The sequence below is a fragment of the Nocardia carnea genome, assembly GCF_029868855.1.
Lineage (GTDB): Bacteria > Actinomycetota > Actinomycetes > Mycobacteriales > Mycobacteriaceae > Nocardia > Nocardia carnea_A.
In genome coordinates, this window is the sequence record NZ_JARWOV010000262.1 from 1 (window position 1) to 43,907 (window position 43,907).

A 43,907-nucleotide genomic window follows, 5' to 3' on the forward strand; every position below is an offset into this window, starting at 1 on the left:
GGGGGACGAGGCGGGGGCCCGGCCGGGTCACCGCCACCGCGTGGCGCAGGCGGCCGTGCGGGCGCCGCGTGATCGCCCTCGGCGCGCTGGACGGGCGCGACAGGTGGCTGGGCCCGCGTTGCCGGAGGCTGTGCGCGGTCCGGGCGGCGCGGCCCGGGACCGCCCGGCGGTACGGGACGCTGCGGCGGACCGGGTTGAGCCGGGGTCGCGCCGGTGGTGTGCGGTCCAGGCCCGCTCCTCGGGGGCGGGCCTGGGGGCCGGCCGCCGGGTGCCGCCGCTGGGCGGGCTGTCCGGCCGCTCGGCGGAGCAGCAGGACCGGGAGCCTCCGGTCTCGGTCCGGGATCGGCGCCCTGGCGCGGCGGCGGACCCGCGGGACGGGTCGGCCGGTCAGGCGGCGGCTGGGCCGGTCCCGGCGAAGCGTGCCGGCCCGTTTCGCTCGGTTGGCGCCGCGCCGTGCGTTCGCTGTCCACTCGATCGACCAGATCCTGCACCGTCAGTGGTGCCTGGTCTGCCGGCGGCTCGGGTTGCCGTTGCCGCCGAGCCCCTCGTGCGTCGTCCATTTCGGGGGGCTCTGCCGTGGGATAGCGCTCCCACGGTGCGCGACCTCCGGGCCGTGGTGAACGCCCGTTCCGATCGTCACCCACCAATGAACCTCGCTCTTTCGCAACTCGCTGCCGCCGCAGCCGTGCTCGAAAGGCTGTGGCGGGATTCCGCAATGATAACGATTTCGCCACTGAGGGCCACTCGGACATCTCGAGTGGGTGGGCGGCGAGGGTGATGCTGGAAGGTTGCCTGGAGCTATGGTTTCACGCGCCGAGCGGTGATTTCGGCTACCTGTGCTTCGGCGTGTCGAGCGTGTCGAACCGATCAGCCGCCGCTGTGCATCACATCGGCCGCGGCCGGGACGGTTCGGTCGTCAGGATCGTCGAGCCAGCCGTGCGGCAGCGCGACCTTGCCCGGTGAACCCTGTCGGCCGCGCGGGCCCTCGGCGTCCTCGGGGAAAGGAACCGCGGGATCGAGCTGCGCGATCAGGCCGTCGAGTTCGGCGAGCGAGGAGACCGTCGCGAAACTGCGGCGCAGATCGGCGCCGAGTGGGAAACCCATGAAGTACCAGGCCATATGCTTACGCAGATCGCGCATGCCCTTGTCTTCGCCGTGATGTTCGGCGAGCAGCCCGGCGTGTCGCGCCAGGATCTTGCCCACTTCGCCCAGGTTCGGGGGAGTGGGGGCGGGCTCGCCGCGCAGGGCAGCGCTCAGTTCACCGAACAACCACGGCCGACCCAGGCAACCGCGGCCGACCACCACCCCGTCGCACCCGGTCTGCGCCATCATCGCCACGGCATCACCGGCACTGAAAATATCCCCGTTCCCCAGTACCGGGATGGTGGTCACCGCTTCCTTGAGTCGCGCGATGGCCGTCCAGTCCGCGGTGCCGGAGTAGCGCTGGGCGGCGGTGCGCGCGTGCAGGGCGACCGCCGCGGCGCCTTCGGCCTCGGCGATTCGCCCGGTATCGAGGTAGGTGCGATGGTCGTCGTCGATTCCGATACGGAACTTCATCGTCACCGGAACACCAGCGGGTTCGGCCGCCCGGACCATCTCGCGGACGATCGCGGCGAAGAGGTTCCGTTTGTACGGCAGGGCCGCGCCGCCGCCGAGCCGGGTCACCTTCGGGACCGGGCAGCCGAGGTTCATATCGATATGGTCGGCCCAGCCCTCACCGACGATGATGCGCACAGCCTCACCGAGCGTGGCCGGGTCCACCCCGTACAACTGCATGGAGCGTGGTGATTCGCCCTGGTCGAACGACATCATGTGCAGTGTTTTCTCGTTGCGTTCCACCACGGCGCGGGCGGTGATCATCTCGCAGACATAGATCGCCGTGGGACTGCCGAACTCACGGCAGAGTTTCCGGAACGCCAGGTTCGTGATCCCCGCCATCGGGGCGAGTACCACCGGCGGGTCGACCGGGTAGGGGCCGATCCGCAAACCTGTCTCCTGTTCCAACTCTGCCTGCACGAGAATCCATTTTCCCTGCTGCCGGGTACGGCGTCACTATCGGGTGTCTCACCGGGGCCGTGCCGGCGCGGTCCCTGGTCCGGATCGGGGGCTTCCGGAACGCCCCGGGTGGGTGCCGGTCGATTCCGTCGTGGCCACCGTTAGCCTCTTGGAGAGTGAATCGCCCGGTGTTCACGGCCCGACCCAGGCCCGCGACCACGAGGGATACGCGGTCCGGCCTTACCCGCCGGCCGCGAATCGCACCGCCGGAGGCGATCCGACCGAATCCCGCATCGCCCGAGACGACGTCACCGAACACAACGGGTGCGACCGGTGAACGAACAGTTCCGGTGGCGGACACCGATAACAGACCGTTTCCCGCGCAGCCCGGGCCCGATCCGACCGGGGGCGAACGAAAGAGGACGACGAAACCATGGCCGACCAGACCGAAGACTCCGGCAGCAAGCCGAGCGCAGCCGGTACGACCGATTCCCCGGCACCGAAGGCAGTGCAGCAGAGTGCCGCCGAACGGCCGGGCACGGTGTCGATCCAGGTATCCAGCCTGGTCCGCGGGGCATTGATCGCCGTGCTCGCCGTAGTGGCACTCGTGTTCGCGGTGCTGTACGTCACTGCGCGCGCCGACCTGGCCGACCGCGACGAACGCGCAGCCGACGACCGCCACGCCGAACAACTGGCCACCGAATACGCGGTGGGTGCGGCCACGGTGAACTTCCAGGATCTCGACGCCTGGATCACTGCGCTGAAGAAGAACACCACCCCGCAGCTGGCCGGTAAGTTCGACGACACCGCGCCGAAACTGGAGCGGATCCTGGTTCCGCTCCAGTGGACCTCCACGGCGACCCCGATCACCGCGAAAGTCATGTCGGTGCAGGACGGCGTCTTCAAAGTGAATGTTTTCGTCAACGTGACCTCGACCAACGCGCAGAACCCGGACGGCACCCAGACGACGGTCACCTACACCGTGACCCTGGACGAGAACGCGGGCTGGCAGATCACCGACGTGGGCGGAGTGGACGGCGCCCTGCCCACGAATTAGCAGGCCGGCCGGACGTGAAACAACGTAACCGCCGGGACATCCCGGCGGTTACGTAGGTTTCGTGCTGCTCTTGTGGTCGTCCTCAGCTGCTGGCCGAGGCGAGGGTCTTCTCCCGCTTGGCGGCCTCGCGGGCGAGCATCCGGTCGCGCTGTTCCTCGAATTTGTCGACGTCCTTGGACAGTTTGTCGAGGAAATTGCCCAGCCGTTCCCGGGTTTCCTCACCGCGAGCGGTGAAATCGGTACGGCCGAAGATATCCCATTTCTTGAGGACAGGCTGAACGACCTCTTCGAGATGCTGGCGCAGATCGTAGATTCCGTGCTTGGCCATCAGGACGCCGTTGCGCCGGAAATTGGGCATACCGGCCCCCGGCATCTGGAAGTTCTCCAGAATCAGGGTGATCGCGTCGAGTGCCTGGTCCGGGCAGAGGTCCAGAGCCGCGCCGCACATATTGCGGTAGAAGATCATGTGCAGGTTCTCGTCGGCCGCGATGCGCTGCAGCATCCGGTCGGCGATGGCGTCGTCGCAGACTTTGCCGGTGTTGCGGTGCGAGACGCGGGTGGCCAGTTCCTGGAAGGTCACATAGGCGACCGAGTGCAGGAATCCGGCGTCGGCCTCGGCGGGGGAGGCGAAGCCGTTGGTCATATGGACCATCCGGGCCTGCTCGAGTGCCACCGGGTCCACGCCGCGCGTGACCACCAGGTAGTCACGCATGACGATGCCGTGCCGGTTCTCCTCGGCGGTCCAGCGCCCGACCCAGGTGCCCCAGGCGCCGTCCTGGGAGAAATTCTCGGCGATTTCCCGGTGGTAGGAAGGCAGGTTGTCCTCGGTGAGGAGGTTGGTGATCATGGCCGCCTTCGCGACCTCGCTGAGCTTGGATTGTTCGGGGTCCCAGTCCACACCGCCGAGTGCGGCGAAGTTGCGACCCTCGTCCCACGGGACGTAGTCGTGCGGATGCCACTCTTTAGCCAAGGAGAGGTGCCGGTTGACGTTCTGCTCGGCAACCGGCTCCAACTCTGTGAGCAGCTCGAGTTGAGTCAGATCCCTTGCCATGTGATCAAGCCCTTCATATGTTGCGTTGGTGCGGGTCACCTGATGTAGACCGTTGCCGATGCGGCCATACCTTACGGCACCGTAGGTGTGATGCGAAACGCATCCAGCGGACAAAGAGTCACGGTGAGGTACGGCGTCTGCCATCGGCCGTCACAGCGAGTGTATGGCCCGAAGCGCGGTTATGGGCATATCGACGGCCTTCCCATTTGCGTTAGCGGGCGTGGGAAACAGCACATCCCGGGTCGTGGCGGCTCACGGTCGATTTCGGTCACAGTTCCCGGGGCCCGAACCTGGTGGAAGTCACAGCCGGGCGGCCGTGCCGGAACGAGAAACGGGCTCCCGGTGATGAGCCGGGAGCCCGAGGTGTGCCCCCACCAGGGCTCGAACCTGGGACCTGCGGATTAAAAGTCCGTAGCTCTACCAACTGAGCTATAGGGGCGCGGGCGATAGTGTACTGGGAAGACGGTGCGAGGGCGTAATCGGGTGGTTACGCTGGTGCTTTGTGTCACTCGGTGCGGGCGCCCGGAGCACGCCGCCGCCGGTCGCCGGTAGTCCCGGGTGTGACGTCGGGCGAGGTGGCACGGTTGCGTGGCCGGTTCCCGGCCGCTCAGCGACCCAGAACCATACCACTGGGTATCGAAACACGGTACCTCTGGCATTGTTGATACAACGGGTAGCACGATACGATCCAAATATGTTGGATACCAATGCCTTTGGATCGGTAAAGGCAGAATTCTCGCAAAAGTGGGGTTTCGGGACGAGTTTCCCGCAGTGTCGGCGGTCCGCGATCGCCCCTGGGCGAGGCGGTATGCACCGAGGGACGGGAGCGGCCGGCTGAACTCCGGTCCGAACCCGCCCCGGCGGGCGAACATCCGGTGCGGCCCGGTTCGATTCGTTCGGCCATTCGAGATCGGGCGAGCCATGTTGTGTTCGCAAAATCCCGTTCGCGAAATCGTAGACGGCTCTATCGGTTTACCGCGTGTCGGTACCCGAATCCGAGTACCGTGACGATTCAGCGAATTCGGGGTGTCACTTGGGTCGACGCTGCGGGAGGCGGATCGGGGACGAGGCAGAGCGCAACGGAGTTGCCCGGATGCGCACCCCCTGCGGCGCACCCGGGCGTTCAAATTATACCAGCCGGTGTGTTTCTTCTTCGGGCTGGGTTCCGTACCGAAAGTTCTATACAGGTCATAAAACCGACCGAAGGTCGGATACAACAGGATACGTTCGCGACGTCGGCCCGCTCGTCGAAAGCAGCTGATCGGTCGCGGGCATTCCGCAGGTGGAAATTCCGGCGGATGCACAAGGCTTCGGAGGCGTTTCGAGCATGGCACGGCAGCAAGAGCGGGCCCGTCGGACAAGGGCGGCAATTATCCGGTCCGCCGCCGTTGAGTTCGGGAAGAGCGGCTATGCCGCGGCTTCGCTCAACCGTATTTTGGAAGGATCGCGAGCGACCAAGGGCGCCATGTACTTCCATTTCGACTCGAAAGAGGATCTGGCGCGGGCCGTACTCGAATCGGCCGTAGAGCGATACAGCCGGACGATCGATCGCTGGCTCATTCGTGTGGAACTGGGTCCGCTCGATATTTTGCACGGGATCTTCGACGAGGTGGCGCTGCGCCTCGAACACGACATCATCGTGCAGGCGGAATTCCGCCTGGTCATCGATCCCGGGTTCGGTCAGCAGAACGGCGGCGGTTGCCGGATGCTCTCCTCGACCATCCGGAGCTTGGCTGTCGGAGCCGTCGATCAGGGTCAGCTGTTGCCGGACACCGATCTCGATCGCTTCACGCGCACACTTGCCGGCGCACTGATCGGCCAGCGCTATATCGTCGACGCCCACCCGGGTGGCCCGGATCTACGTACCCGGTTCCGGGAGGCGCTGGAGGTGGTGGTGCAGGCGAGTTGCACCGAGGAATGGGCAGCGAAGTTCCAGGAGCGGGGGTGGCGGGCGCAGGCACAGCTGGAGGAACTCGCTTCCCCGGGCTGACCAGCCGATTTGGGAATTGCGCGCACCCTGACATAAGCTATGCGAGCTCCCAACGGACAGCCGTTGAAAAGCCGGTCCGGAGAAATCCGGGACGAGCCCCCTTCGTCTAGCGGCCTAGGACGCCGCCCTTTCAAGGCGGTAGCGCGGGTTCGAATCCCGTAGGGGGTACGACCTATGAAAGTAGGTTGCACAGAGCAAGGCCCTGTGGCGCAGTTGGTTAGCGCGCCGCCCTGTCACGGCGGAGGTCGCGGGTTCGAGTCCCGTCAGGGTCGCCAGTGGATGTCGGAGCGATTCGCCATCCATCGGATGGCATTCGTTCCGGGTGCCTGCGGCCAGGTAGCTCAGTTGGTACGAGCGTTCGCCTGAAAAGCGAAAGGTCGCCGGTTCGATCCCGGCCCTGGCCACAATCAACCCCCCGACCGCAACGGTCCGGGGGTTTTGTTCGTCCTGGCCCCGGATGGATGGAATGCTGGGGTCATGGCCGAACGGTGGTACTACTGCTTGAAGCATCAGCGGGCCGAGCGTGGACGTCAGTGCTGGTTCCGCGACCGGATGGGTCCATATCCGGATCGCGCCACCGCCGAGCGCGCGCTCGAGATCGTGCGGCAGCGCAACGCCGCACAGGACGCGGCGGACCGGGAGTGGCGCGACGGGCGGTGAAATGGCCCGGTTACGAACGGCCGGTCCACCCGGGAAGCGGCCGGTATGACCGGTGCGCTGCAGCTGCGGGTACGCGGTTGGGCTACCGTTCACTGGTAATACGTAGCGACGCTCGCGGCTCATGGTTCGGCTGACGGGCGAGACCAGGAGGGCGACCCTTGAGGGTTACCGTTGTTGTGCCGACCTACAACGAGCGGGACAATCTGCCGGTTGCGGTGGAACGGCTGACTGCGCTGCCCGTGCCCGATCTGCACGTACTGGTAGTCGACGACAACTCCCCGGACGGTACCGGTGAGGTGGCCGACAAACTGGCCGCGGATCTGCCGAACGTGGTTTCGGTACTGCACCGCACCGAGAAGGACGGCCTCGGGCGCGCCTATATAGCGGGAATCACCCAGGCACTCGACGAGGGCGCCGATGTGGTGATCCAGATGGACGCGGATCTGTCCCATCCCGCCGAGGTGATCCCGGCCATGCTGGAAGAACTGCGCCGGCCCGGTATCGGGGTGGTGCTGGGTTCGCGCTACGTTCCCGGCGGCTCGACCGCCGCGGAGTGGAAGTGGTACCGCAAGGCGCTCTCGGCATGGGCGAACTTCTATGTCAACGCCATCCTGCGACTCGGTATCAAGGACGCCACCGCCGGTTTCAAGGCCTGGCAGGCCGATACGCTGCGGGCGATCGAAATCGAGTCCATCCGCAGCAACGGCTATTCGTTCCAGGTGGAGATGAACTACCGGACCAAGAAACAGGGCATCGACATTGCCGAAGTGCCGATCCGCTTCGAGGAGCGGACGTTGGGCGCCTCCAAGATGAGCCTGGCAGTACAGCTGGAATCGGCGCTCATGCCGTGGAAGCTGCTGTTGGGCCGGTCGCTCTAACCGGCTGCAGAAGGCCAGTCGCGGAGGGTATCGAGATAGCGCTGCCGGACCGCCGCGACCTCGCGACCCAGGTCCGCAGGATCCCAGCCGGTGCTGTCGACCGGCGGCAGAATCGCGATATCGACCGTGCCCGGGCGAGCGATCATGGAATCGCGTCGGCCGATATCGGCGGCATTGCGGATCACCACCGGGATCACCGGTACGCCTGCCTGCGCGGCTATATGGAACGCACCCTTCTTGAACCGGCCTGGTTGCGGGGTGTAGGAGCGGGTGCCTTCCGGGGCGATCGCTATCGACAGGCCGTCGCGGAGCGTGTGCACCACCGGCGCCAGCGAGGCCTTGGCACGGTCGGTATTCGAGCGGTCGATGAACGTCACCCCCACGAACCGCATGAGCGGACCGAAAACCGGATGCCGGATGAGTTCTTTCTTCCCGACGCCCGTCACGCCCGCACCCAGCACTGCCGGAACGATGAGGACATCGAACTGGCTCTGATGGTTGAACAGGAACACCGCCGGCCGCGGCTGCCGGGCGTATTCGGCGCCGGTGACCCGCAGTCTGATCCCACACAGCCGTAACGGCCAGCCTGCGCCGTAGCGCATCAGTGCGTCGGCCATGGTGCGGCGGTCGCGGGTATGTGCCTTGCTCAGCACCCCGAACAGTGCGCCGCCGAGCAGCGCCGCGAAGCCGAGGACGGTGCGCAGCCGGTCCGCAACGGTGGGGGAGGTCCGGGCGGCGACGACCGGCCGGGTCCAGCCGTGGTCGGCCGCCGCGGCGGCGAGGGTGGAATCCGGCGCTATCGGGACCGGTGTCCCCACACTCGACAGCAGTGGGAGATCGGTGGCGCTACCGGTATAGGCGTAGGAACGCCGGAGGTCGATGTCGTGGCCGGCGGCGAAATCGGCCACCATCGCGGCCTTGTCCGGGCCGTAGGGCAGGGCACCGTCGAGCCCGCCGGTGAAACGGCCCGCCGCCACGGTAGGCCGGGCGCCGAGCACATGGCCGACCTCGAGTGCCGTGGCCAGGGGATACAGCTGGTACTCGGTGACCGTGCCGGTCAGCGCCACGGTGTGCCCGGCCGCGAGATGTTCCCGCACGAGTCGCCAGGCCTCCGGGTACACCCGGTCGTACCAGCCGCGTTCGAACACCCGCTCACTCTGTGCATCCAGTTCGCCGGGGGTCTTCCCGGCGGCGTGTCCGGCGAGACGTTCGAGCAGATCTGGCCCGGAACTGTCGCCGCTGTGACGCAACTGTTCGAACAGCAGACCGGCCGTCGCGGAATCGGGGTCGCGGAACCGGCGGATCGTCGCTGTGCGCAGATCCGCGACCGCCGACAGATCGAAAAACGCGCCGATATCCGGGCCTTGCGGACCCGAACGGATCGCCGCGACCATCGCATCCAGCCCCCCGGATCCGCCCGTCTCCGTGGCGGCGGCCCCGCTGATACTCATCGGGTCCGCCCCTCGGTGCGGTTGGACGGGTCGAGCGCGGCGGCCTGCGATATACGAATGCCGATTGTGCGCAGCCGGGCGGCGAAATCGCTCCGGGCCGCCACCAGTGCGGTCACGGATTTCTCCGAATCCGGATCGGCGGCCTCGACGAGTCCGTAATTCGTGGCCAATTTCAGTGCACTCCCGAAAAGTTCGGTGGATACCGATTCCGTGCTGTGCAGGCGTTTCTGCAGCAGCATCTGTTTACCGACCGATACGCATTCGGCGATGAACTCCTTGCGGTCGATTTCCACCGTCGGTTCCCGATCGGCCAGCCGCTCGGCCACAACCAATTGCGCGTCGAAAAAGGAACGCAGTACCCGGTGGGCCATCATGAAACCGCTACCGGTGAGCGCCGCCAGGATCTCACTGCCGAGCGTATTGCGGGGGCGCGTCCGCCAGGCCGGGTCCACCAGTAGCATTTCCGCGGTGATCCGCTCGGCGAATTCGGCACGGTCGGGGAAGAAGAATTCGAACTTCAGCAGATCCCGCAGCCGATACGCCTCCGCCCAGCCGAAACCCAGGGCATCGGCGTCCGGCCCGACGGCGCCGGCCACCGGCTCGTCGGGGGCCGCCTCGACCGCGGCCAGGATCGCCAGTTCCAGGATTGCCCGGTCGACGAACCAATGGACCGCGCTGTTGCGGTAAAATGCGGCCTCGAGATGAGCGCCGGGTTCGATCGCATACACCGGTTCCACTCCGCCCCGATAGATCGTGACCACCTTCGCCAGCGACAGCTGCTCCAGCACGACGACCAGACTCTGTTCGTCACGTAGCTTCGCGACCTCACCGCGTGGCAGGTCGCGTTTGCCGATGTAGTCCATGACCGGATTGAGGACTTCGCAGACCTCGGCCAGCGTGAGCGCGCGGTCGTGCACACCGAGAAGCGCCAGGGTGACCAGCGCGTTGGCGGTGATCGGGGTGACCGCGTTGATCCCGACGGCCACATCGAAGGCGAGCCGCTGCACCGCGCGGCGTTCTCGTTCGCCGATATGTTCGCCGAGGGTGTCGAGTTCGGCCCTGCCCGGGCCCTCGCCGGTATCGGTACGGTGCAGCGGGATCGTGATCGGCGGTTCGGTGAGCGGATCGCCGTGCGTGGCCAGCCGGTCGCGTGCCGAGATCGGGTCGCCGAAGCGGACGTACACATGACCCGCCGAATGCTGCTGGTTGCGCACATAGCGGGCGAGCCAGGCAATGCCTTCGGGCTTCTTCCGGCCGCCCACCTGTTCGTCGGCGATGGCGCCGAGTTCGTTGAGCCGCTCGTAGGTGATCGATACCGGCACCAGCAGTGCGTCGGCGACCCGGTCGCGACGTACGGCCGCGGCCAGATAGTTCAGCAGACCGTAACGGGGCGGACGGAGCTTTCCGGTGCGGGTGCGCCCGCCCTCGAAGTACCACTCCAGGTTGAAGCGGCGGGCGAGCAGATATCCGAAGTATTCCTCGACAACCGCCTGGTAGACGGTATCGCCGGCGAAACTGCGGCGGATGAATATGGTGCCGGTGCGCCGCGCGATCGGGCCCATCGGCCAGAACCGCAGATTCGCCCCGCCGACGACGTGATTGGGCGGGAAATCGTTGCGCGCCAGTACATCGCCGAGAACGAAGGCATCCACGTACGACCGGTGTGACGGCAGGAATACCAGCGGATACCGCCGGTTGAGATCGCGCAGCGCGGCGAGGCCGGACTCGTCGCAGTCCACCTTCCAGGTGGACGCGTGCACCGGCCGCATGGCCTGGGTGAACAGGTCCGAAACGGTGCGGCTCTGCGCGGCGACCAGTTCGTTGAGGGCTTTCTCGGCACGCCGCGCCACCTCCTGTGGGTCGGTGCCGGTCTCGTCGGCGATACGTTCCAGCCGCCGTAGGAAGTCCGGGGAGTCCATGATCTCCTCGGCCACCAGCCGCGGCACCTTGTAGCGGTCGCCGATGACGGTGCGTTCCGCCCGTTCCAGCGCGACCACCGCGGCCCGGACCACGGCGCGCGCGAAAGGTTCGGCGCTACCGATGTGGTGTAGCGCTGCCGCTTCCGGATGGTTCGCGCGCAATCGGTTGAGCCGGGCGGGGGCGCCGGTGAGCACCAGATGCCGGTCCGGGGCCCGGCCGACCAGCCGTCGTTGCGCAAGGCGGTTGGGCCGGCGTGGGTTGGTGAGCAGGGCGAGATCGCCGAAGGTCACCCGGCGGACGCCGTCGCGTTCGGGCGGTAGCCACAGCACCCGCACGGGCACCACCAGTGGATCGTCGGTACGGCCGGTGAGCCGGTCGGCCACCGCGGCGGCATCGAGATCGAGCTGGGTGACGGGCGCTTCTACGCCGAGTTCGGCGGTCAGGCCGCCCTCGGCGATCCACCGGCCGACCAGTTCACGTTCGGTGCCGGAGGACGAATCCACCAGCGCTACCACCGATTCCGGCGGATCGTCGGCCGGCGACGGTGCGCCGCTGAGGTTCTCGATCATGGTGTGGGATCCTCTGCGTCCGATCGGTGGGCTCGCGGCTGCCGGGTGTCCGCGGTGGTCGGTGCGCGGCTCGTTCGCCGGGGAGCCGGTCACCGGCGGCAGTGGAATTCGAAATTACTCCATGCGACCACTATGGACGGCTCGCGCGCCGTACGGGGCAGTTTGCCCGAGCTGTCACACGCTCGGCTCGCAACAGCGATTTCCCGCTGTGGCCATCGGGTGAGTGATCGTTCCGGAGGCCGGCCGGCTGGGCACAAGGTGTCCGCGCTCGTTCGAGATGGCAGCCGCGCGGTATCACGCAGCGATCGTTGTGGCCGGTCCGGCCCAACTGCGGCCGGGTAACTCCCGGAGCGCCGCAACGGCGGGAATTCCACCGACACGCTGCGTGCCGGTGGTAGCGGGGAAGTTTGCGATATGCCTCATCTGGGGACAGGGACTCGAAGTTGTGTGCGGCGCGTTCTGGTCCCTCAATAGGTTAGGCAACCCTATCTAGTTTGGGAAGGGGTGGGTCGGTTTCGGACGCGTGCGCGCGTATTCGCAGCGGGTACCGGCGGTCCGGGCCGGCGTCGCGCCGCGCGCCGGGTGTGTGGGGGCCATCCGGATTAGACTCGCCACATGAGTGGTTGGGGCGTCGGGGATATCCCCGATCAGCAGGGCCGGACCGTGATCGTGACCGGCGCTAACAGCGGTTTGGGCGCGGTCGCCGCCCGTGCCCTGGCCGGTGCCGGGGCGCAGGTGATCCTGGCCTGCCGGGACGTGGACAAGGGCCGGTCCGTCGCAGCCGAGATCGGGGAGCGCGCGCAGGTCCGGCGGCTGGACCTGGCCGATCTGTCCTCGATCCGCGAGTTCGCGGCGGGGGTCGACGCTGCGCACGTCCTGATCAACAATGCGGGGGTGATGGCGGTACCGCTGCGCCGCACCGCCGACGGGTTCGAAATGCAGATCGGCACCAATCATCTCGGGCATTTCGCGCTGACCGGCCTGCTGCTGGGCAAGATCGGCGAACGGGTCGTCACGGTCTCCAGTGGTGCCCACACCATCGGCGCCATCGATATCAACGACCTGAACTGGGAGCGCCGCCCCTACAAGCGCTGGTCCGCCTACGGTCAATCGAAACTGGCGAATCTGCTCTTCACCTTCGAGCTGCAGCGCCGGCTCAGTGCGGCCGGTTCGGCGAAACTGGCCGTCGCGGCCCATCCGGGTTACGCCGCCACCGGTCTGCAATCGCATACCGAATCCCTCCTGGACAAGGTCATGGCCGTCGGGAACAGACTGGCCGCGCAGAGTGCCGAAATGGGTGCGCTACCGGAGCTTTTCGCCGCCACCGCGCCGGTTGAACCCGGTGGCTACTACGGGCCGACCGGACTGGGTGGAACGCGCGGATACCCGGGTCCCTCCGGCTGCTCTCAGCGGGCCAGGGACGAGCTCACCGCCCGCTCGCTTTGGGACCTCTCCGAACGGCTGACCGGGGTGAAGTTCGACTTCACCGGCTGACGCTTCGCGCGGCCGGGCCGCCGGGAAAAGAATATTCAACGCGGGATGTCACACCTCGAGTACGCGCGTCGTCTACCTCATGAGACCGCAACTCGAAAGGAACTCGATATGGAACCCCGCATCGATCTCTTCGCCAACAAAGTCACCGCGAGCTACAGCAAGCGCCTGATCACCGCCGCAAAGGTGGTGGACGATTCCGGTCTGCCCAAGGCCGTCCACGAGCTGGTGAAGATCCGGGTCAGCCAGCTCAACGGCTGCTCATTCTGTGTGGATATGCACACCAAGGACGCCGCCCACGCCGGTGAATCCCCGGTCCGGATCAATCTGGTCGCCGCCTGGCGGGAAGCGACGGTTTTCACCGAGCCCGAGCGGGCCGCCCTCGAACTCGCCGAGGCGGCCACCAGGCTGGCCGACGGGGGCGGGATCGGCGAGGACACCTGGCAGCGGGTGCGCAAACACTACGACGACGAGCAGATCGGTGGGCTGATCGCCGCCATCGCGACGATCAACGCCTGGAACCGCATGAACGCCATCGCCCACACTCCGGCCGGTAATTACGAGCCCGGGCAGTTCTGAGTCACACCGGGGCGGAATTGTGTCGAGTGTCACTTTCGTTCACCCGATTCTGCCCCGGGCAGACCTCCGCGGTTCACCGCCTGGTAGCCTGGCAAATCGTGCAGCGCGTGTATTTCTGGTTTAGCAAGCCGGCCCGGGGCGGGTCGGTCTGCGGCAACCACGCGCGCTGACCAGTACACCCCGAGCCGGATGACGACCGGCTCGACGGGGATTTCTTTTCCGTGGGTCGGCCTGAACGAGAAGGACACCACCCACGATGACCATCGCAGTCGATATCGATGCCGACCATTGCGATCTGGACGATCAGCGAACCCTGAGCGTGAGCCCGCTGCGTTCCCCCGCGGAGGTACGCCGGGTCCACGCCATTACCGATGAACACGCGGCCACGGTGCGCGCCGGCCGCCGCGGCACCGTCGATGTACTCGACGGCGCCGACGACCGCCTCATGGTGATCGTCGGACCGTGCTCGGTGCACGACCCCGCGGCCGCCCTGGACTACGCCCGCCGGCTGGCCGCCGTGCAGGAGACCCTGTCCGACCGGTTGCACCTGGTCATGCGCGTGTACTTCGAGAAGCCGCGCACGACCCTGGGCTGGAAGGGTCTGATCAACGATCCCCATCTCAACGGCAGCTTCGACGTCAACACCGGACTGGGTATCGGCCGCCAGTTACTTCTCGATATCACCGCCGTGGGCCTGCCGGTGGCCTGTGAATTCCTCGACCCCATCACCCCGCAGTACATCTCCGATCTGGTGTCCTACGGCGCCATCGGCGCCCGCACCGCGGCCAGCCAGGTACACCGGCAGCTCAGCAGCGCGCTGTCCATGCCGGTCGGTATCAAGAACGGCACCGACGGTGACGTGCAGGTCGCGGTGGACGGGGTCCGGGCGGCCGCGGCCAGCCACGTCTTCCCCGGCACCGATCTCGACGGCCGGTCCGCGCTCATCCAGACCGCGGGGAACGAGGACTGCCACGTGATCCTGCGCGGCGGCTCCAACGGCACCAACTACGACGCCACCTCGGTCGCCGATGCGTGCGCGCGGCTGGAGAAGTCCAAGCTGCCGCAGCGGATCGTGGTCGATGCCAGCCACGGCAACAGCAACAAGGACCACAAACGCCAGCCGATCGTGGTCGCCGATATCGCCGAGCGGATCGCCGCGGGCGAGCGGAGCGTGGTCGGTGTGATGCTGGAGAGCTTCCTCGTCGCCGGCCGCCAGGACCTCACGCTCGGCCGGGCCGACGATCTCACCTACGGTCAGTCGATCACCGACGCCTGCATGGACTGGGACACCACCGCCGCCCAGCTGGACCGGCTGGCCGAGGCAGTTCGCCTGCGCCGGGAGCTCTGAGCAGCCGGTAATCTGCCCCCGCGGTGCCGCGTGCGGGACAGGGGTCCGGGGCGCGACGCTTCGTTTGTGGTCCATGTGCGGTGGGCCGGTAGCTCGTCCGCGGGCACGGTCCGCCGTTTGTGGCCGGCGGGCCCGGTTCACACCCCGGCGGGCCATCCGCCGGCCGGGCCGGGCGGATCGGTGTTCAAGTGGGCGGCCACCCAGTGGTCGCGGCGGGTACCGCGATGATCGCTGCCGAGCCGGGCCAGCCCTTCGTAACGGAACCCGTGTTTGCGCGCGACCGCGGCCGAAGCGTGGTTTCCGACGTAGGCCCGCCAGTGGATGCGGATCAGGCCCATACCTGCCGGATCGAAGCCGAAGTCGCAGGCCAGTGTGACCGCCCGGGAAATGATGCCCTTCCTGCGGTGTTCCGGGTGCAGCCAGAAGCCGATTTCGGCGGCGGTTTCGTCGCGCGGCCGGGTGCCCAGGCTCACAGTGCCGAGTAGACGGCCCCGCTCGGCGGTCCGGACGGCCCAGATCGGACTGCGCGCCGCCCAGCCTTCGGCAACAGTGGTTCCGATGAACTCCTCGGCGTCGGCACGGTCGTAGGGGGACGGGATCGTGATCCATTCGGCGATCGCCGGATCCTGGCAGGCCTCGACGATGGCATCGATATCGTCGGTGTCCGGCCGGTCGAGCCATACCGTGCCGTCGCTCAGCGTCTGTTGCTCCACCTGCCCGATGTTCCCATCGCGGCGGTGCCCGCGGCATCCGGTTTCCGGGTGCCGTGCGAACCGGATGTCCGGCTCTCCGTAGAATTCGGGCGGTGGTAGCCGCGCTTCTCGCCGACCAGTTCGAATCCCATCGCGGGCATCTGCTGGCGGTGGCCTACCGGATGACCGGCAGCGTGTCCGATGCCGAGGATGCGGTGCAGGAGAGCTGGCTGCGTTTGGCCGGTGCGTCGCAATCCCAGATCGAAGATCTGCGAGCCTGGTTGACCACGGTGGTCTCCCGGCTCTGTCTGGACCGGTTGCGCAGCGCCGTGGTCCGGCGGGAGAACTATGTGGGGCAGTGGCTTCCGGAACCCGTGGTGACACCGGTCGCCGGAGCCGGCGATTCCGATCCGCTGGCCACGGTGGTGTTGCGGCAGGAGTTCCGGCTGGCGGCACTGGTGGTGCTGGACCAGCTCACGCCGCCGCAACGGGTCGCGTTCGTACTCCACGAAGGGTTGGGGGTGCCCTACGGCGAGATAGCCACGATTCTGGACATCACCGCGGAGGCGGCGCGGCAGTTGGCGGCACGCGCACGTAAGGCGGTCCGGGAGCAGACACCGCAACCCGTCACCGACGGGGAGCACGAGGCGGCGGTGCAGAAGCTGCTGGTCGCGCTCAACACCGGTGACGCCCAGGCGGTGGCGGCCGTCCTGCATCCGGGCGCGGTGATGATCGGCGATTCCGGCGGCACCACGCCGACCGCGCGCAATGTGATCATCGGACCGGACAAGGTGGCCCGCCTGTTCTTCGGTCTCATCCGCCGCTACGGCCTGGACGGGGCCGACCAGGATTTCCTGGCGACCGGGGTGGAATTCGTCCGGGTCAACGGTCAGCTGGGGGCGCTCGTCAAGGCGCATCCGGGAGACGAAACCCATCCGGGTTTTCCCGCTCGGGTCATGGGTTTCACCGTTGTGGACGGTCTCATCCAGGGCACCTACGATATCGCCAACCCGGCGAAGCTCAGCGGCATCCGGTTGCGCTGATCCACCGCCTGCCGGTGCGATGGGCCGCTGCCGTCCGGAACAGTTCGTGCGACCCCGGCGCGGTCCGGCTCAGGCCGGTACCGGCCGACTCCGGTCGGTGAGCAGCAGCACCGCCATACCACCCAGCACCGAGCCCATCAGAAATCGCTGTACCCGGAGCCACAGCCGCCGCCCCGCCAGGAAACGGCTCACCGTGGCGGCCGTGCACACGATCAGCGCGTTCACCGCCAGCGCCACCGCGATCTGCACCCCACCCAGGCACAGGCTCTGCAACCACACCGGACCCGCCGCCGGAGCGACGAACTGCGGGATCAACGCCAGGTACATCACCGCGATCTTCGGGTTGAGCAGGTTGGTCACCAAACCCATGGTGAAAAGCCGGCCGGCCCGGTCGCGGGGGAGAGCGGCGGGCGCGAAGACCGAGGTCCCGCCCGGCCGCAGCGTCTGCCAGGCCAGCCACAGCAGATAAGCGGCGCCGGCGATCTTCAGCGTCGTGTACAGCTCGGGGACCAGCGCGAACACCGCCGTGATTCCTGTGGCTGCCGCGGTCAGATACACCGCGAAACCCGCGGCGACACCGGCCAGTGAGATCAGTCCGGCGCCGCGGCCCTGCGATATCGTGCGCGAGACCAGATACATCATGTTCGGGCCGGGCGTGAGCACCAACCCGAGCGCCGCTACCGCGACACCGGCCGCCGCCGAGATTTCGATCATTCAGTGATACTCGCGAGGATTCGCGGTCTTGTCTCGGTCCAGTCGGCACCTACTGGCCGGGGCGCACATCGCGTTCGTTCCCGGCGAGACGCCGTATGTGCCGTGCTGATCGAGTCGTCGCCCACCAGCCATGAGGTGCGGTTCTCGCCCCGTTCGCAAGTCCGGCGAATGCTCTGGATCTTCGCCGGTAGGGTCCGGCGGGGGCACCGTCTGCGTCCGCCTCGGCGCGCTGTCTGCTTCGTCACCCGGCGTTGTCGGTGGCTTCGGGGACAATGGGCAGAAGTCGAGGTGAGGAGGGCCCCGTGGCGGATGGGCCGCTGATCGTACAAAGCGATAAAACAGTGCTGCTGGAGGTCGATCACGAGCTCGCGGATGTGGCCCGGCAGGCGATCGCCCCGTTCGCCGAGCTGGAGCGGGCGCCCGAGCATGTGCACACCTATCGCATCACCCCGCTGGCCCTGTGGAACGCGCGTGCCGCGGGGCACGACGCGGAGCAGGTGGTGGATGCGCTGGTCAGCCATTCCCGGTACCCGGTTCCGCAGCCGCTGCTGGTCGATATCGTCGATACGATGGCCCGCTACGGGCGGTTGCAGCTGGTCAAACATCCCGCGCACGGGCTCACACTGGTGAGCCTGGATCCGGCGGTGCTGGCCGAGGTGCTCCGGCACAAGAAGATCGCCCCGATGCTCGGGGACCGCCTCGACGACGACACGGTGGCCGTACATCCGTCCGAACGCGGGCACATCAAACAGCAGTTGCTCAAGATCGGGTGGCCGGCGGAGGACCTGGCCGGCTACGTCGACGGCGAGGCCCACCCCATCGATCTCGATTACCACGGCAACGGCTGGCACTTGCGCGACTACCAGGAGATGGCCGCCGATTCGTTCTGGGCCGGCGGCTCCGGCGTGGTGGTGCTGCCCTGCGGTGCCGGGAAGACAATGGTCGGCGCGGCCGCCATGGCGCGGGCCAAGGCCACCACCCTGATCCTGGTCACCAATACCGTCGCCGGCCGGCAATGGCGGCGCGAACTGATCGCGCGAACCTCGCTCACCGATGAGGAGATCGGCGAATACTCGGGCGAGCGTAAGGAGATCCGGCCGGTAACCATCGCCACCTACCAGGTGATCACCCGTAAATCGAAGGGCGAGTACAAGCATCTCGAACTCTTCGACAGCCGCGATTGGGGCCTGGTCATCTACGACGAGGTCCATCTGCTGCCCGCCCCGGTGTTCCGGATGACGGCCGATCTGCAGTCGCGGCGCCGGCTGGGTCTCACCGCGACCCTGGTCCGCGAGGACGGTCGCGAAGGCGATGTGTTCTCGCTGATCGGGCCGAAACGCTACGACGCGCCGTGGAAGGATATCGAGGCCCAGGGCTGGATCGCGCCGGCCGAATGTATCGAGGTGAGGGTCACCCTCACCGATGCCGAGCGGATGTCCTACGCCACCGCCGAACCGGAAGAACGCTACAAACTGTGCTCCACGGCGCACACCAAGATCGCGGTCGTGAAATCGATTCTCGATCGGCACCGCGACGCCCCGACCCTGGTGATCGGCGCCTACCTGGACCAGCTCGACGAACTGGGCGCCGCACTGGACGCTCCGGTGATCCAGGGGTCCACGAAGAACAAGGAACGGGAGGCACTGTTCGAAGCGTTCCGCCGCGGGGAGATCCCTGTTCTCGTGGTGAGCAAGGTCGCGAACTTCTCCATCGACCTACCGGAAGCCTCGGTGGCGGTGCAGGTTTCGGGAACATTCGGTTCCCGTCAGGAGGAGGCCCAGCGGCTGGGCCGGTTGCTGCGGCCCAAACAGGACGGCGGCCAAGCGCATTTCTATTCCGTCGTGGCGCGCGACACCCTCGACGCGGATTACGCGGCACATCGGCAACGTTTCCTCGCCGAACAGGGATATGCCTATCGGATAACCGATGCCGATGATCTGCTGGGTCCCGCGTTCGGGGCCAGCGACCAGTAAGGTCCCGCGGATTCGACCGACTGTGTAAGGGGTGGCGAGATGCGGCACTTCGACTTCGCGGTGGACCGCCGGCATGTGCAGGCGGTCAACGAAGTGGTCGCAGGACGCCGCCGGCTGCGCCTGGCGGCATTGATCGCGGCCCTGGTCTGTGCGTGCGCCACCGCGTATCTGGTGCGGTTGGGTCACGCCTGGTCCTATCCTTTGGCCCTCGCCTGTGCGCTGGGCGCCGCGACCGCGCTGTGGGTGGCGTTATGGGCCCCACGCCGCACCGCTATCGCCCGGCTCTACGCCGACAGCGAGCTGATACCGGCGGTCGTCTCCGGATTCCATTCCCGCGGCGCGGTGCTGCTCGCGCTGGTCAATGTGGCGCGCCGGGATACCGGCGAGTCCCGGTACGCGCTGGTCACCAAAAAGGTGCGCGAATTACCCGGGCATCGGATCGCACCGGGTGAACGAGTGCCGGCGGTCGCGGTCCACGGCGACCGGACGGCGCATACGATCGGGGAACGCTGGCTCCCGGTCGATGCCATGCCGATCGCCTGGGGTACCTCGGACGGTGCCGTGATCGAGCGCGCCCGCGCGGCCATCGACGAGATCGAATGGCGGCTGCTCGCCGATAATCTCGCGTTGGCCGATCAGGTGCAGCGCAGTTCCACCAAACGCCTGCTGCTCGACCCGGGGCAGCTACCGGAGGGTCTCGGCACCTGACCTGCCGCGGGTTACACTCGCGCGCCCCGTATTCGGCGAAACCGGCAGCGCGTCGGGCGCCGCTTGCAACTATCGGGCGGATTCTGCGACTAACGTCGTCGAACGGGGTTGTCGCTGTGATCGCACGCCGAACCACGGAAGGTGGAAACCGCATGAAACTCACCCGCTGGCTGGTCGCCGGGGTGGTTGTGCTGTCGAGTTTGTCCCTGGCACCCGCGGCGGGGCACGCCCAGTCCGCGAATCTGGCCGGTGCGGACGGCCTGGGCGACCCCTACTTTCCGCAGGACGGCAACGGCGGGTACGACGTCGGGCACTACGAGGTCACGCTGGGATACGATCCGGCCGGCCACCAGCTCACCGGGTCCACGCGTATCGACGCGCATGCCACCCAGCCGCTCACCGCCTTCAACCTCGACTTCAACGGGCCACCGGTGAGCGCGGTCCGGGTGAACAACATGCCCGCCGGTTTCGTCCGGCAGGAACCGCACGAGCTGGTCGTCACCCCGGCCCTGCCGCTGTTGCCGGGACTGCCCTTCACCGTCACGGTCGAATACGCGGGTGTCGCCGCCGATACCGCAGGCGAAGGCTGGACCTACGCTCCCACCGGCGGCGCTTTCGCGGCGGGACAACCGCATTCGGCCGCGACCTGGTACCCGCTCAACGATTCGCCCCGCGACAAGGCCACCTTCACCCTGCACGCGACCGTACCGGCGGAATGGGAAGTGATGTCCGGCGGTGCCCGGGTGCGCGACGAGGTACGCGACGGATTCCGCACGGTGAGCTGGGAACAGCGGCACCCGGTGATCGGCTACCTGACCACCGTCGCCATCGACAAGTTCGAGTATCTGGAGCAGCGGCGCGCGAACGGTACACCGCTGCTGAGTGCCTTCGCTCCCGGCGCCGAGGACCTGCGCGCACACGAGCAGCGGTTGCCGGAGGTACTCGATTTCACCGAAAGCCTGTACGGTCCCTATCCGTTCGACAACGCGGGCGGTATCTATCTGTCCGCCCCGCTGCCGTTCTCGCTGGAAACGCAGACCCGGCCCGTCTACGCCGACTGGGCCGACCTGAACACGGTGGTGCACGAGGTGGCGCATCAGTGGTGGGGTGATTCGGTCTCGGTGTACAGCTGGTCCGATATCTGCCTGAACGAATGCCTCGCCAGCTATACCGCCGACTATCTGTGGGCAGAGCGGATGGAGGGCGTCGATGTGGACGCCGAATACCGGGACACCATCCGAAAGGTTATGGACAAGCCCAAATTCTGGGCGGTGCCGCTGCAGGATCCCGGGCCGGAGAAGATGTTCACCTCGGTGTACTACCGCGGCCCGCTGTTCCTGCACGCCCTGCGCAAACAGCTGGGTGATGCGGTGTTCTTCGGCGCCCTACGGGAATTCGTGACCGCGCACGCCTATGGTCACAGTTCGATGCCGGAGTTCCGTGCCTTCGTGCAATCGAAATCACCGGTCGACCTGACCGGGTTCTTCGATGCCTGGCTGCACGGCACCACCCCACCGCCGGACCAGTACCTCTATCCGGGCGATCTGCGCGGGTGACCGGCCGGCGGTCACTCCAGTAGGGCGACAGAGGAGATGCGGTGCAGGGTGAATTGCCGGACCGCCCCGGTGACCGCGTCCAGCGCCTCGAGCTGACCGTTGCCGACCCGCACCGGTTCGACCACCCGCTGGATCGCGGTGCCCTTCGCGTCGACGTAGCCGATATGTACCTGCCGATGCACCCGCGCGGCCAACTGCAACAGGGCCAGAGCGGCGGCTGTGCTGGTGCGGCTGCCGTCGCTGCGCACCGTTTTCCCGGATGTCGCCCCGGCGGCGCGCTCACCGGCCCGGAGTTCGGTGACCAGGAGTTCCAGCTGCTCCGTGGTCGGCGGAGCGGGCCGATACGGCTGACGGGCCAAGGGCCGCACATTGATCCGCGCCCCGCGCTGCCGCAGGTCCACTATCGCGCCGGAGGAGTCCTCACCGGCGGGCGCGAAACCCGCCGCCCGCAATTCCTCGAACAGTTCGCCCAACGGTGCCTGGGAGATCGCGACCGTCGGTGCGATCCCACGCAGCGCCAGCGTATCCGCCACCGGTGAGGCGAGTACCTGGGCCAGCAGCGCGGGATCCTCACTGCGGACGAACGATTGCGCCATCCCGGCGCGTAACCGGCCGTGCCGGCGCGCAACATCATCGACGAGGTAGGTCAGTGTCTGCGGAACGGGCGTGCGGGAATGCCGTTCGAACAGATGGTGCAGCTCCGCGGCGGTGAGCCCGGCATCGAGTGCCCGGCGCAGTGAGGATTCCGACAATCGGTAGACCGTCGCGGCCCCCGCCGATTCCACATCGGCGACCAGGGCGATGCGCTGTTGCAGTTCGGCGGTGAGCGGCCCCGGGGCCACCACCGTGAGATCCGCCTGGACCAGCACATGGTCGACAGGGTCGGGGAGCGCCGCCTCGAGGGCGGCTTCGGCAGCCGGTAGCGGTCCGGTGAGCAGGGCGCGCCCGGCGGCGGTGAGCGCGCCGCGGCCGACGAGACCGAGCGCGGCCGCTTCGCGCAGTGTGTTGTCCACGACCTGCCCGCGGTAGAGCCATCGCCTCCGGGGCGCGCGCCAGGCCAGCAGCCGACCGATATCGCCGGGCGCCAGGGCGGTCCCCGGAGGTTGTTCGGCGAGGGCTTCGAGGACGGTGCGGCGTTCCCGGACCGCGTAGGGCACCCGTAGTTCGTGTGCGAGTGCCGCCAGCGGTTTGTCGGCGGCATCGCGCAGGCCGATCATCCAGGGGTAGCGGTCCAGTTCCAGCCAGCTGTGGGCCAGCGGTACCCAGCGGCGCGCAGGCGGCGCCTCCAGCCACGAATCCGCGGCGGGGGTCGGCGCCCAGAATTCGTCGGCGTCGGCCTCCGGTGGTGGATCGGGGAAGCCCTTCTCGATCAGTTTCGCCGCCGCCAGCAACTCCACCAGCAACCCGGCGCGCGATTCCTCGATACCCGCGGCTCGGGCGATCCGGCGTATTTCCCTGACCCCGAGGCCACCGGCACGTAGCGCGGGGGCGGGCGCCTGGCCCAGTACCTCCACTATTGCGGCGCAATGGCGCAGGAGCTCGCCGACCTCACCGGCGCCCACACCGTCCACCTCGGCGAGGGCATGCACGGTGGCCACCGGCTCGGGCGGAGCGAGGTGGCGCGGATCGGTGACCGGTTCCCCCCGCAGCAACTGACCCACCGCGGGTGGCAGCTCCACCGTCTCGTCGTCGATCCGGCGCAGCAGGCGGCGGCCGAGCAGCCGGGGAACGGGGCGGTCGGCCGGGGCGTCGGGTGCCGCATCGCGGGTTCGTCCCCGCGGACCGGTTTCGGCCAGTTTGTCCAACAGAGCCCGTTCGGCGGGCGGCAGGTCGGCGAGTGTTGCGGCGATCTCCTGCTCGGCCGGGGTATCGGTATCGGTTCCACTACCCAGCGGCCACGGCAGTGCCTCGGCGGTGGCGGGTACGAGCCGGATGCGGTCGCCGGTGAACCAGATCAGTGCCCGGTCGGCCAGTTCGGTGAGCGCCGCGTCCACCGTCGCGGCCTTGGCACGGCCGCGCAGCGCGCGTTTCAACTCCGTACGTGTCGGTGGTTCGTTGCCGGCCGCGGTGTGCACGGCCAGCGCCTCCACTACCCCGAAAGCCGCTGTATCCAGATCGTCGGCGGCGCGCAGCACCGAAGCGCGCTGTTCGGCGCGGGCAGCGAGCACCGCCATCGAAGCGGGCAGTGGTACCGCGAGATCGGGTCGCCGCTCGAGCAGCGCCACCAGTTGGGCGTCGGAGCGGCCGCCGAGCCAGGCGGTATACGAGTCTGGGCCGGTCATCCGGTCCAGATTATGCCTATCCCCGCCGTCGCCGCCGACCTGTGTGCCGGAACCGGGGCGAGTCGGGCGACCCGTGCCCGCCGACAGCGGTTGTCGTGCGTGGCTGCCGGGCGGACATGCCAGAATGAGTGCGTGGTGAACAAATCGAAGAAACCCTACGTCGACAACGGCTGGCCCGAAGTGGCCGACGGCGAGCACGCCGTGACCGAGCTGTCGTCGGCACGTTCCGGTAACCTCTCGCCGTTCGGTGAGGACACCGAGTTCCCGGTGGCTGCCGAGCAGCTGCCGTACGTGCACCCGCATACGGTGATCAACCGCTGAGCGGGCGGACGAAAGAACCCCGTATCCGAAGATTCGGATACGGGGTTCTTTCGTAGCAGGGTGGTGCCGCTCAGTTCGGCAGCAGGCCCTTGTTGGTCTCGTAGAAGCCCAGCAGCGCGGGATCCAGCTGCGGGGTTCCGGCCTTGACCGCCTCGAACAGATCCAGCGCGGGCTGCGGAACCTGAACACCCTGCGCCTGAACGGCGGCGAGGGCGCGATCGACCGCGGTGTAGACCTCCTGGGTCTGCGTCTGGGCCGGGTTCTGCGCCTGCTGCGGGGCAGCGGGGGCGGCCGGCGTGCTCTGGTTCTGGGTCTGCACGGCCGGGGTATCGGAGGGTACTTCGCGGGGGGTCGAGCCGCTGCTCAGGCCCAGCGAGGAGGAGCAGGAAGGCCAGGCGCCCCAGCCCTGCGAGGCGAGGACCTTTTCTGCGACGGCGATCTGCTGTTCGCGGCTGGCCTGATTGGCGGTCGGCGCGTAGTCGCCACCGCCGTGTGCCTGCCAGGTGCTCTGCGAGAACTGCAGTCCGCCGTGATAGCCGTTGCCGGTGTTGATGCCCCAGTTACCACCGGCTTCGCACTGCGCGAGTCGATCCCAGTCGGAGTCGGGTGCCGCGCTGGCGTTACCGGCGAGGGCTGCACCCGCACCGCTCATCATGGCGCCGGTGACGGCAACCTTGGCGACAGTGCGACCGGTATTGGTGGGCTTGCGATGGCGTCCACTCATTCGGGTTCGTCTTCCTCTCGTACGCACCTGCGAGGGATTCGCTCGGGTCCAGGCTGAGAGGGTGCCCGTCCCGCCCTCGCCCCTGTCGTTTCCTTGGGGTCCGGTACCCGCGGGGCGAGGTTCGGTGCGGCGGGCCGGTGGGCCGGAGTGCCCGGCTGGGATAGACGGTACGACGGATCCGGCGAAAAATCACTTTTTGGTAACCGGCGTGTGCGGCAGGGTTGCGGAGCGGTCACAACTGGCTCTCGGTGACTATGCGCAGCTAGTGGGCTCGCGCCGACGGGCGCCAACTCCCCGCAATAGCCGTTATTATTCCGTTATGTGATTATCATCACACAGGAGTTTCGGGCGGCGATTCGCTCGGGTATCGAAAAGAGGTCACCTGGCTCGCCGGCCGGACAGCAGCGCGAATAGCAGCGCCAGCACGAAGCCCAGCGGCGTAAGCAATATGGCGCCCAGGTACAACCACAATCCGGGTTTGTCGTCGGTGACGATCGGGGTGAGGAAGATCGCCACGATCGCGAGCAGTCCGAGGGCGAACAGACCCAGTGCCAGCCGTAGGAGCCAGTTGCCGGGGGTGCGCCCGGGCGGTGGGGTGGACGGCCGGGGATCAGCGGGGTTGGTCACCTGTCGACGGTAAAACTGATGTGCTGCCGCCCTGCCCACCGGGGTAGACTCGGGGGCGATCTCGCGTCCTGCATGCTTGCGGGGCGCGTTTTTCGAGTGCAGGCAGAGCATTCGAGAGAAGGCAGGGGGCCCGCCCACCAGCGGGTTTCAGTAGACATGTGTGCGCCGGCCCGCGAGCCGGGCGCCGAACAGACGAACGGGTGAGCGCAGTGCCGACCGGCAAGGTGAAGTGGTACGACGTGGAAAAGGGCTTCGGCTTCCTTTCCCAGGACGAGGGTGAGGACGTCTACGTCCGCTCGTCCGCGCTGCCCCAGGGTGTGGAGACGCTGAAGCCCGGTCAGCGGGTGGAGTTCGGGATGGCGGCCGGGCGCCGCGGTCCGCAGGCGCTGAGCCTGAAGCTGGTCGAGGCGCCACCGTCGGTCCGGCAGAACCAGGAACGCAATGCCCGTAAGGAGCCGGTGGCGCGCAAGCACAGCCCGGACGAACTGCACGGCATGGTCGAGGACATGATCACGCTGCTGGAAGCGAAGGTGCAGCCGGATCTGCGCAAGGGCCGGTACCCGGACCGTAAGACGGCGCAGCGGATCTCCGAGGTGGTGCGCGCGGTCGCGCGGGAACTCGATCGCTGATCCGCGAGAAATACCGGTTACGGGCCGGTCCGCCGTGCGGCGGACCGGCCCGTAACGCGTATCAGGAGGTTTTGATCGACCAGATCGCGTGCGGGATCGAGAATTCCCGGCCGGTCTCATCGATCGCGATGATCATCACCTGCAACTCCACGCCGATCAGTTCCAGCCCCGGCTCGGGATTCGAGTCGATGGTCAACGCCCGGATATCGCCCGGATGGTCCCGGTAGCTGCTGGGCTTCTCGACCACCTCGCCGTTCTCGTCCGCATACAGCGGCAGCAACTCCCACGGTGTGCCCACGACCTCCGACGGCAGCGAGATCTGCAGCGGATTACCGGCGGGGACCTCCAGGAACACGGTGTCGCCCTGTTCGCAGTTCTCCATCCGCACTGTGCAGAAGTAGAACGGCGGCACGGTGACGGCCTCGCCGTGCGAGTAAGCGGTGAGCTCCGGTTTGTGCGGCTCGGCGTCACGCGCCAGCAACCAGACCACTCCGGCGGTTCCGGCCGCCAGCACCAGGACTCCGGCCAGGGCCAGCGCGAGAATCGTGCGGAATCTGTTCGTACTCACCGGGCGGTGTCTCCTCGTGGGTGGTCGTGGTGCGGTATTTCCTGTTCGGCGTGCAGCGGGCGGCGGCCGCCGAAACCGGGCAGCAGACTGTGCCCGCGCGAACTCAGCACAGTTTGGACCAGGCCCGCGGCGAGAACGGCGCTGACCACCGCGAAACCTTTCCAGTAGTCGGTCGGCAGCAGGACCCCGCCGGCGCCGCCGACCACCCAGCTCAGCTGCAGCACGGTTTCCGAGCGGCCGAATCCGGACGCGATCGATTCCGGCGGCAGATCGTCCTGGATGGAGGCATCGAGCGAAACCTTCGCCAGCGCGCTGGCGCCCGCCGCGACCAGCGCGGCCAGTGCTGCCCCCAGCAGGTTGTCCAGAATCAGCGCGACCGCCGCGACGGCCGTGCAGGCCAGTGTGCAGTTCACCACGATCAGTGAGGGCCGGCCCAGCCGCAACCGGGCGCCGGTGGCGTTACCGGCGAAGTTGCCGACCGCCGCCGCCGCGCCGACAAGGCCGAGCATCGCCGCCTGCTGCACCGGTCGGTGTTCGGTGGCCTTGGCGACGAAGGCGATGTAGAAGGTCAGGAACCCGGTGAGGACCCGGATACTGCCGTTGCCCCACAACCCGGTGACCACCGCGCGACCCAGCGGTTGCCGGCGTTTGCGGGGCGGTATCGCGGATTCGCGGCCGGGTTCCAGTACTTCGGTCTCTGGATCGTCGCCGTGGTAGCTCAGGGTCGTGGGGACCTCGCCCTCGGTGATCTCCACCCAGCGCGGGATCTTCCAGCTCAGATAGGCGCCGCCCACCGCGATACCGGTGGCCAGGATCAACGCTCCGGTCGAACCGGTGAGCGCGGCGGTGGCCCCGGCTATCCCGCCGGCTCCGAGAGTGCCGCCGACCAAACCGAATACGGTCAGCCGGGAATTGGTTCGGACCAGATCGATATCGGGTGGTAGTACCCGTGGCGTCACCGCGCTCTTGAGCACTGCGAACGATTTGCTGAGCACCATCATGCACAAGGCGAGTGGATACAGCACCCAGCTGTCGAAACTGAAGATCAACACCACCGCCACGACCGCGCGGGCCGCGAACGACGCCGCCAGAGCCAAGCGGCGGCCGGTCTGTAACCGGTCCAGCGCGGGCCCGATGAGCGGCGCGATGATCGCGAACGGCGCGATGGTGATCAGCAGGTACAGTGCGACCTTCGATTTGCTCTCGGCGGTCGCGCTGGCGAAGAACAGGGTATTGGCCAGCGCCACCGCGATCGCCGCGTCCAGTGCGAAATTGGCCATGGTGGCGTAGGTGAGGGCGGTGAGCCCCGATTTGTCCGCGCCGTCGGCTTCCGCGGCACGCCGGAAGGTGGCGATACCTTTCTCGGTGAGTTCGCGGCCGCGCATCGCGGCCACCCGGGTGACGGTGAGTTTCCGGGGAAGCCGTCGGCCGTCGGTGTCGTACTCGGCGTCGAGATCCTCGGCGCGGTATTCCTTCGTGTCCGCGAATTCGTCCTGTTCCCGGTACTCGGACCCGTACTCGTGCGGTTGGGCTACTGGATGCCGCCCGGGTCGGTTCGGGGAGTCGGCCGGATCGGCCGCACCGCCTCGGGACGGGCGAGCGCCGGAATCGCGGTCGCCACCGGGCCGGAATTCGTCCCGGCCGGCCCGAGCGGCCGCATTCGCGCCGGGAGAGAGCCGTCCAGCGGTTCCGGAGGAATGCCCGGACTCGGCGGCATTCGAGGCTCCTACCGGTCCGGCCGAGCCACCGGACTCGGTCGCGGGCCGGTGCGGGTCGCCGTCGATCTTCTCTCCGGGCCGGGGAGGCCGAGCGATGCCGGCGTCGCCCGGTGTCCAGCGGTTGCGGACCGTCGCATCGGATGGGCCGGGCCTGCTCCCGGTGCCGAAGTCGGCCGGCGAGTGCGGAGTGGCACCGGCCGCGGGGCGGTCGGTCTTGCCGGTGCCCGGTCCGGATCCGGTTCCGCGCCGAAAGTCGGCACGGTCCGCGGAATCCCCGGTCCACGCACCCCGCGCGCCGGTCCGCCACTCGGGTACACCGGAATCGGCACCGGTCCCCACCCCGCGTGCCGTGGGGGCGGCACCCGGTACCGGGGTCGGCGGTGTCCGGCGCGGTTCGGCGAAGTCTCGGCTGTCGTCTCGTTGCGGCGCGGCGCTCTTTCGGGTGGATCCGGGCCTGCCGCCGCTGCCGGTCCCGGCGTCCACCTGCCCGCCGGAGCGCTGCGTGGAACTCCGCGATCCCCCCAGCGCGCCGAACACCCGCGCGAAACGGCTCACCCGCCCCGGGGTGGACTGTTCGCCGGCCGCCGGAGCGACCGGGGCGACCTCGCGCGGTACCGATACACCGCGATCGGGTGCGGAATCGGAATCGTCGAACGGAAGCGGACGGGTCGGCGGCGGCGTCGGCCGGGTGTTGCCGGGGGCGGATTCGCGATTGCGGTGTGGCACGTTCGGCGGGGGGTAGCGGTCGAAACCTGGATGCCGCTGGGGTGGCGGAGACTCGCCGGCGGGCCACTGACCGCGATCGGAACCGGAGGGCTCGCGGGAAGTGGGCACACCTCAATTCTGGCCCACGGCGACCTCGGCGAAACCCCGCCCTGTTCGGGACGGCCCGAAAGTGAGCTGTATCGCTTTTGTGTCGGGCGGTCTCAGGCCGGTACGAACCGGACCTCGAAGACCGTCGGCCAGTACTTTCCGGTGATGAGGAAACGATCGGTGCCGGGGATTTGCGCGATGCCGTTGAGGACATCGGTGCCCGCGCGCTGCTCCGCCGGCAGCAGCCCCGCGGCATCGATCACCGACAGGACACGCCCGGTGTCCGGATCGATCCGCAGGATCTGATCGGTGGGCCAGGCGTTGGCGTAGACCGAACCGTCCTCGGCGCATTCCAGCTCGTTCAGGCGGGTATCGGTACGACTGGCCAGCGCGACCGAACCGGTGACGGCGAAGGTGACCGGATCGCGGAAGGTGAGGGTCGCGGATCCGTCGCTCATGACCAGCCGTCCCTCCCGGCGGCACAGACCCCAGCCCTCACCCTGATACGGCACCCGCTGTTTTTCGGCGAGCGTGCGCGGGTCGCGGGCGAAGGCGACCTCTTCCTTCCAGGTGAGCTGCCACAGGGTGTCGCCCGCGAGCGTTATGCCCTCCCCGAAGAAGGGGAGTGGCAACTCGACGCGGGCCAGCTCCGCACCGGTGCGCCGATCGATACTGCGCACATCGGACTGGCCGACCATGCCGGTGCCCTCGTACAGGACCTCACCGTCGATTTCCAGGCCCTGGGTGAACGCGCCCGGATCGTGTGAATGGGTGGCGAGAACCTCGATCTTGCGGTGTTCGGCGGCATCGTCGGCGTTTGCGCAGGCGCCCGGCACGAGCAGGCAGACCAGCGCGGTGACGACCCAGGTACGCCGAGTGGGCTTCATACGGCAAAATGTAGACCGTGAGCGCAGTATCTGTATCGGACACCGACGTACGGTCGATCCTGGCCGGGGCCGTCGACCTGGCTCGTAGTGCGCTCCTGGAGCTGGAACCCTCCGGGGTCGGAGCACATGTCGGCGTCCGCGCCGAAGACGAATGTGCCGCCACGCACTGCTTCGAGGCGACCCTGCCCGGCTACCACGGCTGGCAATGGGCCGTGGTGGTCGCCGCCGCCCCGGACACCGACCGGGTGACGGTGAGCGAATCCGCGCTGTTGCCCGGCCCGGAAGCGTTGATCGCACCGGAGTTCGTGCCGTGGGAGCAGCGGGTCCGGCCGGGCGATCTCGCGCCCGGGGATCTGCTCGCGCCGCCGGCGGACGACCCGCGCCTGGTGCCCGGCTACACAGCGACCGGCGATCCGGAAATCGACGAGGTGGCCTACCAGGTCGGACTGGGGCGTAAACAAGTCCTCAGCCTGGAGGGCCGCGCGGAGGCCGCGCAACGCTGGTACGACGAATACGGCCCGGACAGCGATATGGCCAAGGCCGCACCCGCGTCGTGCGAGAGCTGCGGTTTCTATGTGCCGCTCGCCGGGGCGCTGCGTGCCGCCTTCGGTGTCTGCGCCAACGTCATGGGCGCCGACGGTCATGTCGTGCACATGGGCTACGGCTGCGGAGCCCATTCCGAAACGCCGATGCCCACCGGAGCCGGGTCACCGCAGTACGAGGCCTACGACGATGCCGCCGTAGAGGTCTACCCGGCCGACTCGCCGAAACCAGCGGAGGCCGGGTCCGCGCCCGCCACCGAAACGGCCGAAACGCCGGTGCCCGGCCGCACGGTCTCGGAAGACGAGCCGGCCCCCAGTGCTGAACGGCACGATTCCCGTCGGCCCGAGGACTCGGTCGGTCGGCCGGAGGCCGCGGCCGATACCGCCCCGGAGCCCTCGAGCAAGTCGGCTGCCCCTGCCCAGGCAGAAACCGGCAAGGCCGCGGCGTCCACAGCCGACGCCGCGCCGGAACCGGGGAACGGGGAATCCACGAAGGGTTCGCCGACTGCCCAGGACACCGGAGTCGCTGAGCAGACGCCGGAAAATGCGGTGCGGGAACCCGCTGAATCCCCGGAAGCGGAACGCGACCCCGAGGGGGAGTCGATCTCCGAAGCCGCCGCCGGTCCGAGTACGGAGGGCACTGCGGTGGAATCGCAGTCCACGGTCATCGGCGCTCCGGGGACGGTAGAGGCCGGCCGCGACCCAGGACCTGCCGAATAGGCCCGCACGGACGCATATCCGACCCTCCCATCGGATGGACGGCGGTAACCGCTCGGTCGAGGCCCCGGCCCATGCGATCAGTTCGGAACGTTTCGTCGAGTTCGTAATGCCGGTGGATGGCCGCAATCGGCGGGCTGCTCGGCTTGACGCGCTCCGCACCGGCGGGCTCGATGGCGACGAATCGAGCGGTCGCGCTGGACCGACATGGTGGCGAATCCGTCCGGAACCCCTGGAGACGTCGGTTTGCGCGGAATCGCGACCGCACCGCCGAGGCCGCGGTCCGTTTCGCGGATAATGGCTCGGCAGCGGGCCGTGCGCCGGTCCCGGGTCGTCACATCGGAACAGGTTCAACTGCTGTGGTGCGTGAATAATGCTGGGAGACAGTAATAGTGGCATGCGATCCGATCGGATGCGGGTGGTGCCGGAGCCGGGCCGGAACGGCTGAGGCGGGGGTTCGGCCGGTGGTTCGCGGAGACGTACGCTGAGGCGGTGAGCGAGACCGGTGCGGTGGGCGATATGAGCGGATCAGCACGATCGTTCGCGGAGCCGGACTCCGCCGACCCGTTCGGTACCGCGCAGCTCCGGGCCGGAGTGCTGGCCGCCTGGCGGGATTCGCCGACCCGGTTGCGTGAGGATGCGGCGGTCGAAACGGATCTGGTGCGGGCCGGTTACCGCGACCGGCTGCTCACCGAGCTGGCCCAGAACGCCGCGGATGCCGCGGCCGCGGCGGGGATACCGGGGCGGATCGTGGTGCGATGCAGTGACCGGACACTGTCGATATCCAATACCGGCGCCCCGCTGGATCTGGCAGGTGTGCACGCGCTGACCGCGCTGCGTTCGTCCGGGAAAACCGGGGGTCCTGGGGAAGTCGGCCGGTTCGGGGTCGGTTTCACCGCGGTGCTCACGGTGAGTGAGGAGATCGAGTTCCGGTCGACCAGCGGATCGCTGCGGTTCTCCCGGGAAGACACCTCTGCCGAGCTCGCGGCCGCCGGCGTAGCCCTGCCGGAGCGGGAGGGCGGGTTCACACCACCGGTGTTGCGGCTGGCCTGGCCGCACGCCGCCGCACCGTGCGCCGGCGCGGACAGTGAAATCGTCCTCCGGCTGCGACCGGAGATCGATCCGGCGCCGCTGCTGGAGTCCATGCGTGCCGAGGCGGTGGACCTGTTGTTGGAGCTGCCCGCCCTGACCGAGATCCGGATCGAGGACTTCCCGGCGCGCTCGACGGTCCGGGATATGGGCGAGACCGGTCTGCGCGAGATCCGGGTCGACGCGGCCGGGACGGAAGAAGTCTGGTGGGAGTATCGGACGGTGCGGGCGCGCTGGCTGGTGCCGGTGCGGGACAGCCGGCCCGTCGCCGCGCGACCCGATGTGCTGCGCGCCCCAACCCGCTCGGACGAGGAACTGACGTTACCGGCGCTGCTGATCGCCGATATCCCCATGCAACCCGACCGCCGCCGGGTACTGCCCGGCGCCCGGCTGCGCGAACTGGCCGCCGGGTACGCCGATTTCGCCCGTGCGCTGCCGCCCGCATCGCGCCCGGTGCTGATCCCGGCTCCGGGGTTCGCGCGCAGCGAGATCGACGGATTGCTGCGGGAGTCGATTCTGGAAGAGTTGCGCGACAACCCCTGGCTTCCGGTTTTCCCGGCCGAACCCGGCGGCGCGGCAGACCCATCCGATAGCCGGGTGGCGGCACCCACCCGAACCAGTGTTTTCCCCGATCTCACCGCCGAGCTGGCCGAACTGCTCGGTGATGTGCTCGATCCATTGCTGATCCCGGACCTGTCCGGTGCGCGGTACGCGGATGTATTGGCGACGGTGGGGGTGCACCGGATCGGGTTGGCGCGAGTCGCGGAACTGTCCGCGGGGCTGGACCGGCCTCCGTCGTGGTGGTTCGGCCTCTACGCCGCGCTCGAACCGTTCGTCACCGACCAGCTGGCCGTCGAAGAACTCGGTGCTCTGGCGGTACCCCTGGCCGACGGCCGAACGGTCACCGGCCCGCGCACGGTACTGCTGGACGACGAGCTGGCCGCGCTCGCGGATCCGATACCCGTGCACTGGGCGCGTCTGGTACATCCCGCGGCGGCGCACCCGCTGCTGGCCCGGCTCGGTGCCCGGCGGGCGACCCCGGCCGATCTACTGTCGGATCCCGCGCTGCAGGCGGAACTGATCGATCATCCCGACGACCCGGACACGGTGGAATCGGTATTGCGGCTGGCCGCGGTGGCCGATACGGCGGCCCTGCCGCCCTGGCTGGGCATGCTCGAACTACCGGACAGCGAGGGCGCCACCCGGCCGGCCGATGAGCTCCTGCTGCCCGACGCCCCGTTGATCGAATTGCTGGTACCGGATTCGCCGTTCGGGGTCGTATCCGCCGAAGTGGCCGGTGAATACGGCGCCGGCGCTCTGCGGGCGATCGGGGTCGGCTGGGATTTCGGGATCGTCACCGAAACCGACCCCACCGGCCCCGACCACGATCTCGACGACGAGGAAACCTGGTGGGCCGGGCTTTCCGAGGACCCGCCGGAGCTGATCGCGGTACGCGATCTGGACCTGGTCGACGATGCCGCCTGGCCGGAGGCGCTGTGGCGGTTGCTCTCCGACGAGCGGACCCGGCCACTACTGGGTGACGCCGACGGGTACACCGCGTGGTGGTTGCGCCGGTACGCGCGGATCGACGGGGTCGCGCTGGGCGGCTACCGGCACCCGGCCGATACCGAATTCGCCGGACTGCTACCGGAACTGCCGATCACCGGCCTGTCCGGTCCGGATCTCGACGCGCTCATCGGCTGCCTGGCCGACCCCGCGACACTCGACCTCGCGCTCGCCGCAACGCTGCTCGAAGCGCTGGCGGATCCGGCGAAGACACCGACTCCGGAAGTGGTCGCGCGGGTACACGCCCGGCTCGGTGCGGCGGTGCATCGACTCGATATCACCGCCCTGGACCCGCCCGACCGGGTGCGCGCGCTGTCGGGTGCGGTGATCGATGCCGGGGACGCACTCGTGCTCGACAAGCCGTGGTTCGGTCTGGCGGTACCCCCGGACCGGCTGGTGGCGGCCGATCCCGATACGGCGGCGGACCTGGCGGTCCTGCTGGATCTGCCGCCCGTCTCGGAACAGGTGGACGCCGAAGTGCTCGACGCGGGCCACGAAACCGGCTGGGATTCCGAACCGCTCGGCGTGGTCCTGCGCCGGGTGTTCGCGCTACCGCCGCAGCCGGGAGGTCTCCGGGTACACGACGACCTGCGAGTCCGGCTTTCGGGCGCGGTGACGCGTACGGTGCGGGTCCCGTGGTGGCAGGACGGCGATACGGTGCATGTACTCCGGCCGGGTCCGGTGCACTGACCGCTGATCGCGGGGTTGCTACTCGGCGTGTTCGGCCAGCGCGCCGGCCAGTAGATCGAGCTGGGTGCGCACGCTTTCGCTGTCGTCGTCGACCAGCCAGCGCAGGACGATACCGTCGATCATGCTCAGCGTGAACCGGGACAGCTGCCGCACCGGAACCTTCCAGGTGCTGCCGGTGGCATCGCGGGCATGGTCGAGAATATCGGCGACCGTGGAATCGTTGAAGTCGTACTGCTCCCGCGCGATCGCCAGTTTGGCCGGTGTCTGCTCGCCCTCTCGTAACGCGTAGGTGGTGGTCTCGTAGGTGAGCAGCTGACGTTCCGGGGTGGCCTCGATATTCAGCCACATGAGTTCCAGCCCGGTGCGCAGCAGATCGCGCAGCGCGGTATTGCCGCTACCGGCCTGCTGCCAGACGGATTCGTTGGCGTCCACCGAATCGCGCAGCTCCATCGACAGCGCCTTGACCAATTCGGTCATCAGCGCGTCCTTGTTCTCGAAGCAGTAATGCACCACACCTAGCGAGACGCCCGCCGCTTGGGCGACATCACGGGTGGTGACACCCGCGACCCCCTTTTTCTCGGCAAGGCCGATCGCGGCCTCGATAAGGTGGGCCCGTCGTTCTTCGACGCTCAATCGGGAGGACACACGAGCGAGTTTGGCCGCCCTGGTCCCAACAGTCAATTCCCCGACGTGACCCCCCGGGACCCGTCCGCGCCGGCCGCACCGGCGACCATGCGGCCCTGCTGCCTCGGACTATGCGCGGTCGGTGATCACAATCCCGTCTGCGCACCCTTGTCACCGCGGCGCGCCCCCCGGCGCTGTACGACGAAGATCGTGTAACCCAGCAGGCCGACGGCCAGACCCATCAGACACACCGGCCGCGCCGACTCCCAGCGATCCCCGCCCAGCCAGACGACCAGGGTCGCGATCGCGAACAACACAGAGCCCGATACGAGTACCGGCCGGGGGTCGGTCAGCCACGACGGAAACTGCGGGAGCTGCGCGTTCATCTGATCAGCGTAACCGCAGTACGCGCGCCGATCCGACGTGTGTCACGTATGGTTCACTTTGTGAATACCCACTCGGATGTGCGGGCGCTGGCCAGCGACCTCTCGCTGGCGGTGGTGCGCTTGACGCGGCATCTGCGGGGACGGCGTGCGGAATCGCAGATATCGCTGACCCAGCTCTCGGTTCTGGCCACACTCGCCAACGAGGGCGCCATGACTCCCGGTTCACTCGCGGCGAAGGAACGAGTCCAGCCCCCGTCGATGACCCGGGTGATCGCCTCGCTCACCGATCTGGGTCTGGTGGACCGCGACCCGCATCCGACCGACGGACGGCAGATCATCGTCTCGCTGTCCCAGGCCGGGCACGCCCTCCTCGCCGATGAGCGCAGCGCCCGGGAAGCGTGGATGAGCGATCAGCTCGCCGACCTGGGCCCCGATCAGCTCGCCGTGCTCGAACAGGCCGTGGCGATCCTCAACGAAATCGTGGCCGACTCCGAATAAGACCGACTTCGAAGAGTCAGCGGGCTGCACCGTAGCTCGCTGCGAAGGGCTGGTCGCTGTCGACTATTTCGCGGCCGAGAGGGAACAGGGCCAGCGGGATCAGCTTGAGATTCGCCCAGGCGAACGGGATTCCGATGATGGTGCAGGCAAGCGCGATGCTGGTGCCGAGGTGTCCCAGGGCGAGCCACCAGCCGGCGACGATGAACCAGATGATGTTGCCGAGCAGGGCGCCCGCGCCCGCTCCCGGCTTCTCGACCGTCGTGCGGCCGAAGGGCCACAGCATGTAGAGGGCATTACGCATCGCCGCCACCCCGAACGGGATCGTGATGATGAGGATGAAACAGATCAAGGCGGCGACGAAGTATCCCAGCGCCATCCAGAAACCGCACAGGATCAGCCAGAGGATATTGAGCAGCAACTGGATCGGCTTCATACCTCAAGCATGCCCGAGCCGGGCGGTATACGCACCCACGGCGCGGCCCGTGCTGCGCGGCTTGGCAGGATAGGCGCCGTGGCCGTGGTTCTCGATGTGGACAGTGCTGCCGATCCACGGGTCGACGATTTCCGGGATCTGAAGGCAGCGGACCGCAGGCCCGACCGTCCCGGCGGGAAGGGCTTGGTTATCGCCGAGGGGTCGGTGGTGGTCCGGCGCATGCTGGAATCGCCGTTCCGGCCGCACGCCCTCCTCGGTGTGGACAAGCGGTGGCAGGAACTCGCCGCCGATCTGGCGGCTGTCGATATCCCGTTCTACCGTGCCCCGGCCGACGTGATGGCGCAGGTGGTCGGTTTCCATCTGAACCGGGGCGTACTCGCGGTGGCTCATCGGCCGCCGGTCCACGATTTCACCGATCTCCTCGCCGGTGCCACGACGGTCGCCGTGCTCGAGGGGGTGAACGATCACGAGAATCTCGGTGCGATGTTCCGCAATGCGGCGGGATTGGGTGTGGACGCGGTGCTGTTCGGGCCCGGCTGCGCCGATCCGCTGTACCGTCGATCGGTGCGGGTTTCCATGGGGCATGCGCTGCGGGTGCCGTTCGCTTCGGTGCCGGATTGGCCGGCCGGCCTGGACGTAGTGCGCCGCCAGGGCTTCCAGGTGATCGCGTTGAGCCCCGACCCGGCGGCCGCGACCCTCGCCGCCGCGCTCACCGGCCGGCGGGTGGCGCTGCTGCTCGGCGCCGAGGGGCCCGGCCTCACCGAGGAGGCGATGGCGGCGGCGGATGTGCGGGCCCGGATCCCGATGTCCGCGGGTACCGATTCGCTGAATGTGGCAACCGCCGCGGCCATGGCCTTCTACGAGCGGGTGCGGGCCTCATGACCCCCGTCGGACGTTCCGGCTACGGCGGCTACTCAGGCCCGGCCGGCGAGCCGACCCCGTGGGCGGCGGGGCTCACGGTCGCCGCACTGGTCGCGGCGTTGACCGCGGTCGGGGTGTACGCCTTCGGCGCGGCCCTGACCCAGGTGCACCCGCTGTTCTCGCTGGCAGTGAACGTGGTTGCGGTGATCGGTATCGCGCCTACCGCGTGGCGCTGGCGGACCCGGCCGGTGACCCGCTGGGTACTGGCCGGTGCCGGAGCCGGCGTACTGCTCGGCTGGATCGGGTTGCTCACCGGGGTCTGAGCGGGACACGGCGGTTACTTTTCGGCGGGTACCGCCGCGTCATGGCCGCGCAGCCAGGACAGCAGGCCCTTGCGCTCGTGATCGACCCGGTTGCGCGGCGGCCGGGGATCGTGGCGTGCGCCCTCGTCCTTGGGATGGAGCCGGAACCGGCAGACCCGGATATCTTCGGGGGTCACCGTGGGACGGCCCGCTTCGGAATCTCGCGCGTCGACCTGCTCCGCGGCCACCGGGAAGTACCGGAAACCGAGCCACTCGTAGTTCGCCGTATCCGCGAAACCGGGCGGATCGAACGGCAGCACCAGCGGATCCGGGAGTTCGCCCAGCCGCCACCGGATCGGATGCTCACCGGCCCAGTGCGGCCGCTCCCAGATATGCGGCAGGCCCTGATCCTGCAGGATGTTGAGGCGGGTGGAACTGAATGCCCGCCGCAATTCGCCACGTTCCCAATGCGCGAACGAACCCCAGCCGTATTCGAGATCGAACGACACCAGATACGTATGCTCCTCGGCCAGCGGCCGCACCAGCAGATCCGGGATCTCGGTCGGATGCACCCGGGCCGCGTAGGGGCTGCACAGCAGGTTCAGGCCCGGGTAGCAGCCGATGAACAGTTCGTCGGGTTGCGGTCCGGTGGCTTCCCCGAGAGTCGCCGATGCGGCCGGCTCGACCTCGAGGTCGGGATGCAACTGCCGAGCCAGGGCGTAGGCCGCATCCGGGTCGGGGTCCGGGTAGGTGCCCAGGACCGCGAGCGGGTCGGGCGTATCGACGTACCAGACCGAGGAAATCTTGGACAGCATCCACCCACCTCCGATAGCGCACGAACCGGGTCGTGAACTGCTCGGCGTGCACCTCGGCCGGTATCGGGGCAGCCCCGGGATCGACCGTGTCGCCGTACAGCGGAACTTACTCGCCCGATCGGGTGGATCGGGCGGTTGTCGCGGGAAACACGCCGGTTCGCGGCCGTTCAGTGACCCGAGCTGCGGACCCCGAGCAGCACGTCCTCCCACGACGGCATCGGCGCCTTACCGCGCTTGCTGCGCCCGGTGGATTTCGCCGTCTTGGCAGGTGCCTTCTTGACAGCGGGTTTCGCCGCTGGTTCGGGTTCGGGCGTCTGCTCCGCCTCTGCGTGTTCGGGTTCCGCGGTGTCCGCGTTGCGGGTTTCGCCGGTTTCCGCGGCTTTCGCCTCCGAATCTCCTGCGGCTACGGTTCCGGTGCCGACCGGCTCGGCCGTCGCTTCCGCTGCTTCCACCGGCGGGTCGGCGACCGCCGCGACCGGCGTGGGTTCGGGTGCTACCGCGGCAGGTTCGCCGGCTACCAGGGCGGATTCGCCGGCGGTCGGGGAGGCTTCGCCGGTGACCGGCGCGGCCTCGGGCTCGACGGGCTCAGGCTCGGCCGGCGCGGCCGTTTCCGGTGCCTGCGTCTCGGATTCCGGTACGGAATAGCCTGCCGGGGGCCCGGGGTCGGCAGGAACGGGGGGGTCGACGGGCGCGGCAGCAACCGGCGTCTCCGCCGCGGGCGGGCGATGGACTTCCGCCGCCGACGGCCGATACGTTTCGGGCGGAGCCGCGGGAGCCGGTGGAGTGGCGGCGCTCGCCGGGCCGGTACCCGCAGGCAGTGCGGCCGCTCCGGTGGGCCGACCGGTGCCCGGCGACAACGGTGCCGGGGCGGGCAGTGTCGCGCTGCCGCCGGCGGCGACAGCGCGCTGTTCATAGTAGTTGTCCACCGCGGCCGGACGTGCCGGTTCCCGGCGGGGTTCGGCCACAACCGGTTCCGGAGCGGCCGGTGTTTCGGCTTCGACCGGCAGAATCGAGGCGAGCCCGCGTAGCGCCCGCCCGAAATCCGGATCGATCAGATCGGTGGCGGGATCGTCGAGCGGGGATACCGAGCCGCCGTGCGCGTCCGGCTGGTAGCGCCAGTGCGCGGCGATCTCCGATCGGCCGTTCTGCCATTGCAATTGCGCGACCCAGAAGCCCTTCTCGTCCTTCCAGGCATCCCATTCGGCGTTGTCGAGGGTATGGCCGCGGGCGGTGAACGCCGCGGTGACCACATCGATCAGGATTTCCACCGCGGGACCGTCGGGCCGGATCGGATGGGCCTTCTGGGCGAGTTCGGCGGCCCGCGCGCGTTCCAGCAGTACGGGATAGGCGAAACGTTCCACCCGGCTCAGCGGCATGCCGGATTCCTGGGTCACCTGTTCCACGGAGGCGCCGGCGCGGATTCGAGCCTGGATATCGCGAGGACGCATAGTTGCTTCCATTTCGATCTCTATCTGGCCGAATCGGGCAAGGTCGCCGCGGGCTGCGGCGCGGAGTTTGTCGTCGGCGGGAAGCCGGAATTTCTGGCCACTTTCCGTGTCGACGCACACGATATGGGCGGAGTCGGGCGTCACCCCGATCACTCGAAGTTCACGCACCGTTACCTCCTTATCGCGTCGCTCGCGATACCGCCCACGTTCTGGAACAGTAGTGCACTTCTGGGATTCGTGTGGCAAGACACGCGGCACCGAAATGTACCCTGCGGCCGTCACCTACGGCTAATCTGCTCTATTCCCTTGTGTATCAAGTCGATTCCGGGTGAGCCGGATGTCAAGGGCACGGGCCCGCCGCGCAACACGCGCGACGGGCCCGAATTCGCAGGTGATCTGGGTCAGCCGAGTTTCTCGACCACCCAATCGACGCAGCGGGTGAGCTGAGCCACGTCCTCCGGATCGATGGCCGGGAACATACCGATGCGCAGCTGATTGCGGCCCAGTTTCCGATACGGCTCGGTATCGACGATCCCATTGGCCCGCAGCGTCTTGGCGACCGCGGCGGCGTCCACCGAGTCGGCGAAGTCGATGGTGCCGACCACCTGGGAGCGGTGGGCCGGATCGGCGACGAAGGGGGTTGCGTATTCGCTGGCCTCGGCCCAGGCGTACAGCCGGGAGGAAGAATCCAGCGTCCGTTTCACCGCCCAGTCCAGGCCGCCGTTACGGTTCAGCCAATCGATCTGATCGGCGAACATGAGCAGGGTGGCCAGTGCCGGGGTGTTGTAGGTCTGGTCTTTGACGCTGTTCTCGATCGCAATGGGCAGCGACAGGAAATCGGGGGTCCAGCGACCGGAATCCTTGATCTCCTGCACCCGCGCCAGCGCGGCCGGGCTCATCAGCGCGATCCACAGCCCGCCGTCGGCGGCGAAGCATTTCTGCGGCGCGAAATAGTAGATATCGGCATCGGTGATATCCACCGGCAACCCGCCGGCGCCGGAGGTGGCGTCGATGGCGACGAGGGCATTGTCCGATCCCGCCGGCCGTTGCACCGGAACCGATACTCCGGTGGAGGTTTCGTTGTGCGCCCAGGCGATCAGATCGGCGGCCGGATCGGCGACCGGCTCCGGCGCGCTCCCCGGATCGGCCGATACGACGATCGGATCGCCGAGGAACGGATTCTTCTTGGTGACACTGGCGAACTTGGAGCTGAATTCGCCGTAGGTCAGATGCAGGGAGCGCTCGCGGACCAGGCCGAACGCGGCAGCATCCCAGAAAGCCGTGGTGCCACCGTTGCCGAGGACGACCTCGTAGCCTTCGGGCAGGGAGAACAGGTCCCGCAGCCCGGCCCGTACGCGGGCGACCACATCCTTGACCGGTTTCTGCCGGTGGCTGGTGCCGAACACCGAGGCACCCACCTCCACCAGGGACTGCAGCTGCTCCGGGCGGACCTTGGACGGGCCGCAACCGAAACGACCGTCGGTGGGCTTGAGCTCATCGGGGATGGTCGGGAACGCACTGGTCATGGCCAACAGCGTAGCCGCGCCGTTGCTGTGCCGCGTACCACACTCCGGCTAACGTGAGTGGGTATGAGCATGCGGTCGTCGAGGGGCCCTGCCGGAGATGGATCCGATGACGGCCGTGGCGGCGGTCACGGCGCGGAACCGGGTCCACCGGCGCCGGGTGGGTGGCTGCGCGGACTGCTGCCGCGGCGTTTCCGCCGTCGCGGTGAGGCGCCCAGCGGTGCCGATCGCCGGGAGTTGCTGACCTACGGCACGGCCGGTTCGGCCACGGTCCTGGCGGCCGGTACCCGGCGGCGTGAACCCGGCTATACATTCCGGGTCCGTGTCCGGCTGCCCGGGGTGGCGCCCTACGAGGCCCAGGTCCGGCAGCGCGTATCGGGCGCCGAACTGGACCGGATGCGCCCCGGTGATCTGGTGTGCTGCCGGGTGGACCCGCACGACCGCGACCGCATGGTGCTGTACCCGCCAGGGGAGGCCGATCCCGGGCGGGCCGCGTCGGCGAAAATCCTGTCCGACGGACGCCGGGCCACCGCGACCGTACTGGCGGTGAATCCGGTCGAGGTCGACTATTGCGGCTGCGACGATCCGGTCATGCGCCTGGACCTGGAGATACGGGCCTGGGACGAACCGGAGCCCTGGCATGTGCGCGTCGTCCAACCGGTGCCCCTGTCCGCGATCGAACTCCTGGACCTGGGTGCCAGACTCCGGGTCGCGTTTTTCACGGTCGACAGCGGCGAATCGGTCGCGATCGATTGGGAAGCCGACCCGGACTGCGTCTGACGGAAGGAACCGCGGTCGCCTCGCGCGTTGGTGGCGAGGTCTTCACCGGATGCTCGCCCGCCGGGCCGGCGCTCAGCCGTATCGGTCCGGCTACACGTTGTGCCCGCGAGTATGGCGGGCACAACGCATGCATCGAACGGGCGGACTCGCGCTGCGGGCCGCGGGCCGCGGGCCGACGCTATCCGGCCGCGACGCTGTCCCAGCCCGCGACCTCTTGCGGTGGTCGTGGGCCCGGGCCGGTGTAGATGGCGGCCGGGCGCACCAGTTTGCCGAGTTTCTTCTGTTCCATGATGTGCGCGCACCAGCCCGCGGTCCGGCCGCAGGTGAACATCGCCGGCATCATATGGGCCGGGACCTCGGCGAAGTCGAGCATGACCGCTGCCCAGAATTCGACATTGGTCTCGATGGCGCGGTCGGGGCGGCGTTCGCGGAGTTCGGCCAGCGCCGCCTGTTCGAGGGCGGCCGCCACTTCGTAGCGCGGGGCGGCCAGGCGCCGGGCGGTATCGCGCAGGACCCGGGCCCGTGGGTCTTCGGCGCGGTAGACCCGGTGACCGAAGCCCATGAGCTTCTCCTTGCGGTCCAGGATTCCCTTGACCAGGGCGCGCGCGTCGCCGGTACGTTCCACTTCTTCGATCATGGGCAGTACCCGGGCCGGTGCGCCGCCGTGCAGCGGGCCGGACATCGCGCCGATGGCGCCCGAGAGCGCGGCGGCGACGTCGGCTCCGGTGGAGGCGATGACGCGGGCGGTGAACGTGGAGGCGTTCATCCCGTGTTCGGCGGCCGATACCCAGTAGGCGTCGATGGCCTCGGTGTGCCGCGGGTCCGGGTCGCCTTTCCAGCGCGTCATGAACCGTTCGGTGACCGTGGTGCATTCGTCGATCCGGCGCTGCGGTACCGCGGGCTGGTAGATACCGCGCGCGGATTGCGCGACGTAGGACAGAGCCATCACCGATGCGCGGGCCAGGTTCTCCCGGGCGGTGGCTTCGTCGATATCGAGCAGCGGCTGGTAGCCCCAGATGGGGGCGAGCATCGCCAGCCCGGCCTGCACATCGACCCGGACGTCGCCGGTGTGCACCGGCAGCGGGAACGGTTCGGCCGGTGGGAGGCCGTGCCCGAACTCGCCGTCCACCAGCAGCGCCCAGACATCGCCGAAGGTGACCCGGTTGGTGACCAGGTCTTCGATGTCCACGCCGCGGTAGCGCAGGGCGCCGCCGTCTTTGTCGGGTTCGGCGATATCTGTGGTGAACGCGACCACCCCCTCGAGGCCGCTGACGAAATCGTCCGGGACCTGGCCGGCCCCTGCAATGCCGGAATTGGTGGTCATACGCGACTCTCCTTTCAACAGGACTCTATCGCTTTGCTACTCCGGAGTAACGTCTGGCCCATGTC

The 43,907-nt window shown here is 68.3% G+C and carries 37 protein-coding genes, 4 tRNA genes and 1 pseudogene; 22 read left to right on the plus strand and 20 right to left on the minus strand.

Annotated features, from left to right (window positions below):
- Positions 1-867 precede the first annotated feature (867 nt).
- Positions 868-2,016, minus strand: a complete 1,149-nt coding sequence (dusB, locus tag QH195_RS27200; RefSeq protein ID WP_280437506.1) for a tRNA dihydrouridine synthase DusB — start codon at positions 2,014-2,016, stop codon at positions 868-870.
- A 412-nt stretch (positions 2,017-2,428) separates the two neighbouring features.
- Between dusB and QH195_RS27205 the strand changes: the two genes are divergently transcribed.
- Complete coding sequence (locus tag QH195_RS27205; protein ID WP_280437507.1) at positions 2,429-3,052, plus strand: hypothetical protein; 624 nt, start codon at positions 2,429-2,431, stop codon at positions 3,050-3,052.
- 82 nt (positions 3,053-3,134) lie between these two features.
- On the opposite strand, the gene QH195_RS27210 is transcribed toward QH195_RS27205, so the two are convergent.
- Both QH195_RS27210 and QH195_RS27215 read right to left on the minus strand, forming a co-directional pair.
- On the minus strand, positions 3,135-4,103 hold the full coding sequence (locus QH195_RS27210; protein WP_280422151.1) for an acyl-ACP desaturase: 969 nt from the start codon (positions 4,101-4,103) through the stop codon (positions 3,135-3,137).
- Between the two features lie 366 nt (positions 4,104-4,469).
- Positions 4,470-4,542: transfer RNA gene (locus tag QH195_RS27215), tRNA-Lys, on the minus strand.
- Between the two features lie 888 nt (positions 4,543-5,430).
- Here QH195_RS27215 and QH195_RS27220 point away from each other — a divergent pair.
- From QH195_RS27220 to QH195_RS27245, 6 genes are all read left to right on the plus strand, one after another.
- Complete coding sequence (locus tag QH195_RS27220; protein ID WP_280437508.1) at positions 5,431-6,093, plus strand: TetR/AcrR family transcriptional regulator; 663 nt, start codon at positions 5,431-5,433, stop codon at positions 6,091-6,093.
- A 95-nt stretch (positions 6,094-6,188) separates the two neighbouring features.
- Positions 6,189-6,261, plus strand: a tRNA-Glu gene (locus QH195_RS27225).
- A 30-nt stretch (positions 6,262-6,291) separates the two neighbouring features.
- Positions 6,292-6,368 (plus strand) — tRNA-Asp (locus tag QH195_RS27230).
- Positions 6,369-6,423: 55 nt separating this feature from the next.
- Positions 6,424-6,497 (plus strand) — tRNA-Phe (locus QH195_RS27235).
- 73 nt (positions 6,498-6,570) lie between these two features.
- Positions 6,571-6,753, plus strand: coding sequence for a hypothetical protein (locus QH195_RS27240; RefSeq protein WP_280424647.1), 183 nt, complete (start codon positions 6,571-6,573; stop codon positions 6,751-6,753).
- Between the two features lie 158 nt (positions 6,754-6,911).
- Entirely contained in the window at positions 6,912-7,631 is a 720-nt protein-coding gene (locus QH195_RS27245; RefSeq protein WP_280437509.1) for a polyprenol monophosphomannose synthase, read from the plus strand.
- On the opposite strand, the gene QH195_RS27250 is transcribed toward QH195_RS27245, so the two are convergent.
- Positions 7,628-9,082, minus strand: a complete 1,455-nt coding sequence (locus QH195_RS27250; protein ID WP_280437510.1) for a 1-acylglycerol-3-phosphate O-acyltransferase — start codon at positions 9,080-9,082, stop codon at positions 7,628-7,630. The genes QH195_RS27245 and QH195_RS27250 overlap by 4 nt on opposite strands.
- On the minus strand, positions 9,079-11,571 hold the full coding sequence (locus tag QH195_RS27255; protein WP_280437511.1) for a glycerol-3-phosphate 1-O-acyltransferase: 2,493 nt from the start codon (positions 11,569-11,571) through the stop codon (positions 9,079-9,081). The genes QH195_RS27250 and QH195_RS27255 overlap by 4 nt, the downstream gene beginning before the upstream one ends.
- Positions 11,572-12,186: 615 nt before the next feature.
- Between QH195_RS27255 and QH195_RS27260 the strand changes: the two genes are divergently transcribed.
- From QH195_RS27260 to QH195_RS27270, 3 genes are all read left to right on the plus strand, one after another.
- Positions 12,187-13,065, plus strand: coding sequence for an oxidoreductase (locus QH195_RS27260; protein WP_280437512.1), 879 nt, complete (start codon positions 12,187-12,189; stop codon positions 13,063-13,065).
- Positions 13,066-13,173: 108 nt separating this feature from the next.
- Complete coding sequence (locus tag QH195_RS27265) at positions 13,174-13,641, plus strand: carboxymuconolactone decarboxylase family protein (protein ID WP_280437513.1); 468 nt, start codon at positions 13,174-13,176, stop codon at positions 13,639-13,641.
- Positions 13,642-13,897: 256 nt separating this feature from the next.
- The gene (locus QH195_RS27270) at positions 13,898-14,989 is read left to right on the plus strand and encodes a 3-deoxy-7-phosphoheptulonate synthase (RefSeq protein ID WP_280424653.1); all 1,092 of its coding nucleotides are present in this window, start codon (positions 13,898-13,900) and stop codon (positions 14,987-14,989) included.
- 137 nt (positions 14,990-15,126) lie between these two features.
- On the opposite strand, the gene QH195_RS27275 is transcribed toward QH195_RS27270, so the two are convergent.
- The gene (locus QH195_RS27275) at positions 15,127-15,702 is read right to left on the minus strand and encodes a GNAT family N-acetyltransferase (RefSeq protein WP_280437514.1); all 576 of its coding nucleotides are present in this window, start codon (positions 15,700-15,702) and stop codon (positions 15,127-15,129) included.
- A 92-nt stretch (positions 15,703-15,794) separates the two neighbouring features.
- On the opposite strand from QH195_RS27275, the gene sigJ reads away from it, so the two are divergent.
- Positions 15,795-16,724, plus strand: coding sequence for an RNA polymerase sigma factor SigJ (gene sigJ / locus QH195_RS27280; protein ID WP_280437515.1), 930 nt, complete (start codon positions 15,795-15,797; stop codon positions 16,722-16,724).
- A gap of 69 nt (positions 16,725-16,793) precedes the next feature.
- On the opposite strand, the gene QH195_RS27285 is transcribed toward sigJ, so the two are convergent.
- On the minus strand, positions 16,794-17,438 hold the full coding sequence (locus QH195_RS27285; protein WP_280437516.1) for a LysE family translocator: 645 nt from the start codon (positions 17,436-17,438) through the stop codon (positions 16,794-16,796).
- A 302-nt stretch (positions 17,439-17,740) separates the two neighbouring features.
- On the opposite strand from QH195_RS27285, the gene QH195_RS27290 reads away from it, so the two are divergent.
- The 3 genes from QH195_RS27290 (at position 17,741) to QH195_RS27300 (ending at position 21,675) form a co-directional block, all read left to right on the plus strand.
- The gene (locus tag QH195_RS27290; RefSeq protein WP_280424657.1) at positions 17,741-19,411 is read left to right on the plus strand and encodes a DNA repair helicase XPB; all 1,671 of its coding nucleotides are present in this window, start codon (positions 17,741-17,743) and stop codon (positions 19,409-19,411) included.
- 39 nt (positions 19,412-19,450) lie between these two features.
- The gene (locus QH195_RS27295) at positions 19,451-20,119 is read left to right on the plus strand and encodes a DUF3239 domain-containing protein (protein WP_280437517.1); all 669 of its coding nucleotides are present in this window, start codon (positions 19,451-19,453) and stop codon (positions 20,117-20,119) included.
- 152 nt (positions 20,120-20,271) lie between these two features.
- On the plus strand, positions 20,272-21,675 hold the full coding sequence (locus QH195_RS27300; protein ID WP_280424659.1) for a M1 family metallopeptidase: 1,404 nt from the start codon (positions 20,272-20,274) through the stop codon (positions 21,673-21,675).
- Between the two features lie 11 nt (positions 21,676-21,686).
- Here the strand turns inward: QH195_RS27300 and QH195_RS27305 are convergent, their stop codons facing one another.
- A complete protein-coding gene (locus tag QH195_RS27305; protein WP_280437518.1) occupies positions 21,687-23,957 on the minus strand; it encodes a helicase-associated domain-containing protein in 2,271 nt (756 codons plus the stop codon).
- Between the two features lie 132 nt (positions 23,958-24,089).
- Here QH195_RS27305 and QH195_RS27310 point away from each other — a divergent pair, with 132 nt between their 5' ends.
- The gene (locus QH195_RS27310; RefSeq protein WP_280437519.1) at positions 24,090-24,278 is read left to right on the plus strand and encodes a hypothetical protein; all 189 of its coding nucleotides are present in this window, start codon (positions 24,090-24,092) and stop codon (positions 24,276-24,278) included.
- Between the two features lie 70 nt (positions 24,279-24,348).
- Here the strand turns inward: QH195_RS27310 and QH195_RS27315 are convergent, their stop codons facing one another.
- Entirely contained in the window at positions 24,349-25,002 is a 654-nt protein-coding gene (locus QH195_RS27315; RefSeq protein ID WP_280424662.1) for a transglycosylase family protein, read from the minus strand.
- A gap of 378 nt (positions 25,003-25,380) precedes the next feature.
- Complete coding sequence (locus tag QH195_RS27320; protein ID WP_280424663.1) at positions 25,381-25,629, minus strand: hypothetical protein; 249 nt, start codon at positions 25,627-25,629, stop codon at positions 25,381-25,383.
- A gap of 209 nt (positions 25,630-25,838) precedes the next feature.
- On the opposite strand from QH195_RS27320, the gene QH195_RS27325 reads away from it, so the two are divergent.
- Positions 25,839-26,258: a cold-shock protein gene (locus QH195_RS27325; RefSeq protein WP_039822144.1), complete on the plus strand. Its 420-nt coding sequence runs from the start codon at positions 25,839-25,841 to the stop codon at positions 26,256-26,258.
- A 61-nt stretch (positions 26,259-26,319) separates the two neighbouring features.
- On the opposite strand, the gene QH195_RS27330 is transcribed toward QH195_RS27325, so the two are convergent.
- The 3 genes and pseudogenes from QH195_RS27330 to QH195_RS27340 form a co-directional block, all read right to left on the minus strand.
- Positions 26,320-26,826 carry a DUF2771 domain-containing protein gene (locus QH195_RS27330; protein ID WP_280424664.1) on the minus strand — a complete coding sequence of 169 codons (507 nt, stop codon included), beginning with the start codon at positions 26,824-26,826 and terminating at the stop codon, positions 26,320-26,322.
- Positions 26,823-28,247, minus strand: a pseudogene (locus tag QH195_RS27335) (MFS transporter); the annotation flags it as partial. The pseudogene QH195_RS27335 and the gene QH195_RS27330, both read right to left, overlap by 4 nt.
- 1,223 nt (positions 28,248-29,470) lie before the next feature.
- Positions 29,471-30,244 carry a glutaminyl-peptide cyclotransferase gene (locus QH195_RS27340; protein WP_280437520.1) on the minus strand — a complete coding sequence of 258 codons (774 nt, stop codon included), beginning with the start codon at positions 30,242-30,244 and terminating at the stop codon, positions 29,471-29,473.
- A gap of 17 nt (positions 30,245-30,261) precedes the next feature.
- Between QH195_RS27340 and QH195_RS35100 the strand changes: the two genes are divergently transcribed.
- Both QH195_RS35100 and QH195_RS27350 read left to right on the plus strand, forming a co-directional pair.
- The gene (locus QH195_RS35100) at positions 30,262-31,506 is read left to right on the plus strand and encodes a DUF3027 domain-containing protein (RefSeq protein WP_348537360.1); all 1,245 of its coding nucleotides are present in this window, start codon (positions 30,262-30,264) and stop codon (positions 31,504-31,506) included.
- Positions 31,507-32,022: 516 nt separating this feature from the next.
- Positions 32,023-34,848 carry a sacsin N-terminal ATP-binding-like domain-containing protein gene (locus tag QH195_RS27350; RefSeq protein WP_432278471.1) on the plus strand — a complete coding sequence of 942 codons (2,826 nt, stop codon included), beginning with the start codon at positions 32,023-32,025 and terminating at the stop codon, positions 34,846-34,848.
- Between the two features lie 18 nt (positions 34,849-34,866).
- Here the strand turns inward: QH195_RS27350 and QH195_RS27355 are convergent, their stop codons facing one another.
- Together QH195_RS27355 and QH195_RS27360 are read right to left on the minus strand one after the other, a co-directional pair.
- Positions 34,867-35,493, minus strand: a complete 627-nt coding sequence (locus QH195_RS27355) for a TetR/AcrR family transcriptional regulator (protein ID WP_280424667.1) — start codon at positions 35,491-35,493, stop codon at positions 34,867-34,869.
- 125 nt (positions 35,494-35,618) lie between these two features.
- Positions 35,619-35,858 carry a DUF2530 domain-containing protein gene (locus tag QH195_RS27360; protein WP_280424668.1) on the minus strand — a complete coding sequence of 80 codons (240 nt, stop codon included), beginning with the start codon at positions 35,856-35,858 and terminating at the stop codon, positions 35,619-35,621.
- A gap of 48 nt (positions 35,859-35,906) precedes the next feature.
- Between QH195_RS27360 and QH195_RS27365 the strand changes: the two genes are divergently transcribed.
- Positions 35,907-36,356, plus strand: coding sequence for a MarR family winged helix-turn-helix transcriptional regulator (locus QH195_RS27365; protein WP_280424669.1), 450 nt, complete (start codon positions 35,907-35,909; stop codon positions 36,354-36,356).
- Between the two features lie 16 nt (positions 36,357-36,372).
- On the opposite strand, the gene QH195_RS27370 is transcribed toward QH195_RS27365, so the two are convergent.
- Positions 36,373-36,789 (minus strand): YccF domain-containing protein, encoded by a 417-nt coding sequence (locus QH195_RS27370; protein WP_280424670.1) that lies wholly within the window; start codon positions 36,787-36,789, stop codon positions 36,373-36,375.
- Between the two features lie 78 nt (positions 36,790-36,867).
- Between QH195_RS27370 and QH195_RS27375 the strand changes: the two genes are divergently transcribed.
- Both QH195_RS27375 and QH195_RS27380 read left to right on the plus strand, forming a co-directional pair.
- Positions 36,868-37,671 carry a TrmH family RNA methyltransferase gene (locus QH195_RS27375; protein WP_280437522.1) on the plus strand — a complete coding sequence of 268 codons (804 nt, stop codon included), beginning with the start codon at positions 36,868-36,870 and terminating at the stop codon, positions 37,669-37,671.
- Positions 37,668-37,973 carry a DUF2537 domain-containing protein gene (locus QH195_RS27380; RefSeq protein WP_280424672.1) on the plus strand — a complete coding sequence of 102 codons (306 nt, stop codon included), beginning with the start codon at positions 37,668-37,670 and terminating at the stop codon, positions 37,971-37,973. The genes QH195_RS27375 and QH195_RS27380 overlap by 4 nt, the downstream gene beginning before the upstream one ends.
- A 14-nt stretch (positions 37,974-37,987) precedes the next feature.
- Here the strand turns inward: QH195_RS27380 and QH195_RS27385 are convergent, their stop codons facing one another.
- The 3 genes from QH195_RS27385 to serC all read right to left on the minus strand — a co-directional run bounded on the left by QH195_RS27385 (position 37,988) and on the right by serC (position 41,741).
- Entirely contained in the window at positions 37,988-38,767 is a 780-nt protein-coding gene (locus QH195_RS27385; protein WP_280437523.1) for a DUF6928 family protein, read from the minus strand.
- Between the two features lie 167 nt (positions 38,768-38,934).
- Positions 38,935-40,383 (minus strand): septation protein SepH, encoded by a 1,449-nt coding sequence (gene sepH, locus QH195_RS27390; protein WP_280437524.1) that lies wholly within the window; start codon positions 40,381-40,383, stop codon positions 38,935-38,937.
- Between the two features lie 233 nt (positions 40,384-40,616).
- A complete protein-coding gene (gene serC, locus QH195_RS27395; RefSeq protein ID WP_280437525.1) occupies positions 40,617-41,741 on the minus strand; it encodes a phosphoserine transaminase in 1,125 nt (374 codons plus the stop codon).
- 63 nt (positions 41,742-41,804) lie between these two features.
- Between serC and QH195_RS27400 the strand changes: the two genes are divergently transcribed.
- Entirely contained in the window at positions 41,805-42,518 is a 714-nt protein-coding gene (locus tag QH195_RS27400) for a hypothetical protein (RefSeq protein ID WP_280424676.1), read from the plus strand.
- 178 nt (positions 42,519-42,696) lie between these two features.
- Here QH195_RS27400 and QH195_RS27405 read toward each other — a convergent pair whose 3' ends face one another.
- The gene (locus QH195_RS27405; RefSeq protein WP_280437526.1) at positions 42,697-43,842 is read right to left on the minus strand and encodes a citrate synthase 2; all 1,146 of its coding nucleotides are present in this window, start codon (positions 43,840-43,842) and stop codon (positions 42,697-42,699) included.
- Positions 43,843-43,907 lie beyond the last annotated feature (65 nt).

Excerpts from the sequence above, each read along its gene's own strand:
- QH195_RS27250 (WP_280437510.1), bottom strand. The coding sequence starts at position 9,082 with ATGAGTATCAGCGGGGCCGCCGCCACGGAGACGGGCGGATCCGGGGGG.
- serC (WP_280437525.1), bottom strand. The coding sequence starts at position 41,741 with ATGACCAGTGCGTTCCCGACCATCCCCGATGAGCTCAAGCCCACCGAC.
- QH195_RS27365 (WP_280424669.1), top strand. The coding sequence starts at position 35,907 with ATGGTTCACTTTGTGAATACCCACTCGGATGTGCGGGCGCTGGCCAGC.
- QH195_RS27340 (WP_280437520.1), bottom strand. The coding sequence starts at position 30,244 with ATGAAGCCCACTCGGCGTACCTGGGTCGTCACCGCGCTGGTCTGCCTG.
- QH195_RS27370 (WP_280424670.1), bottom strand. The coding sequence starts at position 36,789 with ATGAAGCCGATCCAGTTGCTGCTCAATATCCTCTGGCTGATCCTGTGC.
- QH195_RS27255 (WP_280437511.1), bottom strand. The coding sequence starts at position 11,571 with ATGATCGAGAACCTCAGCGGCGCACCGTCGCCGGCCGACGATCCGCCG.
- QH195_RS27265 (WP_280437513.1), top strand. The coding sequence starts at position 13,174 with ATGGAACCCCGCATCGATCTCTTCGCCAACAAAGTCACCGCGAGCTAC.
- QH195_RS27220 (WP_280437508.1), top strand. The coding sequence starts at position 5,431 with ATGGCACGGCAGCAAGAGCGGGCCCGTCGGACAAGGGCGGCAATTATC.
- QH195_RS27380 (WP_280424672.1), top strand. The coding sequence starts at position 37,668 with ATGACCCCCGTCGGACGTTCCGGCTACGGCGGCTACTCAGGCCCGGCC.
- QH195_RS27260 (WP_280437512.1), top strand. The coding sequence starts at position 12,187 with ATGAGTGGTTGGGGCGTCGGGGATATCCCCGATCAGCAGGGCCGGACC.
- QH195_RS27315 (WP_280424662.1), bottom strand. The coding sequence starts at position 25,002 with ATGAGTGGACGCCATCGCAAGCCCACCAATACCGGTCGCACTGTCGCC.
- QH195_RS27300 (WP_280424659.1), top strand. The coding sequence starts at position 20,272 with ATGAAACTCACCCGCTGGCTGGTCGCCGGGGTGGTTGTGCTGTCGAGT.
- QH195_RS27400 (WP_280424676.1), top strand. The coding sequence starts at position 41,805 with ATGAGCATGCGGTCGTCGAGGGGCCCTGCCGGAGATGGATCCGATGAC.
- QH195_RS27405 (WP_280437526.1), bottom strand. The coding sequence starts at position 43,842 with ATGACCACCAATTCCGGCATTGCAGGGGCCGGCCAGGTCCCGGACGAT.
- QH195_RS27385 (WP_280437523.1), bottom strand. The coding sequence starts at position 38,767 with ATGCTGTCCAAGATTTCCTCGGTCTGGTACGTCGATACGCCCGACCCG.
- QH195_RS27240 (WP_280424647.1), top strand. The coding sequence starts at position 6,571 with ATGGCCGAACGGTGGTACTACTGCTTGAAGCATCAGCGGGCCGAGCGT.
- QH195_RS27270 (WP_280424653.1), top strand. The coding sequence starts at position 13,898 with ATGACCATCGCAGTCGATATCGATGCCGACCATTGCGATCTGGACGAT.
- QH195_RS27205 (WP_280437507.1), top strand. The coding sequence starts at position 2,429 with ATGGCCGACCAGACCGAAGACTCCGGCAGCAAGCCGAGCGCAGCCGGT.
- QH195_RS27210 (WP_280422151.1), bottom strand. The coding sequence starts at position 4,103 with ATGGCAAGGGATCTGACTCAACTCGAGCTGCTCACAGAGTTGGAGCCG.
- QH195_RS27360 (WP_280424668.1), bottom strand. The coding sequence starts at position 35,858 with ATGAACGCGCAGCTCCCGCAGTTTCCGTCGTGGCTGACCGACCCCCGG.
- QH195_RS27295 (WP_280437517.1), top strand. The coding sequence starts at position 19,451 with ATGCGGCACTTCGACTTCGCGGTGGACCGCCGGCATGTGCAGGCGGTC.
- QH195_RS27285 (WP_280437516.1), bottom strand. The coding sequence starts at position 17,438 with ATGATCGAAATCTCGGCGGCGGCCGGTGTCGCGGTAGCGGCGCTCGGG.
- QH195_RS27305 (WP_280437518.1), bottom strand. The coding sequence starts at position 23,957 with ATGACCGGCCCAGACTCGTATACCGCCTGGCTCGGCGGCCGCTCCGAC.
- QH195_RS27350 (WP_432278471.1), top strand. The coding sequence starts at position 32,023 with ATGAGCGGATCAGCACGATCGTTCGCGGAGCCGGACTCCGCCGACCCG.